Here is a 57671-nt window from a genome sequence, read left to right as displayed (position 1 = left end):
TTCACCTACATCGTGGCCGATAGTGGTTATCCGGACATCGTCTCGAATCCGGCGACGGTCACGCTCACCATCGTCGACTCGCTGCCGGTCCGGGCCCGCGATGACCGCATCACGGTCTTCACCAACGAACCGATCGCGCTCACCGAGGAGATGGTCTCGAACGACCGAACCGAAGCGGACGGACCGGTGGGGGCAATCACCGTTCTCACCCAACCGGCCCATGGCACTCTCACCGAGATCAACGGCATCCTGACCTACACGCCCGACGCGGAGTTTCGCGGCGAGGACAGCTTCCTCTACACCGCGGCCGACAGTGTCGATCCCACCGTCGTATCCCTTCCCGCCCGTGTCACCCTGATCGTCACCGATCCGATCAGGTCTCAGAACGACTTCTACTGGGTACCTGCGGGCGTCTCCACCGAGCTTGATCCACCGCTCACCGCCAACGACGTGACCTATACCGGCAACCCGCTTGGCGCGCCGGTGATCTTCGGCCAACCGCTCGGAGGCGCCGTCACGGTTGTCGGCAACCGATGGACCTTCACCCCCAAGGCCGGCTTCACCGGGCTCACCACCTTCGGGTACCGGGTCACCGACAGCGTGAACCCTGCGTGGAGCGACACCGCAACAGTTTTCATCACCGTGACCGCCGATTAGACCCGAGTGTTGCCGGTCGGATCAGGGTTCCGACGCTGTCACCTTGCTCGCACGACAGCAGGTTCAGCAGCAGCCGGCTGCACAGCCGACGAAAAAACCGGCACCCGTCGTCGCGCTAATCGCACACCTCCGTCGCAGGGCGGACGGCGAGTATCGTCTCTACGAGTCAGCTCCGCTAGCGCTTCGTGAAGATGGTCCGGTGCCACTCCTTGTCGGCCACCCCGGTGATATCGCTCATGACGTGCTTGATCGTGAGGTACTCCTCGAGCGAGTAGTCGCTCATGTCCTTGCCGAATCCTGACGCGCCGACGCCGCCGTGCGGCATCTCGCTGATGATCGGAATGTGGTCGTTGATCCAGACACAGCCCGCGTTGATCTCACGTGATGCCCGCTGCGCGCGGTACACATCGCGTGTCCACGCCGAAGCCGCCAAACCGAACGCGGTGTCATTGGCCTGCCGCAACGCGTCGTCGTCGTCCGTGAACGACCGCACCGTCAGCACCGGTCCGAAGATCTCGTCGCGGTAGATCTCGGAGGCCTCGTCGACATCCGCGATCAGCGTCGGACGGTAGAACGACCCCGGCAGATCGGGCGCCACGCCGCCGGTGACCACGCGTCCCCCCTGACCGGGTGCCCGCTCGACCATGCCCGCGACCTTGTCGCGGTGCGCCATCGAGATCAACGGACCCAGGTCGGTGTCGGGGTCCTGCGGATCGCCGACCACCACCTTGCCCATCACCTCGGCGACACCGGCGACGAAGTCGTCGTAGAGATCTCGCGCCACGATCGCGCGCGTCGCTGCCGTGCAGTCCTGTCCGGTGTTGATGAGCGCACCGGCGACGGCACCCTGGATGGCGGCGTCCAGGTCGGCGTCGTCGAACACCACGAAAGGCGCCTTGCCGCCCAATTCCAACTGCGTGCGGTGGCCGTGCACCGCGGCCGCCGCCATGACTTTGCGCCCCACCGGGGTCGAGCCCGTGAACGTGACGACGTCGACGTCAGGGTGTCCGGCCAGGGCGGTGCCGACATCGCCGCCTGCGCCGGTCACGACATTGAAAGCTCCGTCGGGCAGACCTGCCTCGGTCGCCAGCCGGGCCAGGGTCAGCGTCGTCAGCGGTGTGAGCTCCGCGGGTTTGATGACCACGCTGCATCCGGCGGCCAACGCCGGCAACACCTTCCACACCGCCATCTGCAGCGGATAGTTCCACGGCGTGATCGTCGCAACCACGCCCACCGCCTCGCGCCGGATGCTCGACGTGTGATCACCGGAGTACTCGGCGGTGGCCTTGCCCTCGAGATGGCGTGCCGCACCGGAGAAGAACGAGATGTTGTCGATGCTGCCCGGCACGTCGAACTCCGTGGCCAACCGCACCGGCTTTCCGGTCTGGCTCACTTCCTCGGCGATGATCGCCTCCGCGTTGGTGTCGACGAGTTCGGCGAGTTTGGCGAGCACGCCGGCGCGGTCGACAGGGGTAGCCGTCGCCCAACCGCGCAACGCGGCACGGGCTGAAGCCACAGCGCGGTCGACGTCGGCCGGAGTCGCCAGCGCCATCTCGGCCACCGTCGATCCGTTGGCGGGGTTGACCACCTGATGTACGCCGCCGGCGGTGACCACCGGCGCCCCGTCGATCCAGCTGCCTGCCACGTGTGTCGATACGGTCTCGGGGGAAGACACAGTCATCGTTCAACGCTAACCGACTCCGACCGGCCAAGCTACGCATTCCTGCAGCGCGAAGCCGTCAAAACGCGTGATTTCATGGTCATAGTTGCTTGCTACGACGGATTCCGTGCACAATCTCATGCATGGCTAACCCGGGCGTTGGACCCGTGTCGTTCCGCGTCAACCAGTCAAGACCTGGCGCGGCGTTCCAACTCGACGACTTGTCGAAACAGATCATCGAGAAGCTGCAGCAGGACGGCCGACGTTCCTATGCCGGCATCGGCAAGGCAGTCGGCCTCTCCGAGGCCGCGGTCCGGCAGCGGGTGCAGCGCATGGTCGACGCGGGTGTCATGCAGATCGTCGCGGTGACCGATCCGATGCAACTGGGCTTCGCGCGTCAGGCCATGATCGGCATCAAGTGCACCGGGGACACCACCAAAGTGGCCGAGAAGCTGGCCACCATCGAATCCGTCGACTACGTGGTCCTGACGGCGGGTTCGTTCGACGCCATCGTCGAAGTCGTCTGTACCGACGACGACGACCTTCTCGACCTCCTCAACACCCAGATCCGCGCACTGCCGGGAGTGATATCAACCGAGACACTTGTTTACCTGAAACTCGTTAAACAGCAATATAATTGGGGTACAAGATGACTGCTACCGATATCGATCTCTCCGCCGAGCTGGGCGCCACCGCCGATCGTCACCTCTGGGGCCACTTCGCTCGCCACGGCGCCGGCATCACGCCGCCGATCATCACTCGCGGCGAAGGCGTCACCATCTGGGACAGCAAGGGCAAGAGCTACATCGACGGCCTGTCAGGGCTTTTCGTGGTCCAGGTCGGCCACGGCCGCAAGGAGCTCGCCGAGGCGGCGGCCAAGCAGGCCGAGACGCTGGCGTTCTTCCCGCTGTGGTCCTACGCCACGCCGTCGGCCATCGAGCTATCCGAGCGCCTCGCAGGGTACGCACCGGGCGATCTCAACCGCGTGTTCTTCACCACCGGCGGTGGTGAAGCCGTGGAGTCGGCGTGGAAGCTGGCCAAGAACTACTTCAAGCTGACCGGCAAACCCGGTAAGCACAAGGTGATTTCGCGTGCGATCGCCTACCACGGCACCCCGCAGGGCGCCCTGGCGATCACCGGCCTGCCGGCGTTCAAGGAGCAGTTCGAACCGCTGACACCGGGCGGTTTCCGCGCGCCCAACACCAACTTCTACCGGGCACCCGCGCTCTTCGAGCATGACGCGAAGGCGTTCGGTCGGTACTGCGCGGACCGCATCGCCGAGGCGATCGAGTTCGAGGGCCCCGACACCGTCTGCGCGGTGTTCCTGGAACCCGTGCAGAACGCCGGCGGCTGCTTCCCGCCGCCGCCAGGGTATTTCGAGCGCGTTCGCGAGATCTGCGACGAGTACGACGTGCTGTTGGTGTCCGACGAGGTAATCTGCGCCTACGGCCGGATCGGCTCGATGTTCGCCTGCGACGACTTCGGCTACGTGCCCGACATCATCACCTGCGCAAAGGGTTTGACGTCGGGTTACTCGCCGATCGGCGCGATGATCGCCTCCGACCGGCTGTTCGAACCGTTCAATGACGGCAAGACGACGTTCGCGCACGGTTACACCTTCGGCGGGCATCCGGTGTCGTCGGCGGTGGCGCTGGCCAACCTCGACATCTTCGAGCGCGAGGGTCTCAACGATCACGTCAAGGAGATGGCACCGGCATTCCGCGCGACGCTCGAGCAGCTCTATGACCTCCCGATCGTCGGCGACGTCCGGGGCGAGGGCTTCTTCTACGGCATCGAGTTGGTGAAGGACAAGGCCACCAAGGAGACCTTCAACGACGAGGAATCTGAGCGGTTACTCCGTGGTTTTCTCACCCCCGCGATCTTCGAGGCGGGCCTGTACTGCCGTGCCGATGACCGCGGCGACCCAGTCGTGCAGTTGGCGCCGCCGCTGATCAGCGGCCAGAAGGAGTTCGACGCGATCTACCAGATCCTTCGCGGCGTCCTTGACGAAGCGGGTCGGCTTCTCTGAGGGAGCTGTCAGCTGCGATAGAACAGGGTGGGCGGTAGTGGGCGCAGGCCTCCTCCGCTGTTGCGGGCCGCGAACTGCACTTTCGCGTCAGACATTTCGTCGCCGATCTCCAACGTGCCTGCGTCGGCGAACCTACTGAGCATCCCGGCGGTCAGGAACGTGAACCGGTCACCGGGGCCGACCGCGTCGTCGTCGGACAACGTGTCCGATCGAAGGCCGAAGACCACCGGCTCCACGCCCGACAGGTACAGCCACAGCGACGAATAGATCCGATCGCCCGGGCCTTCCGCGGGCAACACCGCGTGGTGAAACGGTATGCCGTCGGCCGACGACGCCAGGAGGAAGTCCTGATCGCGTTGTGGCCCGTGGTAGCTGGGCAGCTTGATGCAGGCCGTCCGCACCAGTGATCGACGATCGTTCGCCTGATCTCGCTCCGTGGCGAATCTGATCACCGCGTCAGTCGGACTGTCCGCGCGAAATATCCGCAAGGCGGCTGGACTCGGTGATCGCGCAGCTATCGTCAACGTTGCGCGAAACGTCCGGCCTGGTTGGGCGAACAATCCGGCGCCGAGGGGCCTGATGCCGCCTGCCAGCCCAGATAACGTCGCTCCCACCGCCGCACTGACGTCAGACATATCGACCTTTCGACTGGATAACTGGTCGGGGTTTCCCGGCGCATCCGGAGAACAAACCCAAACCCGCACGACTTTCGGAGGTCTGCGCAGCGAAAGCTCGCCATAACGGGCTCCTGGAAATCGGCATCGGGCGAAACTTGCATGGTGCCTGCCAAACAGCCCAAGCCGCCGATCGACCCCGTCCGCTGGAATCCGCCACCGGTCGATCCGTTGCCGGAGTTTTCCTCCGCGGAACTGACGGTTGTGCCCGTACCGGGCGATGCGCCCGAGGATGTCGTCGTCGACGGCAACGGCCAGATCTGGGCCGGTCTGATCGATGGCAGGATCGTGCGCATCGACCCGAATGGCGGCGCATCCGTGGTCGTCGCCCAGATCGACAACCGGCCACTGGGGTTGCACGTCGCGCGGGACGGCCGGTTGTTGGTCTGCAGCAGCCCCGGCGGCCTGCTGGTGCTCGACCCGGCCACCGGCGCCGTCGAGCCGCTGGTACCGGAGGTTGACGGGCCGGCTTTGCAGTTCTGCTCGAATGTCACCGAATTGGCCGACGGCACAATCTATTTCACCGAGTCGACCAGCGCGTTCACTTACGAGCACTTCCTCGGACCGATCTTCGAGGCCCGCAACCGCGGCAGCGTGTTCCGTCGCGATCCCGATGGAACAGTGCTCACCGTCGTCGCGGGGCTGTACTTCGCCAATGGCATCACGCCGACGGCCGACGGGTCGGCTCTGGTGTTCGCCGAGACGCAGGCGCGGCGGCTGTCGAAGTACTGGCTCACCGGCGATGAGGCAGGCATGGTGACACCGCTTGCGGTGAATCTGCCGGGCAGCCCGGACAACTTGTCGACGGGGGCCGACGGCCGGATCTGGTGCGCGATGGTCTCGCCCACGAACGCCGCCGCGGAGTGGCTGCCGAAAAGTCCGCCGGCTTTGCGCAAGCTGCTGTGGCGACTGCCCGACGGGCTGCAGCCCAAGATCAAACCGATCGTGTGGGCGGTGGCATTCGACCCCGACAGCGGCGAGGCCGTCGCCGGTGTGCGCACTGACCATCCGGCGTTCGGCATGGTGACGGGCCTGGTCGAAAACGGCGACAAGCTGTGGATGGGCAGCATCGGCTTCCCCGCCGTCGCGCACGTCGACCTGGCGGACACCGCCTTGCGCTGAGGGGCCCGCCCGCCCGCGCTACCCCGCCGAGTCACATTTGAAACTCCAATCACACCAGTCACAGCGCGCCTCCCGGCAAACCCGCCTGCAACGTCCTAATCTGCGCTCACCATGGCGAACGTACGAACCTCGTCCAAACGCGCTGCTGCCCTGGTGGCGGCCTTGTTTCTGCTGACCTCGCCCGCGGTGGCCGCCGCTCAGCCGGATGCCGCGCCGGACACGAACGCTTGTCCGTACAAGCAATCGACGCCACCGGCCGTCGACGCGTCCGAGGTGCCCAAACCCGGCCAAGCCGCACCCGGTCCGCTGCCTGTCCCGGCCAAGCCGATGGGCGGCGATGCGCTCTCGGGTTGCGGCGTCATCACCGCGCCCGGCACCCCACCGCTGCCCAACGACATCTCGGCCGAAGCATGGCTGGTCGCCGACCTCGACACCGGCGACGTCATCGCCGCCAAGGATCCGCACGGCAGGCACCGGCCCGCCAGCATCATCAAGGTCCTCGTCGCAATGCAGGCCATCAGGGAACTGCCGATCCACAAGGTCGTGCCGGGCACCGCTGAAGATTCGGCGCAGGAAGGCACCAAGGTCGGCGTCGGCGAAAACGGGCACTACTCCATCAACGACCTGCTGCACGGTCTGCTGATGTATTCGGGCAATGACGCCGCACACGCGCTGGCGGCCCAGATGGGCGGAATGGAAACCACGATCGGCAAGCTCAACGTCCTTGCCGACAAGCTCGGCGGGCATGACACGCGAGTCGCGACGCCGTCGGGTCTCGACGGTCCCGGCATGAGCACGTCTGCCTACGACATCGGCCTGTTTTACCGATATGCCTGGCAGAACCCGATTTTCAGCGACATCGTCAGCACGCGCACCTTCGACTTCCCGGGTCGTGGTGATGCCGGCTATCCGATCGAGAACGACAACAAGCTGCTCGCCAACTATCCCGGCGCTCTCGGCGGCAAGACCGGCTTCACCGACGACGCGGGCCAGACGTTCGTGGGTGCGGCCAACCGTGACGGACGCCGACTGGTCGCGGTGCTGCTGCGCGGAACCCGCCAGCCGATCGCACCCTGGGAGCAGGCGGCGCATCTGCTTGACTACGGCTTCGCGACGGCGCCGGGCACCAAGGTCGGCACTCTGATCGAACCGGACCCTTCGCTGCTCGCGCCGAAGCCGGAAGCGGCCGCAGGAGCCGAGGCGCTCAACGCCGCACCGGTACTGCCCGACATCGACGCCACGCCCGTGCGCGTGGGTGTCGGCATCGCCGGCTCGATCATCGTGTTCGGGCTCATCATGGGCGCCCGGTCACTCAATCGCCGCCCCCAGCACTGATTTCAGGCCCCGCGGCGACATCGAGTCACGGAGCCGCCCGGCGGCGACATCAGGTCACGGCCCCCACGCCGGTCGGGGCAGCGCCGCGGACTTCTTGCCAAGCTTTCCCGATCGGACCTGCGCGGCGAGGCTGTCGAGTATCACCCGTGAGCTCATCAGCGCGGTCTGCTCCGCCCAGTCATAGGGCGGCGAGCACTCCACGACTTCGATACCGGCCAACCCGGGCTCGGACACCATCTTGACCAGGTTCAGCGCTTCGCGCGGCAGCAGCCCACCCGGCTCGGGCCAGCCGGTGCCCGGCACGAAACCGGCGTCGATCACATCGATGTCGAACGACAGATAGACCGCTTTGGCGCCCTTCCATGCGATTTCGAGGGCCATCTCAGCGATTTTCTCGACGCCGACACGTTCCACGTCGCCAACGGTGATGACCGTCGACTGGCGTTCGCGGCCGACCTTCACGCCCTCGCGTGGGCTCTGCCAGCCGCCGATGCCGATCTGGACGAGGTTGGTCGCGGGCGCGTTCTTGATGTTGGTCGCGTGGAACCAGGGGGTGGTGTGCATCCGCTCGTCGAGGTCCGTCTCCTGGGTGTCGACATGGCGGTCGAAGTGGATGATGCCGATGTTGCCGTCCATGTAGGGCGCCAGCCCGCGAACTGTCGGAAAGCCGATCGAGTGGTCGCCACCCAGCACGATCGGCATGACGCCCTTCTGCGCCACATGTGCCATCGCCTGACTGATCTGGTCGAAAGACTTCTCCAGATTGCCCGGGATCGTGAACACGTCGCCGATGTCGACCATGTTCAGCTGCTCGCGCAGGTCGACCCCGGACTCGTAGTTGTACGTGCCGAACAGGTTCGTGGAACGACGAATTCCCTGCGGACCGAACCGGGTGCCAGGCCGATAGGTCGCACCGGCATCGAGTGGCACACCGAAGATCGCCACCTCGGCGTCGTCGACCTCGTTGACATCCTCGATGAACGGGCACTTCAGGAATGTGCCGCGCTCACCCGCGAAGTGCGGTTTCTCACCGCGGACGAACGTCGAGATGGTTCGGTCGTTGATGGTCGGGGCGGCCTCCAGGCCGTAGCTCAGACCGCGATCGATCTCCTCGCGAAGCCGGCGATCGCCGAGATTTGCCTCGACTTGCTGCGCCCACGCACCTTCGGCGTTGGGCAGCGACGGATCCGGACGGTCGGGGTAGCCAGACGAATCGGACACGAGATTCTCCTCACGCGCCGTCTTGTCGCTGACCGGGTACGACGCACCTCGTCCGGGGCGCCGGATCTCGCAGCGCCTGACGCCATTGTTGGCACGTCTGTGAATCCGTGTCCAGCGCTGAATGAAACGCATCGTTAACACCGGACGCGACGACACGTAATCAACCGGGCTTTTCCTGACGTGGACTCACAGAAAGTTGTGGGGCGCGTCTAGGGTTCCGCCGGCACGCCGGGCCTGGTCCGAGAGACGCAGGCGGCCAGCACCGACGCATGACCGTTCCACGGCGGGACAAAAGCCCGGGAGACTCCAGCTTCATACAGGAGACTCCAGATGATTCTTCTCGGCGTGGCGATCAGCATCGCCGTTGTCGTGGCCGTCGGCTTCTACGTGTCCAAGCGTATCGAGGGCGACAGCTCCAATTTCCTTGTCGGCGGCCGGATGTTGCCCTTCTGGCTCGTCGGCGGCGCACTCATGGGCGCGGCCGTCGACACCAACGCGACCCTCGGCAACACCGACCTCGCCTTCGAATTCGGCTTCTGGGCCGGCGCGGCGCTGCCCCTGGGTCTGGCGCTGTGTCTGACGATCACCGGCATCTTCTTCGCCAAACCGATGAACCGGATGGGGCTGACGTCGTTTCCCGACTACTACCGGCTGCGGTTCGGGCGTTCGGTCGAGGTGGGCGCCTCGGTTCTCCTGGCCGTCGCGTTCTGCATGCTGGTGGCCGGCAACCTCGTCGCGGGCGGGTTCTTGTTCAACTACTTCCTCGGCATGCCCTACTGGCTGGGTGTGGTCCTGATCGCGGCAATCGCGGTGGCCTACACCGGAACTGGCGGCCTGATCGCCGACGCCTACACGGCGATCATCCAGATGTCGCTGATCCTGATCGGCGCGATCGGGCTGCTCGTGTGGATGACCACGACGCACGGTCTCGATATCGCCGAGGGCACGGGACCTTTGGCGCTCGGCCAATTGTCCGACCCCGCGCAGGGCGCGGTCATCAACTGGGCGACGCTGATCGCACTGGGCATCGGTGACATCGTCGCGATCGACTTCATGGCCCGCGTGTTCTCCGCGAAGTCGCCCGAGGCCGCGCGCAAGGCCTGTTTCACCGCGGCGGCAGGCACCGTCGCAATCTGCGTTCCGTTCGGATTGGTTGTGCTAGCGGCACATTCGTTCATGCCCGCGGAGCTCGACGGCCCGGTGCTCTTCGTCCTGCTGGACCAGTACGCGCCAATCGGACTGACGGTCCTCGTGCTGTGCGGGCTGGTCGGTGCGTCGATGTCCACTGCGAACGGCGCAATCCTGGCCATCTCGAATGTCTGCGTGCGCAATCTGGGCGGTGTCCGCCGCGTGCACGAGCCCGGCAAGAAGGATCCGCTACTGAAGGCAACGCGGATCGCAATGGTGCCGATGACGCTGTTCTCGATCCTGTTCGCGGTCTACGTGCAGCAGACGGGAATCTTGCTGACGCTCGCCTTCGACCTGATGCTCGCGTGCCTGGCCGTGCCGTTCATCCTCGGGTTGGTGTGGCGCCGAGGGACCACCACGGCCGCGGTCGCCGCGATCGGCGTCGGGTTCGTTGTCCGGATCGTGCTGTTCGTCATGACGCCGACGATGTTCGGGGTCGAGAACACGATCCTCTACATCCCGAACAGCCTCATCACCGCATCGTTCGACGGGTGGCCCACCTTCATCGCATTCGGGGCCGGCTTGCTGACCTATGTCGTGGTGTCGCTGATGACACCGCCGGCACCGTTGCGCGGCCTGGACATTCAGGTCGCGCAGGATGTCGACGATGCCCTGGATTCCACGACAGTGGAGACCGAGACGGAGCCTGTGCTCGCGGGGTGAGGCTGCGCGCGTATAGCGCAGCCGGGGCTTACGGGCGGCGGCTCCACCGCGAAATCCCCAACGCACCAACGGCTCCCAGGGCGGCCGCGGCCAGCGCACCGCGAATCCCCAGGCCCTCTCGGAACTCGACGCGCGGGGTGATCTGTGCCGGGTTGGGCGGATCGACCGGAGCCGTCGCCAGGTTGTCGGATGACGTCGCGGCCCACGCCGTGGCGAACAGAATGAGCCGAGAGGTGATGTAGGCGAACACCATCAGGCCCAGCACCGGACCGAACGTCGCGCCGGCCGGGCCGGTCACCACTGAACGCAGGTAGATCGACGCCAACTGCTTGAAGACTTCGAATGCCACCGCGGCCATCAGCCCGGCCCTCAGCGCGCTGCGGAAGCTGACCGACTCCCGGGGCAGACGCGCGATGACCCAGGTGAACAACCACCAGGTGATCAGCACCGATACCGCAAGCGAGGCCACCCGCAGCGCTATGCTGACGCCCGGAACATCCTGCAGTCCAACCCATTCCAGCACCTGCTTCATCGCGCCCGAACTACCCAGCACGGTGAGCCCGATCGTCAGCACCAGCGCGAGGAACAAGCCCACCATGGCCGTCAGATCTGACAACTTGGTGCGGACGAACCCCTTCGCCTCGTTCCGCGCCCCTCCCCACATCTGACTCAACGCTTCACGAAGGTTCGCCATCCAGCCCAGGCCGGCCCATGCGGCGGTCGCGAGGCCGATGATGCCGACGGAGGTGCGCGATTCGATCGCCGAGTCCATCAGATCGACCAGTTGCTGGCCGACGTCGCCGGAGATCGTCGACTTGATCCGCTCCTGGATCTCGGCGAGCAGCTCGGGCTGGCTCGCCAGAATGAACCCGCCAATCGCGAACCCCACCATCAACATCGGAAAGAGCGCGAAGATCGTGAAGTACGTGATGCCCGCGGCGTAGAAGTCGCCCTTGCTCTCCTGGTACCGCTCTTGGGCGCGCATCACATGGTCGAACCAGTGGTATCGCGCGCGAAAGCGGTCGAGAATTCCGGGTTTGGACTCGTCCGGATTGCCCGGCTCGACCGGAGGTGTCATTCAAGCCTCCAAGCGAGTTGCGGGCGTTGGCTAGGTCCCCCGGGGCAACCCTAAACGGTCATATACCCGCTGCAGAGTGTTTGAAGACACCTCTCTGGCGCGCTCGGCGCCGGCGGCCAGCACCGACTCGAGCTCGGCCGGATCGGCCATCAGTTCATCGACACGCGCCTGGATCGGCGTGACGAACTCGACTACCGCTTCGGCGGTGTCGGCCTTCAGATCGCCGTAGCCGCGGCCCGCGTACCCTTCGACGAGCTTGTCGACGTCGGTGCCGGTGATCGCGGACTGGATGCTCAGCAGGTTCGACACGCCGGCTTTCGCGGCCGGGTCGTAGCGGATCTCGCGCTCACTGTCGGTCACCGCCGACCGGATCTTCTTCGCGGTCTTCTTCGGATCGTCGAGCAGACTGATCAGCCCGGCGTCGGTGGCCGCAGACTTACTCATCTTCGACGTGGGGTCCTGCAGGTCGTAAATCTTGGCGGTGGCCTTCTGGATCAGTACGTCGGGCACCACGAAGGTGTCCGGAAAACGGGCGTTGAAACGTTGGGCGACGTCGCGGGCCAACTCCAGATGCTGGCGCTGGTCCTCCCCGACCGGAACCAGTTCGGTGTCGTAGAGCAGCACGTCGGCGGCCATCAGCACGGGATACGTGAACAGCCCGACGGTCGTGGCCTCCGCACCTTCCTTCTGCGACTTGTCCTTGAACTGAGTCATCCGTGACGCCTGCCCGAATCCGGTGAAACAGCCCAGCACCCAAGCGAGTTCGGCGTGCTCGGGCACCTGGCTCTGGACGAAGACGGTGGACCGTGACGTGTCGATGCCGAGCGCGAGGTATTGCGCAGCGGTCACCATCGTGCGCCGACGCAACTCCTCGGGATCCTGCGGGATGGTGATCGCGTGCAGGTTGACCACGCAGAAGAAGGCGTCGTAGTCGTCCTGCATGCCCACCCACTGCTTGATGGCGCCCAGGGCGTTGCCCAGGTGCAGGGAGTCAGATGTGGGTTGGACACCGGAAAAGACGCGACGCGCAGTGCTCATGATGCGTCAATCTTGGCATGGTCAGCCAATGGCTTTTTGAGCGCTCTGTTCCCGGGACTCCTCGATGGCCCTGCGCGCGAAGACCCACCGTTCCGTGATCGCCAGCTGGCTGCGGCCGCGGCCCAGGAAGGTGATGAACCAGGAGTACACCGCGACAATGCGGTTTCGGCTGCCCACAAGGTAGTAGAGGTGCAGACCGAGCCACGCGAGCCAGGCCAGGAACCCGCCGAACTCGATCTTGCCGATCTGGCACACCGCGCTGAACCGCGAGACGGTGGCCATGCTGCCTTTGTTCAAGTACTTGAACGGCTTTCGTTCGCCTGCCGAACCCTTGAGTTCGCTCTTGATCTGCTTGGTGGCGTAAACCGCGCCCTGAATCGCGCCCTGCGCCATCCCCGGGACGCCGGGAACGCTCATCAGGTCACCGATGACGAAAACGTTCGGATGCCCCTTGACCGTGAGGTCAGGCTCGACGATGACGCGTCCGGCCCTGTCGACCTCGGTGCCGTCGGACTGCTCGGCGATCAACTTGCCCAGCGGGCTGGCCTGCACGCCGGCCGACCACACCTTCACCGCGCATTCAATCCGCTTTTCTTCACCGTCTTCCTTGACGGTCAGGCCCATGTAGTCGACATCGGTGACCATCGTGTTGAGCTTGACCTCGACGCCAATCCTCTCCAGCCGGCGCTGCGCCTTGAGCCCGAGCTTGGGCCCCATCGGGGGCAGGACTGCAGGGGCGGCCTCGACCAGGATCACCCGGGCCTCGGTGGGGTCGATGGTGCGGAACGCACCGGCCAGGGTCCGATCGGCGAGCTCGGCGATCTGTCCGACGACCTCGACACCGGTCGGTCCGGCGCCGACGACGACGAATGTCAGCCGGCGCTTGCGTTCGGCCTCCGATGTCGTCACCTCGGCCGCCTCGAAGGCGCCGAGGATCCGGCCGCGCAGCTCCAGCGCGTCGTCGACTGTTTTCATGCCCGGAGCGAAGGCCTCGAAGTGGTCGTTGCCGAAATAGGACTGCTGTGCGCCTGCGGCCACGATCAGACTGTCGAACGGCGTGACCCGCTCCCAATCGAGCAGCTTGGAGGTGACCGTCTTGTTCTCGAGATCGATCCCGGCCACATCACCGAGCAATACTTCGGCGTTCTTGTTCTTACGCAAGATGATTCGCGTCGCCGGCGCTATTTCACCGACCGACAGGATGCCGGTGGCGACTTGATAGAGCAGCGGCTGGAACAGGTGGTGGGTCGTCTTCGCGATGAGGGTGACGTCAACGTCCGCGCGCTTGAGGTGTTTGGCCGCGAACAGCCCACCGAAGCCGGACCCGATGATGACGACGCGATGACGCCGGGGAGCGATGGGTTCGTCGGTCATTGGCCGACCCTAACGGTCATGCGCGCCGCTTACAGTCCACAGCAGGTGAATATTCGACGGTGACCGGGGCATGGTCGGACCAGCGCAGCGCATAGGCCTCGGCCCGCTCGACCCTGGCGGATACGGCTCGCGCCGCGAGCGGTTGGGTGGCGAGCTGGTAGTCGATCCGCCAGCCTGCGTCGTTGTCGAATGCGCGGCCCCGCCAGGACCACCAGGCATACGGGCCTGCGACGTCAGGATGCAGCACCCGCACCACGTCGACCCAGCCGGACGCAAGTAGATCCGTCAGCCAGGCCCGCTCACTGGGCAGAAAGCCGGACTTCTTGACGTTGCCCTTCCAGTTCTTGATGTCGCTCTCGGTGTGCGCGATATTCCAGTCGCCACACATGACGGCGTCGCGACCCGCCGCGGCCAGGACGGCCATCCGGGCCGCCAGCGTCTCCATGAACCGCTCTTTCTCCGACTGGCGCGGCGTATCCGCTTCGCCGGTCTGGATGTACAGGCTGGCGACCGTCGTGCCCGCGGTGTCCACCTCCAAATAGCGGCCGTGCGTACCGAATTCGTCCGAATCCATCAGCCGCGCGTCGTCGATCGGATGCCGCGAAAGGATCGCAACGCCGCTACGCCCTTTGACATGCGGCTCCGCCGACGCCAGTTGCCACCCGTCGGCCAGCACCGGCGCCAGCGCAGTCGAGACTTGATCGTCGTCCGCGCGGGTCTCCTGCAGGCACACGACGTCGGCGGTGGTGGCGGCGAGCCACGGCAGCAGCCCGAGGTTCTCCGCTGACCGCTCCTTGATCGCCGCGCGGATGCCGTTGACGTTGATGGTGCTGACAATCACGTGCCAGACCCTAACCATCGGCCGGGCTGCGGGCTTGCGGTACCGGCGGTACCACCTTTAGTGTCGGGCAGATGATCGAGCGCGCACCCATCCACCTGGGCTCCGGCGAACCACTGCTTTTGCTACACCCGTTCATGATGTCGCAGAACGTGTGGAAAGGCGTCGCACCTCTGATTGCTGACACCGGTCGGTACGAAGTGCTGGCACCCACCATGCCCGGCCACAACGGCGGTATCAAGGGCAGGTTCTTCCTGGACACCGTCGAGCTGGCCGACGATATGGAACGCCGGATGGACGCGCTGGGCTGGGACACCGCGCACATCGTCGGTAACTCGCTCGGCGGTTGGGTGGCCTTCGAACTGTCGCGCCGCGGCCGCGCCCGCTCGCTGACCGGCATCGCGCCCGCCGGCGGCTGGCATCGTTACACCCCCGCCAAGTTCGAGATCGTGTTCAAGTTCGTGGCCGGCCTGCCCGTTTACCTAGGCGCCAAGCTGCTCGGCCAGCGTGCGCTGAAGCTGCCGGGCGTGCGTCATCTCGGTTATGTGCCGATCAGCGCTAAAGCAGACCGCCTCAACGACGAGCAGTGGCTCGACATCATCGACGACGTCACCCACTGCCCGGCCTACTACCAGCTGCTGATCAAGTCGCTACTGATGCCCGGCCTGATGGAATTGGCCGAGGCCAAGACGCCGACGCATCTTGTCATCTGCGAGAAAGACCGGGTGCTACCGCATCCGAGGTTCACCCGGCACTTCACCACTCACCTGCCGGAGTCCACGCAGATCACGCATCTCGACGACGTCGGGCACATCCCGATGTTCGAGGCGCCGCGCCGGGTCGCCGACCTGATCGTCGAGTTCACCGACCGCCACGCGACGCCTCCGCCCCACCAGGCGATCGGCTAGCCGCTGCGCCCCTCGGCCCTGACCACTTCGGCGAGTGACCGCGGCCGACGGCCGGTGATGCGCTGCACCGACTCGGTGACCCGGTTCTCTGCGCCCGCTGCAATGACCGCGTCAAGGCTCGCCAGCAAGGTGGCATAGTCCGCGGACAACCCGGCGCTGGTGAACAGCGCAACGAGAGTGTCGGGGTCGACCGATCGGTGGCGCACCATGTGGCCGACGGCACGCGAGATGATGTCGGCCGCTTGGGCGTAGCTAAGCGCTTCGGGACCGGTGAGGACATAGTCGGTGTTGTGCGGGGCGTGGTCAGTGAGCACCGTGGCCGCGACTGCAGCGATGTCGCCGGCATCGATGAAGGCCACCTTGGCGTCGCCGGTGGCGGTGACGATCTCGCCGTGGCGGACGGCGTGCGCGAGGGGATGGTCACCGAAAAAGTTCTGCATGAACCACGACGGTCGCAACACCGTCCACTCCGGCATCGCCGACGCGATCATGCGGTGTACGACGCCGGGTCCCGGGGCGCCCGCCTCGACGGCCGACGAGCTCAGCGTGACGACACGTTGCACTTTCGCGGCAGTTGCTTCGTCGAGAAAAGCTTCGACCTGATGACTGGGGTCGACCACCTCGATCGGACCGACCAGGTAGACCGCGTGCACGCCGCGCAGCGCGTCGGCGAATGTCGAGGAATCGTCCCAATCGAACCGGACCTGATCTGACGAACGCGGCCGACGCGTCGCGGAGCGATACGCCACCCCACGACATCGCAGTTCAGCGACCACGCGCGAGCCGGTCGTTCCCGCCGCTCCCGTGACGAGGACCGTCACCGCGCATCCGTCCCGCCGAACGCGGCCACGAACTCCGGCAGGCCACCAATGATGTCGGCCGCGGCCGCGGGGCTCCAATAGTCGCGGTAGCGGGTGATGCTCCCGTCGCGGACGGTGACCACACTGATGTAACGCATTTCGTAGGGCTTCCCGCTCGCGACCACGGTCCCGGCGGCGGCGAACTCGACCACTGCGACGTCGGGCGCGTCGGTGGCATGGATGTGCGGGTCAACGATGCGGTCGATGTGCAGCGTGTTCGGGTAGTCCTTCAGATATTCGTGGATCGCGGCGCGTCCACGGACCTGCTGCGGATACCCGGGCGGCGCGAAGGGGAACTCAATGACCCCGTCGTCCGCCCACAGGTCGGCGAACCCCACAAAGTCGTTGGCGGACAGCAGGCTCAGCGCTCGTCTGGTGACAGCGATGACATTCATGAATGTGCTCCTAATAGGACGATACGGTGTCGTCCTATCCAACTTAGCACGCGCCGGGTCGGTACCGTCCTGGCCCTATGCTCATGGGCATGTCACCACGGGCACCGACCGGCGCTGCGCTGCTGCAGCCGCACATCACTCGGGCCATCACCGACGCCGTGCTCGACGAATGGGCCGAACGCGGTTACGGACGGCTCGCGATGGAAGGAGTCGCCAAACGCGCCGGCGTCGGCAAGAGCGCCCTGTATCGCCGCTGGCCGTCAAAGCAGGCAATGGCGATCGCCGTCCTCGGGGAGCTGGGCGTCAGCCTGGCCGCGGCGCCCGATACCGGAAGTCTGCGCTCCGATCTGACCGAGATGATCGCCTCGCTGCTGGCCTGGCTCAATCACCCGCAAGCCTCGCGGATCCTGCCCGACTTGATCGCCGAGACAACACGAGACCCGGCCCTGGGACGGGCGGTCAAGGCGATGCTGGGTGACCCGCGGCGCGAGCGGAGCCGCGTCGTCTTCGAGCGCGCGATCGTTCGGGGGGAACTGCCCGCCGCCACCAACATCGACCTGGTGCTCGACTTGGTTCCCTCGGCGATCTACTGGCGCCAGACCATCCGCGGCGTGCCGGTCACCGAGGACTATGTCGAGCAGCTGACCGAGATGATCTTGCGGGCGATTGCACCGTCCTGACCATGCACCGGCCGGTTCACGGCCGAGGCCTCAGCCGCGCGCGGACTCCAGGGTCGAGTTCAGCGTCTTGCTCGGCCGCATGATCGCGGTGGTCTTCTCCGGGTCGGGCCAGTAGTAACCACCGATGTCCACCGAATCCCCTTGCACCTCTGCAAGTTCAGACACGATGGTCTCCTCGTTCTCGGCAAGCGATTTCGCGAGCGCGGCGAAGTGGTCGGCGAGCTCCTTGTCCTCGCTCTGTTCGGCGAGTTCCTGCGCCCAATACATGGCGAGGTAGAACTGGCTGCCGCGGTTGTCGAGCTCACCGGTTTTGCGCGACGGGCCCTTGTCGTTCTCCAGCAGCTTGCCGATCGCGCCGTCGAGCGTCTTGCCGAGCAGGGTGGCGCGCTTGTTGTCCGTCTTGGTGCCCAGATCCTCGAAGCAGGCGCCCAGCGCGAGGAACTCGCCGAGCGAATCCCACCGCAGGTGGTTCTCTTCGACCAGCTGATGCACGTGCTTTGGCGCCGATCCACCCGCGCCCGTCTCGTACATTCCGCCGCCCGCCATCAGCGGCACGATCGACAGCATCTTGGCGCTCGTGCCGAGCTCCAGAATCGGGAACAGGTCGGTGAGGTAGTCACGCAGGATGTTTCCGGTGACGGCGATGGTGTCCTGTCCGCGGGTGACCCGCTCCAGCGTGTATCGCATGGCCCAGACCTGCGGCATGATCTGGATGTGCAGGCCCTCGGTGTCGTGGTCCTGCAGGTACGCCTTGACCTTCTTGCGCAGTTCGGCCTCGTGCGGACGCTCGGTGTCCAGCCAGAACACCGCCGTCATCCCTGACGCGCGGGCGCGGGTGACGGCGAGTTTGACCCAGTCCCGAATCGCCGCGTCCTTGGTGACGGGCATGCGCCAGATGTCGCCTTCCTCGACGTTCTGCGACATCAGCACCTCGCCGGTGTCGATGTCGACGATGTCGGCGACGCCGTCCTCGGGGATCTCGAAGGTCTTGTCGTGTGAGCCGTACTCCTCGGCCTTCTGCGCCATCAGGCCGACGTTCGGCACGGTGCCCATCGTCGTGGGATCGAACTGGCCGTTGGTCTTACACCAGTTGATCATCTCCTGGTAGATGCGGGAGAACGTCGACTCGGGGTTGACCGCCTTGGTGTCCTTGGTGCGACCGTCGGCGCCGTACATCTTGCCGCCGAGTCGGATCATGGCGGGCATCGATGCGTCGACGATCACATCGCTGGGCGAGTGAAAGTTGGTGATTCCCTTGGCTGAATCCACCATCGCCAGCTCGGGACGGTGCTCGTGGACGTCGTGGATGTCCTGGATGATCTGCTCGCGCTGGAACGACGGCAGCGCCTCGATCTTGTTGTAGAGATCGACCATCCCGTTGTTGACATTGACTCCGAGTTCGTCGAGCACGTCCTGATGCTTGGCGAAGGCGTCCTTGTAGAAGACCTTCACGCAGTGACCGAACACGATGGGATGGCTGACCTTCATCATCGTCGCCTTGACGTGCAGTGAGAACATCACCCCGGTCTTGTAGGCATCCTCGATCTGCTGTTCGTAGAACTCGACGAGCGCCTTCTTGCTCATGAACATGGATTCGATGACGTCGCCGTCCTCCAGCACCGTCTCGGGCTTGAGCACAATCGTCTGCCCGCCCTTGGTTTTCAGCTCCATGCGTACCTTGCGGTCGCGATCCAGCGTCATCGACTTCTCGCCGTGGTAGAAGTCGCCACCCTTCATGGTCGCCACGTGGGTGCGCGACGCCTGGGAGAACTCACCCATGCTGTGCGGATGCTTGCGGGCGTACTCCTTGACGGCGTTGGGAGCGCGACGGTCTGAATTTCCTTCGCGCAGAACGGGGTTCACCGCGCTGCCGAGAATCTTGCCGTAGCGCTCCTTGAGCGCCTTCTCCTCGTCGTTCTTCGGCTGCGCCGGATAGTCGGGAACCGCGTAACCCTTCTCCTGCAGCTCCTTGATCGCCGCGTAGAGCTGCGGCACGGACGCGCTGATGTTGGGCAGTTTGATGATGTTGGTGTCCGGGGACTGCGTCAGCTTGCCCAGCTCGCCGAGGTTGTCCGGGACGCGCTGCTCTTCGGTCAGGTGGTCGCCGAACTCGGCCAGGATGCGGGCCGCCACCGAGATGTCGCTGGTTTCGATGTTGATCCCGGCCGGATCGGCGAAGGTCCGAATGATCGGCAGGAAGCCATAGGTCGCAAGCAGCGGCGCCTCGTCGGTCAGGGTGTAGATGATGGTCGGCTGCTCTTCGCTCATGTGATGCACTCCCGGGGGTCTTCTCGGCCAGTTCGACAAAGCTCCGCGTTGTGCGCGGCGGCTATAAGTATTGCGTCGAACATGACGCTACGCGTGGGCCACGTTGTACTCCCGGGCGGACTTCAGCTACCGGCGGGTAGCTTTCGGCGCATGAAAACAGGCTGCTGGCCCGCAGTCAGCCCCATGCGATAGTCTGTGCTCGGTCATGAGCGCCAGCGTCAAGCCCCGGCTTGCTGGCCGGCAACCCTCCAACCGCGGTGGGGTGCTCCGGGTGAAGACCAGGTTGAGTAGCCGCTAGCGAGCGGTTGCCGGCAAGCGCGGGTCCGTTTGACGGGCCCCCTGACACAAATGGAGGGCCGTCTCATGAGCGCGCCAGAAGACCCGAGCCAGAATTGGGCGTTCGAAACGAAGCAGGTCCACGCGGGCCAAACCCCCGATATCGCGACCAACGCACGTGCCCTGCCGATCTACCAGACCACGTCGTACACGTTCAACAGCACCGATCACGCCGCCGCGCTGTTCGGCCTCGCCGAGCCGGGCAACATCTACACCCGGATCATGAACCCGACGCAGGACGTCGTCGAGCAGCGCATCGCGGCGCTGGAGGGCGGCGTCGCCGCGCTGTTCCTGGCATCCGGCCAGGCCGCCGAGCACTTCGCGATCCTGAACCTCGCCAACGCGGGTGACCACATCGTCTCCAGCCCACGGCTCTACGGCGGCACCTACAACCTCTTCCACTACACCCTGCCCAAGATCGGGATCGAGGTCAGCTTCGTCGACGACGCCGACGACCTGGACTCCTGGCGAGCCGCGGTCCGCCCCAATACCAAGGCATTCTTCGGCGAAACGATCTCCAACCCTCAAATCGATGTGCTCGACATTCCATCGGTAGCCGCCGTAGCACACGACAACGGCGTGCCATTGATCGTCGACAACACGATCGCGACGCCGTACCTGATTCAACCGCTCGCCCACGGCGCCGACATCGTCGTGCACTCGGCCACCAAGTACCTCGGCGGGCACGGCGCGGCGATCGCCGGCGTGATCGTCGACGGCGGCACTTTCGACTGGACCAACGGCAAGTTCCCCGGATTCACCACACCCGACCCGAGCTATCACGGTGTGGTGTTCGCCGAACTCGGCCCTCCCGCATACGGATTGAAGGCGCGCGTGCAGCTGCTCCGCGACCTCGGCTCGGCGGCGTCGCCGTTCAACGCGTTCCTGGTCGCCCAGGGGCTGGAGACGTTGAGCCTCCGGGTCGAACGGCACGTGCAGAACGCGCAGCGCGTCGCGGAGTACCTCGCCGGGCACGGGGACGTCATCTCGGTGAACTACGCCGGGCTGCCCAGCTCACCGTGGTATGAGCTCGGAAAGAAGCTGGCTCCCAAGGGAACCGGTGCGGTGCTGGCGTTCGAGCTGGCTGGCGGCATCGACGCGGGCAAGGCGTTCGTCAACGCGCTCACATTGCACAGCCATGTCGCCAACATCGGCGACGTGCGGTCGCTGGTCATCCATCCGGCGTCGACGACGCACGCACAGTTGTCGCCCGAGGAGCAGCTGGCCACCGGAGTCACTCCGGGGCTCGTACGCCTCGCGGTCGGCATCGAAGGTATCGATGACATCCTTGCCGACCTCGAACAGGGCTTCGCCGCCGCCAAACAGGTCAGGGGCTCGGCCGATCCGAAATCCGCGGCGGCATTCTGATGACGTTGCTCGATAAGGAACTCGACGTGAACATCGATGAGCGCGAAGAGCGTGATTCCGCAACGCTGCCCGCCGAAGGAGAAGTCGGCTACGTCGACATCGGCCCGCTGACGCTGGAGAACGGCGCCGTCATCGACGACGTCACGATCGCCGTGCAGCGCTGGGGTGAGCTTTCGCCCAACCGCGACAACGTGGTGGTCGTCCTGCACGCGCTCACGGGCGATTCCCACGTCACGGGGCCCACCGGTCCAGGCGACGAGACTGAGGGCTGGTGGGAAGGCGTGGCCGGACCCGGCGCGCCCATCGACACCAACCGTTGGTGCGCCATCGCCACCAACGTGCTCGGTGGCTTCCGCGGATCGACCGGTCCGAGCTCGCCGCATCCCGACGGTAAGGCGTGGGGTTCCCGGTTTCCGCCGGTCTCGGTGCGCGACCAGGTCGAAGCGGATATCGCCGCCTTGAGCGCGCTGGGCATCACCGAGGTCGCCGCCGTGGTCGGCGGCTCGATGGGTGGCGCCAGAGCGCTGGAGTGGATCGTCGGCCATCCCGACAAGGTGCGCGCCGCGCTGGTGCTGGCCGTCGGGGCCCGCGCGACCGCCGACCAGATCGGCACCCAGAGCACCCAGGTGGCGGCAATCAAGTCCGATCCGAACTGGTGCGACGGCGACTACTACGACACCGGCCTCGCACCGAGAACCGGTATGGAGATCGCACGCCGGTTCGCGCACCTCACTTATCGCGGCGAGACCGAACTGGACGACCGTTTCGCCAACGACCCACAGGGCGACGAGGATCCCGCGGCCGGCGGCCGCTACTCCGTGCAGAGCTATCTCGAGTACCAGGGGCGCAAACTGTCGGCCCGGTTCGACGCCGGCACCTATGTGGTGCTTACGGATTCCCTGTCCAGCCACGACGTCGGACGCGGCCGCGGAGGCGTGGAGGCGGCGTTGCGCAGCTGCCCGGTGCCGGTGGTGGTCGGCGGTATCACCTCGGACCGGCTGTACCCCCTGCGACTGCAGGAGGAATTGGCCGAGCTGCTTCCGGGTTGCACCGAACTGAACGTGGTCGACTCGATCTATGGCCACGACGGGTTCCTGGTCGAGACGGAGGCGGTGGGCGAGTTGATTCGCAAGACGCTGGAGTTGGCCGCGCGGTGACGAGCAGCCAGCAGCGCTCGCTGTCGTTTGGTGCGGAAGCCGCGGCATATGAGCGCGGCAGGCCGTCCTATCCCCCGGAGGCGATCGACTGGCTGTTGCCAGAACGGGCGCGCGATGTCCTCGATCTCGGCGCCGGGACGGGAAAGCTGACCACGCGGCTGGCCGAACGCGGACTGAATGTCATCGCAGTTGACCCGATCCCGGAAATGCTGGAGCTACTGAGCAATTCGCTTCCCGATACCCCCGCACTGCTGGGCACGGCCGAGGAGATCCCGCTGCCCGACGACAGCGTCGACGCGGTGCTGGTGGCCCAAGCCTGGCACTGGTTCGACACCGAGCGTGCCGTCAAGGAGGTGGCGCGTGTCCTGCGGCCGGGTGGTCGGCTGGGCCTGGTGTGGAATGCGCGCGACGAGCGGCTTGGCTGGGTGAAGGATCTGGGCGCCATCATCGGCCACGAAGATGCCCACTTCAACGAAAAAACGACGCTGCCGGAGGTGTTCACGGATGTCGAACATCACCGCGTCGACTGGACGAATTACGTGACACCGCAAGCCGTCATCGATTTGGTCGCCTCACGCAGCTACTGCATCACGTCGCCGGAGAAGGTGCGCACCACGACGCTGGACCGGGTGCGAGAACTGCTGACCACCCATCCCGCACTGGCCAACTCGAACGGTCTTTCGCTGCCGTACGTCACAGTGTGCACCCGCGCCACGGTGTGCTAGACGTGCCGGATCAGACGCTTTCGACCTTCACGGCCATTGCACCCCCATCGCAAGCAAAACCGCAGCCGTCGGCGGCGTGACGCTAGCTGGTGCCCAGCGGATCGATAGTCCATGCGATGTAGAGAATCGCCGCGCTGACGCTGGCGGTCGTGGCGACGTCGATGCCGCGGCTGCGTACTGCGAGTAGGCCCGCCCGGTCTTCGGGCAGGGTGAGCCTCAGCACCGCGGCGACGGCCACTCCGATCGCGAGGACCAGTGCCCCGCGGCGCCAGTAGCCGGCGACCACGAGCCCGAAGGCCGCCACCACGATGACGCCGGGCAGCAGAATTGGCCACTGCCGGCCGAACACCTTGTGCGCGAACTCCCGCAATGTCACTGATCTGCCAGGACCTCGGCTCGCTCCACCACGTTGGTGAGCAGGAACGCGCGCGTGAGCGGACCGACTCCGCCGGGGTTCGGTGACACGTGACCGGCCACGTCCCAGACGTCTGGGTGCACGTCGCCCACCAGCTTGCCCGCGTCGTCGCGGCTCACTCCGACGTCGATCACCGCGGCGCCGGGACGGACCATCTCGGCGGTCACCATGTGCGGCACCCCTGCCGCGGCGACGATGATGTCGGCCTCGAGGGTGTGCTGGGGCAGATGCCGAGTCGCGGTGTGGCACAACGTGACCGTCGCATTCTCGGAGCGTCGGGTCAGCAGCAGGCCCAGCGGCCTGCCGACTGTCACGCCGCGACCGATCACCACGACCTCGGCGCCGGCGATCTCGACCTCGTAGCGGCGCAGCAGATGCACTATGCCGCGCGGTGTACAGGGCAGCGGCGCCGGCTCGTTGAGAACCAGCCGGCCCAGATTCGTCGGGTGCAATCCGTCAGCGTCCTTGCCGGGGTCGACCCGCTCCAGGGCGGCGTTCTCGTTGAGGTGTTTGGGCAGCGGCAACTGCACGATGTAGCCGGTGCACTCGGGGTTGGCGTTCAACTCGTCGATGGTCTTGTCGAGCGTGGCCTGACTGATGTCGGCGGGCAGATCGCGGCGGATCGAGTTGATGCCCACCTTGGCGCAGTCCGCGTGCTTGCCCCGGACATAGGCATGTGAGCCCGGGTCGTCCCCGACCAGCACCGTGCCCAGTCCAGGCGTGTGACCTGCGGCGGTCAGCGCCGCCACCCGCTCCTTGAGGTCGACGAAGATCTCGTCTCGTGTGGCCTTACCGTCCAATGTGATCGCACCCACGCAAGATTCTCCCGTCGCTTCGCTCGGCCGCGAAGCCAGTCTGGCATGCTCACTGCCTATGAACACACAGCCCAATGTGTTCACCCCGGCCAAACTCGGCCCGGTGACGCTGCGCAACCGAATCATCAAGGCGGCCACGTTCGAGGCTTCTTCGCCGGACGCCCTCGTCACGGACGACCTGATCACTTACCACCGGCTGCCCGCCGCGGGCGGAGTCGGAATGACGACCGTCGCGTATCTGGCGGTGACGAAGGGCGGACGCACCGAAGGCAACGTCATCTGGTGGCGCCCCGAGGCCATGCCCGGACTGAAGAAGCTCACGGACTCGATCCACGCCGAGGGGGCGGCGATCAGCGCGCAGATCGGCCATGCCGGGCCGGTGGCCAATGCCCGCGCGACGAAGGCGACGGCGTACGCGCCGGTGCGGTTCTTCAATCCACTCTCGATGCGGTTCGCCAAGAAGGCGACACGCGACGACATCAACGACATCATCGCCGCGCACGCCAACGCGGCCAGGATGGCGATCGAAGCCGGGTTCGACGCCGTCGAAATCCACTTGGGGCACAACTATTTCGCGAGTTCGTTCCTCAGCCCGCTGATCAATCGCCGAGCCGATGAATTCGGTGGCTCGCTGGAGAACCGGGCCAAGGTGGCGCGCGGCATGGTGATGGCGGTGCGACGCGCGGTGGAGGCCGAAGGCACTCCGATCGCGGTCACCGCCAAGTTGACCATGGCCGACGGCGTGCGCGGGGGCATCTCACTCGAGGAATCACTGCAGACCGCGAAGTGGCTCGAGGAGGACGGCGGTCTGGACGCCATCGAGCTCACCGCGGGCAGCTCACTGGTCAATCCGATGTATCTGTTCCGCGGCGACGCACCCGTCAAGGAGTTCGCGGCGGCGTTCAAGCCACCGTTGCGCTGGGGCATCCGGATGACGGGCAAGAAGTTCCTTCGCGCGTACCCCTACCGCGAAGCGTTCCTGCTGCGCGACGCCAAGCAGTTCCGCGCCGAGCTCAAGATGCCCCTGATCCTGTTGGGCGGCATCACAAATCGCGAAACGATGGATCTGGCGATGGCCGAGGGTTTCGACTTCGTTGCGATGGGACGAGCGCTACTCGCCGAGCCCGATCTGATCAACCGTATCCAGGACGACGGGGACGCCCACTCGATCCGGTCGCTGTGCACGCACTGCAACAAGTGCATGGCGACGATCTACAGCCACACGCACTGCGTGGTGACCGGTTCACCCGGTTAACGAGGCGGTGTCGGCATCTCCACCGCGAGCATCGGCTGCGTACCGAATTGCAGCACCGGTTCGGTGCGCACCCACTCGTCGGTCTTGATGATCAGGTTCTGCGCGGTCACGGTGTAGGTGACGCCGTCCTTTTGGGCGAAGAATTCGCCGGGCACGGTTGGTTCGGCCACCACGGTGAGCACCGCATCCTTGTTGGCCACCTGCGCTCCCCGGTATTGGTAGCGCCCGGCCTGGTCCACGCAGATCGCCACGATGGACTGTTCGGTGCGGCTGAATGCGACCGCCGACTGCGGCGCATCGCAACGAATCTGCGAATCGACGAAACCTCGATCGTCAGTGGGATACGCCGGGTCCGCGGCCGCCATCGGCGACGTGATCGCCGCGGCCGCAGCCAACACCGCCGCCATGCCCGTGAGCAGGGCTGCAGGCGGTTTGGACACCATGATCAACGACACCACGAACACAGCGTCGACGCCGAACGACTCGCCGTACGAACCAACACTTATTTGCGTTTTTCAGCCGGCAGATATGAGTGCCCTGGCGCAGTCGGCAACGATGCTGTCCACGCTGCCGGGAATGGCTTGCTTGGCCAGCAGATGCCGCCGGACGACGGCATAGGGGATGTCGACGATGGCCGCGTTGACTCGATCCGGCTCGGCCCGCACTTCTTTCATGAGGTGCCGCAGTTTGCGGTGCAGGCGCTGCCTGGCCGCGGTCAGGTGTTCGGGCCAGTCCGCGGCGGCCAGCGCGTCGGCTCCGGCCAGCAGCACCTGCGCTTCGTTCGGGTGCTCGCGGCACCACCGCACCGTGAACTGGGCCGCGGCGACACACCGCGTCTGCGGGTCTGCCGGTTCGGATAGCGCCGCGGTGACACCGGAGTGGAAGCGCGTCTCGGTACGAATCCACAATTCGCCGCACAGGGCGGCCCTGGTCGGAAAGCGGTGATACATCGATCCGCTGGGCGCACCCACCGCGCGCGCGACGGCCGACATGGTGACGGCGGCCGGGCCCTCGTCAGCCAGCAGGGTCGCGGCGGCGTCGAGCAGTTGGTCGACGGTGTATCGCGCGGGCCGCGGCATCGTCCTATCATAATAGAGGTCACTCTCTATTATGAGTTTGGAGGCAGCCGTGTCCCTTTCCGAATCCAGTCCCGTCACCGTCGCCCAGCGCTTCTATGACGCCATCGCCCGGTCCGCCGCCGACGAGCTGTTCGCGCTGCTCACCGATGACTTCGTCGGAACGGTCAGCGCGGGTATGCCCCACGATGTCGGCGGTCAGCACAAAGGCCCGGACGACATGATCGCCGGGGTCTGGGGCCGCATCGACGCGCTCTACGACGTGACGGTCAACCCCGTCGAATTCCTCTCGGTCGACGACGACCGGGTCGTCGTGATCGGCCAATACCGGGGTCCCTCGCGCGACGGTGCGACTGCCGTCGATGCCGCTTTCGCTCACGTCATCACCACACGAGGCGAGCGGATAACCGCACTGCACCAGATCACCGACACTGCCCAATGGCGCATTCCGTGTCGATGACTGCGGATTGACGACCCCCAGACCTGCGCCGAGATCGGTGTCATACCGATAGAGTTGGTCGCGATGAGCCGACCAGCCCCACCCGCGCTGACCGTTCGATACGACGGGTCGACCCGAACCTTCGCGCCGGGCAACGACGTAGTCGTCGGCCGCGATCTTCGCGCCGACATCCGAATCGCACATCCGTTGATCTCGCGCGCGCACCTTGTGCTGCGGTTCGACCAGGGTCGGTGGGTCGCCATCGACAACGGCAGCCTCAACGGGATGTACGTCAACAACCGTCGGGTGCCCACTGTCGACCTGCAGGACGGTCAGCACCTCAACATCGGCAATCCCGATGGGCCGCAATTGAGTTTCGAGATCGGGCGGCATCAGGGCGCCGCCGGCCGGACACCGACCCAATCGGTTCCCATCGGCGCGGCGCGCCCGGCTGACACGTCGTGGCCCACGCAGGCACCGGCACATCCGCCGGCCTCCTCGCCGCAGGTTTCGCGGCCGCAGCCGCCGAGCACGCAGCGGCCGGCGTACCCGTCCGCGCCGCAACCGCGATACCCGTCGTCGCCACAACAACCGGCCGCCCGCGGCGGGCCGGGATATCCGTCCAGCCCGTCGAGCCCCGTGCCGCCGCTGCGGCCACCGCCGATTTCGCAGCCCATGTCGCAGCCGGCGCTCGAGTCGGTCACCGCGATGGGTCCGACGGCCGCCCCACGTGCGGGCGAGGGCAATCTCGCGACGAGCATGCTGAAGATCCTGCGGCCGGGCAAGCCCGCCGCAGCGGCCGGCCCGGGCGCTGTCAAGATCGGCCGCGCCACCGACAACGACATCGTCGTTCCCGATGTGCTCGCGTCGCGTCATCACGCGACGCTGTTGCCCACACCAAACGGAACCGAGATCCGGGACAACCGCAGCATCAACGGCACGTTCGTCAACGGTGCCCGAGTCGACTCAGCGCTACTGCGTGAGGGCGATACCGTCACGATCGGCAACATCGACCTCGTGTTCACGGGCGGCACGCTGGCCCGGCGCACCGAGACCGCCGCCGCCACCCAAACCGGTGGCCTCGAGGTGCACTCGGTCACCTGGACGATCGAGGGCAACAAGACTCTGCTGGACAGCATCTCGATCGCGGCGCGCCCCGGCACGTTGACCGCCGTCATCGGACCGTCGGGGGCGGGCAAGTCGACCTTCGCGAAGTTGGTGGCCGGCTATACCCAACCGACGACGGGCACCGTGTCCTTCGAGGGGCACAACATCCACGCCGAGTACGCCTCGCTGCGCTCCCGGATCGGCATGGTGCCGCAGGACGACGTGGTGCACGGTCAGTTGACCGTCCGGCAGGCGCTAATGTACGCCGCCGAGCTCCGGCTGCCACCGGACACGACGAAGGCCGACCGCGAGCAGGTCGTCATGCAGGTCCTCGAAGAACTCGAGATGACCAAGCACCTGGAAACCCGTGTCGACAAGCTCTCCGGCGGTCAGCGCAAACGCGCCTCGGTCGCTCTCGAGCTGCTGACCGGGCCGTCACTGCTGATCCTGGACGAGCCCACGTCCGGTCTGGACCCGGCGCTGGACCGCCAGGTCATGACGATGCTGCGTCAGCTGGCCGATGCGGGCCGCGTGGTGCTCGTGGTCACGCACTCGCTGACCTACCTCGATGTCTGCGATCAGGTGCTGCTGCTGGCACCCGGCGGAAAGACCGCGTTCTGCGGCCCGCCCAGTGAGATCGGCCCGTCGATGGGCACCACCAACTGGGCCGACATCTTCAGCTCGGTCGCCGGAGACCCGGACGCGGCCAAAGCGCGATACCTCGCCCAGCACGGGCCGCCGCCACCACCGCCGGCGGTAGAGAAACCTTCCGACCTCGGCGAGCCGACGAAGACGAGCCTGCGCAAGCAGTTCTCCACGATCAGCCGCCGCCAGATGCGACTGATCATCTCGGATCGCGGTTACTTCATCTTCCTGGCGTTCCTGCCGTTCATCATGGGCGCATTGTCGCTGTCGGTGCCCGGAGATGTCGGCTTCGGTGTTCCCAAGACCGCGTTGGAAGGCGGCGAAGCCCCGAACGAACCGGGACAGATTCTGGTGCTGCTCAATGTGGGCGCCATCTTCATGGGCACCGCACTGACGATCCGGGCGCTGATCAGCGAGCGGGCGATCTTCCTGCGCGAACAGGCGGTCGGATTGTCCACGACCGCATACATGCTCGCGAAGGTCTTCGTCTTCTCCGGCTTTGCGCTGATGCAGTCGGGCATCGTCGTCGCCATCAACATATGGGGCAAGGGTTGGGGCCCCGGAGCCGTCGAGAGCGGCGCGGTGATACCCAACCGGTCCCTGGAGTTGTACGTCGACGTGGCGGCGTGCTGTATCGGGGCAGCGATGGTCGGCTTGGCCCTCTCGGCGATTGCCAAGTCGAACGAGCAGATCATGCCGCTGCTGGTGATTGCGATCATGTCGCAGCTGGTGTTCCAGGGCGGCATGATCCCGGTAACCGGTCGCATCGTGCTCGACCAGATGGCATGGGTGACTCCAGCCCGCTGGGGATTCGCCTCGACGGCGTCGACGATCGATTTGCTCAGGCTCGTACCGGGCCCGTTGACACCGCAGGACTCGCATTGGAAGCACACCGCGGGTGCCTGGTGGTTCAACATGACCATGCAAGCGCTGATCTGCGTCGGTTACCTGGGCCTGGTGCGGTGGAAGATCCGGCTCGCCGCTGCCGGCTGACCCAATGTTCTGCAGCACTGCGCTGGCCGAGCGCATCGAGCGCGCGGAGGCAGGTCTCATTGCCGCGGGTGCTGTTGCGGCACGGCGCCGTGGCGGTGAGGGCTTCGAGATTGCGATGGCGGGCGGCGCGGCGTGCTTCGCCGGCGAGAACTCGCCGTTCAACAAGGTCGTCGGGCTCGGCTTCGGCGGCATGCCGGCCGACGCCGAATTGGACGAGATCGAAACGGCTTTCGCCGCGCACGGTTGCCCGACCCAGGTCGAGCTGGCGCACCTGGCCGACCCCGAGATCGCCGCGGCGCTGACAGCTCGCGGCTATCAGCTGGTTTCCTTCGAGAACGTGCTGGGCCGCCCGCTGGCCGATGCGTTGGAGCGGGTCACACCGCCCGGTGTCGACGTTCGGCCCAGTGCTGACGACGACTTCGAGACCTGGCTCGACACGCTGGTCGAAGGCTTCGCCAACCCGGACACCCAAGGCGTCGCGTCGTACGAGGAATTCCCGCGCGACGTCCTTGCCGACGCGACCCGCGACATGGCGGCGGCCGGCGCCACTCGCTATGTCGCGATGGCCGACGGAGTCCTCGCAGGTGCGGCGAGCGTTCGCTTCGCCGACCGCATCGCGCAACTCACCGGTGCCGCGACTGCTCCCGCACACCGCAGACGCGGCGTCCAGACGGCGCTGCTGGCGGCCCGGCTCGTCGACGCGGCCGCGGCGGGATGCGACATCGCGGTCGTCACGACGGCGCCCGGTTCGAAGTCCCAGGAAAACGTGCAGCGACGCGGTTTCGACCTGCTCTACACCCGCGCGATCCTGGTCAAACCCGTGCCGGAGCCAACCGCTTGAGCGCCAGCCCGCCTTCGAACGGCCGGTAACCGAACGCGGGCGGAGCGACGTAACCGGTGTCCCCCAACGGCGTTGCGACCTCAGCGACCGTCGGCCCGATCTTGGCGGCAATCGGTGCGAGCTTGTCGAGATCAAAGCGGTAGAGGCGACCGGCGTTGCCGCCCAGTATCTTTCGACAGTTGTCCTCGGGCTGGTCGTGTAGCGCCCACCGGATCGCCAGCTTGGAGTGCGGCGCGAAGCCCTCCTCGTGCGGATAGTCGCTGCCCCACATGATGTGATCGGCGCCCATGTAGTCGACCATCGACTTCTCGAACGGCGTGAGTTCGGACGCCAGGTAGCAGTTGCGCTTGGCATATTCGCTCGGTGCCATGGTGAGCTCGTCGATCGACGAACCGCCGAACATTCCGTACGTACGGTTGCCCGCTTCGGTTTTCATGCTCGGCACCATGACGTCGAGCAGCATCATCTGGTTTTGCAGCCACATGGTGCCCTGCTCGGTCGGCACGAAGCGCAGCGTCGGGTGACGCTCGAACACCCCGGCGAGAACGAGATGGCTGACCGTGCGTTGCGCCCACAGCGCCATCTCGGTCACCAGCACTGCGTTCGACGCCGGCTGATCCATCGGCATCACGGGGCTGCCCGCACCCGCGTGCTGAACCAGCGTCAGGTCGAGCTCGGTACACAGCGCCCAGATCGGTTCGTAACGCGTGTGAAAGAGCGGGGCGACGTTCGGATCCCCGGGCGAGACCGCCGGCAGTAGTACGCCGCCGAAGCACTGCTGCTGCGCACCCCAGCGGATCTCCTCGAGAGCGAGCTCGATGTCGTTGGGAAATATCTGGATCAGCCCGCGACGCCGATCCGGTGCCAGCGAGCAGAAGTCGACCTGCCACCGGTTGTGGGCCTGCACGCCTGCCCATCGGTGTTCGAACTCTTCTCGGGTGCGCGGCAGGCTGATCGTGATGTTCGGGGACGTCGGGAAGAACGGCGGCACGGTATTGGGCAGCAGCACTTCGGCGGCCACCCCGTCGGCGTCCATCTCCGACATCCGCAGCTCGTGGTCCCAGTTGCGTTTGGCGGTCGCGATGATCAGGTCGTCGAAGGGACTGATGTAGGTCTTCGCCCATGCGTCGAAATCGTCATGAAGTCGCGTGGGCAGATACTCCTTGTAGTCGTAGAGATCCGCGCCTGCGTGTGTGTCAGTCGAGATGACGACATAGCGATCGATCATGTCCCAGGTGGCTGCCATCTCCCGATCATGCTCTCCGCCGGGGCGAGCGCAGGTGAGATTCAGCGATCGCGTGGCGGGTGCTCACCAGCGGGCTCCCCACACCACCGACTCGACCGTCAGGCTGACACGGCGTCCCGTACCACCGTCGATGTCGCTCGGCGTCACCCATTCGACGGTGGCGGTGCCTGAGATGTGCAGCGTCGTGCCCGTGTCGAAGTCGATGAACAGCAGCGCTGCACTGGGATCCACCGCGAGATTGCCGAAGCTGTTGAACATGTTGTTGCCCGGGTAGTCCGGCCACCACAGGCGGTTGCCCTCGACACGGACGAATCCGGGTGGGCCGCCCCGATGCGAGGCGTCCGCTCCGCGAGACGGGTGGACCGTGCCGAGGAAGAAGGTGTCGGCGTTGGTGACGAGCTGTACGTGCTCGGGGCTGAGCGCCGGCGAACGTTCGATAGCCGGCGCGGGAGTGTCGGAATGTTCGAGATGGCGTGGGTGAATGTACTTGGGGCAGTTGCCGTATGCCTGTTCCACCGAAAGCAGCAGACCGGCCTCGCCGACATGGACGAGGGTGCCGTTGACCCGGACCCTGCGACGGGTGGCGAACTCGATGGCGAGCAAGCCGACCGGCTGCTGCGCGGCAAGGTCGTGCAACGGGTCACCGGGCGACGGCAGGGCGTGGACCTTCAGCTCGCGGTCGTGCGCTTGCAGAAATCCGGGCGAGGAGAACAGCGGTGACGTCCACAGCCGGCCGTCGGCGTCACGGGCCGTCAGCACGGCGAAGTCGCGGGCTGCCAGGAAGGCACCCATGCCGCCATTCAGATCGGGAGTGGCGAGCATCGCCTCCCCGAGGCGAGCCGCCTGCGCGCGGACGCCTGCGCGCTCCTGAACCGCGAGTTCTCCGTCGTGAAACCCCGTCTGTGCCGTCATTTCACATCCAGTACGGCCTTACCTGCGACTCGACGGTCGAGCAGCGCCTCTGCCGCCTTCGACACATCCTCCCACGAGGTCCGCAGACCGATCTGCGGATCGATCTCTGCAACGGCGAGCAGGTCGACGAGGTAGCTCAAGTCCGGCCCCAGCGGAGTGCGAACGGTGAACGGTTCGAGCCGCTTTCGCACGCCCAACCGTCGCTCAGCTTCGAAGTCGATGGTCGTCGGCTGGCCCGATGCCATCCCGATCGACTGCGCCGAACCACCGTCGCCGACGAGGCTGAACGCCTCCGCGAGGAGTTGCCCGCCGACGTTGTCGAGCACGCCGAACACCGGCTCGGTCACATCGGCAAGCCCAACGACCACCTCGGCAGCCCCCAATTCCACCAGACCCTCACCACGGGCGGTTGCGCCGACCGCGGCAATCACGTGGGCACCGGCTCTGGCGGCCAACTGCACCGCGAAGCGCCCCACCCCGCCCGACGCGCCGGTGATGAGCACCCGTCGCCCCACGACTGGGCCGAGTGCACGCAATGCCTGCAGGGCCGTCACACCGGCAACCGGCAGTGCAGCCGCAGAACCGAGGTCGACCGAATCAGGCAAGACAGCAAGGTTTTCCGTCGGCACCGCGCGCAGTTGCGCCCAGCCGCCGGATCCGTCGAACCCCACAACGCGGGTACCCGCGGGTGGACCCGAGCCATCGGCAGCCGCCGTCACGACGACTCCGGCGGCGTCCCAACCAGGCACCTCACCGGGTCGACGCGCTTGGTCGATCCAGTGCACCTCACCGAAATTGAGGGCGATGGCATGTACCTCGATCAGGGCGTGGGATTCGGCCGGTACGGGTTCGTCGACTTCGGAGAGACGGAGTTTCGCGGGTGCATCGGGGTCATAGATGACAGCACGCATGCAACGTCTAACCGCCCGCGCGACGGGTTATTCCCCATGGATGTTCAGACCGTGAGCCGCGGCGTAGGCCAGTGCCTGCTCGATGTCGACCTTCGCGCCGCGCAGGGCCGCAGTGGTCCAGAACGTCGCGTCGGTGCGCGCCCCCCGAAGATCGGATTCTTCGAGGCGGGTCTTCTGCAGGCGGGCGCCGCGAAGGTCGGCGCCGCGCAACACCGCTTTGCGCAGGTCGGTTTCGACAAGGCTGGCCTCCCGCAGCCGACATCCGGACAGGTCGACGTTCTTCAGATCGCAACCGCCGAGGACCGCGAGCGTGAGGTCGACCTCGACCAGCTTCAGCGGGCGCATCTGACATTCGGTGAACACCGATCCCAACATGCTGCAGTGCTGAAATATGCTGTGGTGCAGTCTGGCCCGTTCGAAACGGCAGTTACGGAATGCCGAGCCGACGTGCTCGGATTCGGCTAGATCGACACCGCGGAAGTCGCATTCGTCGAAGACCGCACGTTCGGTGCGCAGCCGGCCGAGATCCTCGTCGCGAAAGTCGTACGCGACGAACTCCCTTTCGACCCACGCCTCTTCGTTGTCACCCACCGGTTCAGCCGGGCAGCGAGGATAGCGTGTCGAGCGCGTACTCGGTGACCGCGATCAGCGCCTCGCGGCACGAGTTGCGGTCTCTGGCGTCGACCGCGACCACCGGGATGTGATCAGCGAGTGCCAGCGCTTTGCGCAGCGCCTGAGTGGAATATCTTGGTGCACCGTCGAATTCGTTGATCGCGATCAGGAATGGCAGGCGGCGGGCTTCGAAGAAGTCGACCGCGGCGAAGCTGTCCTGCAGTCGGCGGACATCGACCAGGATGACCGCGCCGATGGCGCCGCGGATGAGGTCGTCCCACATGAACCAGAACCGGCGCTGACCGGGTGTGCCGAACAGGTACAGCACGAGGTCTTCGCCGAGGGTGATCCGGCCGAAGTCCATTGCCACTGTCGTGGTGGTCTTCGACGGGGTCGCATCCAGGCCGTCGACGCCTTCGGACGCGTTGGTCACCAACGCCTCGGTCCGCAGCGGCATGATCTCGGAGACTGCGCCGACGAACGTCGTCTTGCCGGCGCCGAAGCCGCCGGAGATGACGATCTTCGTCGAAGCGGCGGCCCGCTTCGCCGCCAGGTCCGTCGAGACATGCCGCCTCTCAGAGTGCCCTGAGGCCACGCAGCGTCCTTCCTATGAGATCTCGTCGTTCGTCATCGGTCTCCGAATCGCCGAGTGTGGTGTGTACCTGTAGATATCCCTGTGTCACGAGGTCACCGATCAGCACCCGTGCGACCCCGAGCGGTAGGGCCAGGCCCGCGGCGATCTCGGCGACCGAGGGGACCTCGACGCTCATCGTGAGGATTTGGCCCCGCACATCGTTTCCCGGCCAGCGCGGCGGCTTGGTCGTCGTGAGCTTCCCGATCGGTGCTTCCAACGGCAGATTCAACCGGGCCTCGGTGCGTCCGGACGTCAGCGTGTACGGCCGGACCAGACTCGGCTCGTCGTCGACCTCCCGCTCCCAGTTGTCCATCGGCCACTCACATGTGCTGGGGTGCGCGTCGCCGCGATGATTGCACCACGGCGCCCACCCGTTCCACCAGAATCGCCATCTCGTAACCGATTTGGCCGATATCGCAGTTGCGCGATGCGAGCGTCGCCAGGTTCGAGCCGTCGCCCACGCGCATCAACAGCAGATAACCGTTCTCCATCTCGACGATCGACTGCATGACGTAACCGCCGTCGAACAGTTGCGCGGCGCCCGTCGACAGACTGGCCAACCCGGAGGCGACCGCGGCCAACTGGTCGGCACGTTCGACCGGGATGTGCTCACTGGAGGCCATCAACAGTCCGTCCGCGGACACCAGGACCGCATGGGTGACCCCGGAGACTTCGTGCGCGAACTTTGAGACCAGCCAGTCGAGCGAATCGCGCTGCGTCGATCGTGGCGGGTAGGACGGGGAGGTCACTGGCTATCTGTTCCTCTGGTCTCTCGCGCGTGCGAGCGGCCCGCGTGCACACCGCCGAAATGGCTGCTGAGACTCGCACGGACCGCATCGGGATCGCGCTGCGGTAAATCACCGACTGCGGATGATGCGTCCGGCCCCGGGGAGCCGAACTCAGCCGCCGATGCTACCTCGTCGTCGACCTCGGTGTTCCTGTGAGCGCCCTCGTCTTGGTGGTGTCCGACCTCACTACCTGCGGATTCAGCCGCGCCGGGCACCAGCCGGGCACCGGGCTCACGCACCGGCAACCCCTCCTCGGTGTGCTGCTCGACCGGAGCCTCGTCGGCGGCTTCGGCGGCGGACCAGCCGCTGTCCCACACCGATTCCCAATTCAGATCGGCGCTGTTGGCCAGCTCCGTCGGATCGACCAGCCACTCGGAGAGCATCCGCTGGTAGATCGCATCATCGGAGCCCGAGGTGGCTGACGGTTCCGCGGGCGGGACGGGTTCGGGCTGCGGTGCCGGGCTAGCCGGTGTCGCCGCAGCGGCGGCCACACTGTTGCTCGCGGCCTGCTGCCTTGCGGCGAAGAAGCCCGACGTGTCCGTCGGGCGCTCGGCGGGCGCAGAGGGTTGGCCCCATTCGCCCGTCTGGGCCGGCATGGAGTCCTCGGGCCACTCGTCTTCTGGCCACTCGTCCTGCGCCCATTCGGCCTGATGCGCCGACGGCGCGAGCGACGCCGGGACGTCGGAGATCCCACTGGCGCCGGGATCGCGTTGCGGCAACAACGCGATCGGTACCTCGGAACGGCCGTTGCGGTACTGCGGCTCGTCTTCGTAGTCGCCCCAGCCGTCTGAATGGTCGTCGTCCAGTGCCAACGCGGTCGCGATGCCCGCGTGCGCATCGGCCGCGTACTCCGGTTCGCCGTATTGATGCGGGGCATCCGCGCCGCCGAGCAGCTCGGGAGGGACGTAGACCCCTGCGGTCGTGCCCGAATTCGGCTCGCCCGCAATGGTGCTGCGCAACCTGACCACCAGACCGTGCTGCGCCGCCAGCCGGCCGACCACGAACAGGCCCATGTGCCGCGCGGTGTACGGGGTGACCTCACCCCCGGACTGCAGACGCGTATTGGCCACCCGCAGGTCCGAATCGGTCATGCCGAGGCCGATGTCGCTGATCTCGATGACGAGGCCACCCTGACCGGTGTGCACGGCGGACACCCGCACCTGCGAAATCGGCGGCGAGTAGCGAAGTGCGTTGTCGAGCAGCTCGGCCACGAGGTGAACGAGGTCGCCCGCCACCGAGCCGGCGACCTCGCTGTCGGGCACCGTCGCGGTCACCACGCGGGTGTAGTCCTCGACCTCGGAGGCCGCGGCGTTGATGACGGCCGAGACCGGCACCGGCTCCGCCTGCTCACGCTGGACCTTCGCACCGGCGAGCACCAGCAGGTTGGCGCCGTTGCGGCGCATCCGGGCCGCGAGGTGATCGAGACGGAACAGGCTTTCCAACCGCTCGGGATCCTCTTCGTTGCGCTCGAGCCGGTCGATGAGCGACAGCTGCTGATCGACCAATGAGCGACTGCGCCGCGACAGGGTCTCGAACATGTCGCCGACCTGCAGCTGCAGCCGCGACTGCTCGCCGGCCAACAGCACCGCCTGCTCGTGCAGTTCGTCGACGGCGTGCGCGACCTGGCCCACCTCCTCGGAGGTGTACACCGGTATCGGATCGATCGGTCCCGGGTCGCCTCCGGCACGCACGTGCTCGATTTCGCGGGCCAGGTCGTCATGGGCCACCCGCAGCGCGCTGTCGCGCAGTCGACGCAGAGGTCGCACCAGCGACCGCGCCACCACGATGACCACGATCAGGGCGAGCAGCATCGCTCCCCCGATGATCGCCGCATCCCGGATGGCCGCCGTGCGCTGCGCGGCCGCGCGCTCATCCACCGTCGACGTCACCGAAGCGGTGGCGTCGGTGATGATCTGACTCGCGATCTGATCGGTGACCGCTTCGGAGGCACGCAGATCCGGGTTGTTGACCAGAACCGCAGCCGGATCCGACATGATCGCCAACCGCTTGACCATCTCGCCCTGCAACTGCTGGGCCTCCGCCGAACCGACGCCGAGCACTTGGCTCATCCCGAACAGCGTCGACGGCTCCGTGCCGGCCAACGCGATCATCCTGGTGCGCAGCTCGGGTTCCGGCAGTTCGCCGCCGAGGTTCACCAGCAGCTGCTGCATCATCATCTGTCCGCGCGCACCGACCGCGCGGGACAACCCGAGTGTCTCGGCCGTGATGCGCTCGTCGTCGACGCGTACGGATCCGTTGATGGCGTCCTCCGCGGTGAGCAGGATCGGCGCGTAGGTGGTGACGCGCTCGAACAGGTTGATGTTGTTGGCCGTGACCCTGTCCATCAGCGCCTGGCCGCCGTCGATCATGCTCGTGACGCCCTTGCTGACGTCGTCGGCGATGTCGGTGTCGGACAGCCGGCGCTGCAATTCCTGCCTGCTCGAATCGAACTCGGTGAGGGCGGACTGCGGATCACCGCCGGTGGAACTCGCCAACATTGCGCGGTCGAGCGCCGCCATGTAGTTCACGATCGCGGGCACCATTTCGGTGCGGTCCGCGGCACGACGCAAATCCGTTGCTTCGGTGACGCTGCTGTAGATGCGCAACCCGCCAAACACACCTGCGAGAACCAGTGGCACCAATACGATCGCAAATACTTTCCAGCGGACCGGCCAATTGGAAACCGACCAACGGCTCGGCCTCTTGGGCGGCGGCGCGGCTTTGGCTTCGAAATTTGCAGGCGCGTCGTCAGACGGTTCCACCTGCGAGAAGGCGGTCATCGACGCTCTCCCGCGATTTCGCCCGCGAGTCGGCATTTCGGTTTTGGAGCGTGGTTCATATGCTTCCTGATAATTCGCCCGCGTCCACGGGCTGGCGGTGTGCGCCTGGCAATTGGTCGAGTATGCCAGCCGTGTCGTGCTGATTCCACAATTCTTACTGAACAGACAGAGTTCATAACTGCACGTCTAAGTCGCTTTGTGATAACAGAGCAAACACGTTTTGGACTGTCAGCCCGCCCGGCGCAATGATCTATGAATGTTCCGCGTGCTGTTCTTCTCGCCGCGCATCGCACCCAACACCGGTAACGCGATCCGAATGGTCGCCGCAACGGGCTGCGAATTGCATCTCGTCGAGCCGCTCGGATTCGATTTGTCCGAACCCAAACTGCGGCGGGCCGGCTTGGACTACCACGACCTCGCGTCGGTGACCGTGCACCGCGACTTGCCCGCCGCATGGCAAGCCATCGCACCGAAGCGCGTGTACGCGTTCACCGCACATGCCAAGGCACGGTTCGACACCGTCAGTTATGAGCCGGCAGACGTGATGATGTTCGGTCCCGAACCCACCGGCCTGGACGCGGCGACGCTGGCCGACCCGCACATCACCGCGCAGTTGCGCATTCCGATGCTCGCGGGTCGACGGTCACTGAACCTTTCCAACGCCGCAGCGGTCGTCGTCTACGAAGCGTGGCGGCAGCAGGGATTCAGCGGCGCAGTCTGAGCTTCACCACGAATCCCAGTGGGTCAGCTGCTCAGCGGGCAGCCGCTTGGCCGGACGGAAATCGGTGCCCTTGGTATAGGCGATGGGGAACAGGCCACCCTGGCGATACTCGTCGAACGGAATGCCGAGGACCTCGGCAGCCAGCTTCTCCCCCTTGCCGACCAGATGCAGCGTCGTCCACGCCGAACCGAGCCCTCGCGAGCGCAGGGCCAACATGTAACTCCAGACCGCGGGTAGCAGCGAGCCCCAGAACCCGGCGCTGCCCGCGACCGCGTCGTCCGGGCTGCCCGCAAGGCAGGGAATCAGCATCACCGGTACCTCGTGGAAATGCTCGGCGAGGTACTTCGCGGAATCCGTGACGCGCGGGCGCTGCTCGTCACGCTCGTCGCCGTAGGTGGGCTTGGGCATCTCGAGGTACCGCTCGGCGTTGTACCGGTAGATGTCGGCGAGCGCCTTCTTCTTCTCGGGATCCTCGACGAAGACCCACTGCCAACCCTGCGCGTTGGATCCGGTCGGTGCCTGAAGCGATAGCTCCAGACACTCCATCAACACCTCGCGCGACACCGGCTTCTCGAGGTCCAGCCGCTTGCGCACTGAACGTGTGGTGGTCAGGACTTCATCGACAGACAAGTTCAGGGTCACATTTGGAGACTACATTCGGCGGTATGGCAGTCGAATTCACGCAAGAAGTCACCGACCGGCTTTCAACCGATCACTCGGGATGGTTGACCACGGTGGCCAAATCCGGCCAGCCCGTGCCGCGGTTGGTCTGGTTTTACTTCGACGGCAAGGACGTCTTCGTCTATTCGGAACCCGACGCCGCGAAGGTCCGACACATCAGGAACCACCCTCGGGTCAGCCTGAATCTGGATTCCGATGGCGCCGGTTCCGGCGTCATCGTGGTGGGCGGTGCGGCCACCGTCGACGCCGAGAACGCAGATCCGTTGCAGGACACGCGATATCGCGCGAAGTACGCCGAGCTGGCGACCAGCCTTGGGTTCACCGAGGAATTCCTGTCGGCCTACAACCTGCGATTGAAGATCGACGTCGACAAGGTGTGGACCACCCCGACCGAGGGCTAGGCGGTTCGAGGCTGAGCCGACCCCGGCGGCCGCAGGGCAACGACGCTCAAGCCCACCAGTGCGATCGTCACGAACGCCGCTGCGGTCCCGACAGCATCGATCAGCAGACCGGCCGCAGGTGCGCCCAACGCCTGCCCCGCCGCGATGGTGAAGAACGACAGACCGACCCCGAACGAAGTCCGGTCGGGGTACAGCCGCACGCTCCACAACAGGAGCAGTCCCGTCAGACTGATATAGGCAGCACCGAACAGCGCGGCCGCGACCATGACCGCGACGAGGCTGGACGGCACCAGCGCCAACAGCACCGAAGCCGCGGCCATCGTCACCGTCGCCGCGATCCACGCCCGCCGCAGTCCGATGCGGCCGACGGCGTCGCCTGCCAACGCTCCGACGATGCCGGCCGCACCGAGCACGATCCACATGAGCGACGAGCGCGTCGTGTCGGCTCCACCGACCGTCGTGATCAGATCGCGACCGAAGGTCCAGACCGCAATGCTGCCGATTCCCATCATCAAGGATGCGGCGATGAGACCGAAGGAACCTGGGCGCCAGGATCGTTCGGCCGCAGCCTTGGCAGGCAGGCCCGAAGTGGACGGTACCGCCAGGATCACCGCGATGGTCACGAGGACGGCCAGGATCGCGTATACGGCCCACGCCAGACGCCACTGGGTGAAGAGCGCAAGCGCGATCGGCGCGGACAACACCACTCCGACCCCGGTACCACCATTGACGACCGTCTGGGCTCGATCCGCGGCTTCGCTGGGCACGAACTGTGCGACGGCCGCCGCCAGTGGCGGCGAGGCGATCCCGGTGCTGCACCCGGCGACCAGCACTCCCGCAGCCAGAACCCAGGCTGACGTCGCGACGGCGACTATCGAGATACCCACTGTCGCAACGACTCCGGCTGCGGCGGCGACCCATCGCGCACCGAGTCGTTCGGTCAGCACCAGGCTGACGATGATCGCGGCGCAGTACCCGACGTAGCTTCCCGCACCTATCACCCCGGTGAGCGTGGGCGTGAGCTGGAAAGCGTCGGTGAACACGGGTGCGAACAATCCGTAGGTAAACCGCGCGAAGCCATAACAGCATGCGATGAGCGCGGTTCCCGCGGCGACGAGGAAGTACACGCGACGCGTCACTTCCTCACGGTAGCGGTCAGCGTTTCACCTGCTGGGTCCGACGTTCCGCTTCGCTACGCTCAGCGAAAATCGCGGGACTTAGAACCCACCCGCATGTCGAGCTTGCCCATGCGGTCGGCGACGACGGTGACCGCGCCGGTGGCGTTCTGCACCTGTCCGCGGATCAGCAGCGCCGACGCCGTCTGCGCCAGCTTGCGATGCCGCGCCCAAACCCCGCGCGAACACAGGACGTTTACCATCCCGGTCTCGTCCTCGAGGTTGATGAACGTGACCCCCTGCGCCGTCGCAGGCCGCTGGCGGTGAGTCACCGCCCCGGCCACCAGCACCCGGGTCCCATCGGGGATTCCCAGCAGTTTGTCGGCCGGAACGACGCCGAGTGCGTCGAGGTTTTCGCGCAGGAACTGGGTGGGATAGCTGTCTGACGAGACGCCCGTCGCCCACACGTCGGCGGCGGCCAGTTCCAGTTCGGTCATGCCGGGCAGCGAGGGGATCTGCGATGACGCTCCCACTCCGGGAAGCCGGTCGGCACGCTGGGTGGCGGCCGCGCCCGCGGCCCACAGCCCTTCTCGGCGGGTGATTCCGAAGCAGCCCAGCGCACCCGCGGTGGCCAGCGCCTCGGTCTGCGGAACGCTGAGTTGAATCCGCTGGGTGAGATCGAGCAGAGAAGTAAACGGCCCGTTGGTATTTCGCTCAACGACTATGCGTTCGGCCAGCTCGTCACCGATGTGTCGGACGCTGCCGAGCCCCAATCTGACGACGTTCCCTGCGTCTTCCAAGGTGGCATGCGCGAGGCTGGCGTTGGCGTCCGGTCCGTGGACGGTGACCCCGTGCCTGCGGGCGTCAGCCACCAGCGACTGCGGTGAGTAGAAGCCCATCGGTTGTGCCCGCAGCAGCGCAGCACAGAACGCCGCAGGGTGGTGCAGCTTGAACCACGACGAGTAGAACACCAGCGAGGCGAAGCTCAGCGAATGGCTTTCCGGGAAACCGAAGTTGGCGAATGCTTCCAGCTTCTCGTAAATCCGGTCGGCCACCTCTCCCGTGATGCCGTGCCGGGCGCGCATGCCGTCGTAGAACCTGCCCCGCAGCCGACGCATGCGTTCGGTGGAGCGTTTGGAGCCCATCGCGCGGCGCAACTGGTCGGCCTCGGCGGCGGAGAAGCCCGCGCAGTCCACCGCGAGCTGCATGAGCTGTTCCTGAAACAGCGGAACACCCAATGTCTTTCGCAGAGCGGCTTCCATCGACGGGTGGTCGTAGGTGACGCGTTCGTCCCCGTTGCGCCGCTTGATGTATGGATGCACCGACCCGCCCTGGATGGGGCCCGGACGGATCAGCGCGACCTCGACCACCAGGTCGTAGAACACCCTTGGCTTCAGCCGGGGCAGCGTGGCCATCTGCGCGCGGGACTCCACCTGGAACACCCCGACGGAGTCGGCGCGCTGCAGCATCTCGTACACCGCGGGCTCGGACAGGTCCAGCTTGGCCAGGTCGACGTCGAGGTCTTTGTGCTCGCGCACCAGGTCGATGCAGTAGTGCAACGCTGAGAGCATACCGAGGCCGAGCAGGTCGAACTTCACTAAACCGATTGCTGCGCAGTCGTCTTTGTCCCACTGCAGCACGCTGCGGTTCTCCATGCGTGCCCATTCCACCGGGCAGACGTCGGCGATGGGGCGGTCGCAGATCACCATGCCGCCGGAATGGATGCCCATGTGCCTTGGCAGGTTGGAGATCTGCACGGCCAGGTCGATCACCGGTTCGGGGACATCATCGACATGAGTCGCTTCGGTCAGGTTGCCCCACTGGCCGATCTGCTTACTCCACGCATCCTGTTGCCCCTGGGAGAAGCCCAGCGCGCGGGCCATGTCGCGCACGGCGCTGCGGCCCCGGTAGGTGATGACGTTGGCCACCTGGGCGGCGTAGTCGCGGCCGTAGCGGTTGTAGACGTACTGTATTGCGTTCTCGCGCAGGTCCGATTCGATGTCGATGTCGATGTCCGGAGGTCCGTCGCGCGCCGGAGACAGGAACCGCTCGAACAGCAGCTCGTTGGCGATCGGATCGACGTTGGTGACGCCGAGTGCATAACAGACGGCCGAGTTGGCCGCCGATCCCCTGCCCTGGGCCAGGATGTTGTTCTCTTTGCAGAATCGAGTGATGTCGTGAACCACCAGGAAGTAGCCCGGAAATGTCAGCTGTTCAATGATTTTCAGCTCGTGCTCGATCTGGGCGTATGCCCGCTGGGCACGCTCGGGCGGGCCGTACCGGTTCCGGGCCCCCGTCATGACGAGATGTCTCAGCCAGCTGTCTTCGGTGTGCCCCTTCGGGACATCGAAGGGCGGCAACTGCGGGGCGATCAGCGCGAGCCCGAACGCACACTGCTCGCCCAGCTCGGCCGCCGCCGTCACCACCTCGGGACGGTGTGCGAAGAGTTGCGCCATCTCCATTCCCGACCGCAGATGCGAACCGCCCAGCGGGGCAAGATAACCGGCCGCCTCATCCATGGAATGCCGAGCGCGGATCGCACCCATGGCCATGGCCAGCCTGCCGCGTGACGGTTCGGCGAAGTGAGCGCCGGTGGTGGCGACGACGCCGAGGCCGAACCTGGGCGCCAGTTCGGCGAGTGCGCCGTTGCGTTCGTCGTCGCAGGGATGTCCGTGGTGAGTGAGCTCGATGCTGACTCGGTCACGGCCGAACCGGTCGACCAGATCGGCGATTGCGGTGGCCGCCGCCTCCGGTCCGCCTTGGGAGAATGCCTGGCGGACATGCCCTTTACGGCATCCGGTGAGGATGTGCCAGTGTCCGCCCGCCGCCTCGGTCAACGCGTCGTAGTCGTAGCGCAGCTTGCCCTTCTCGCCGCCCGCCAGATGTGCCTTTGCGAGCTCGCGCGACAGTCGCCGGTATCCCTCCGGACCGCGAGCCAGCACCAGCAGATGCGGACCCGGCGGGTCCGGGTCCTCGGTGCGGTCGCCACCGCCGAGTGACAGTTCCGCGCCGAACACCGTCTGCATGTCGAGTTCCTTGGCGGCCTCGGCGAAGCGCACCACCCCGTAGAGCCCGTCGTGATCGGTCAGCGCGATGGCACGCAGATCGAGCCTGGCGGCCTCCTCGACGAGTTCCTCCGGCGTGCTGGCGCCGTCGAGGAAGCTGTACGCCGAATGCGCATGCAACTCCGCATACGGCACCGACGATCCGGAGCGGTCGATGTCCAGCGGCTCGTAGGACCCGCGCTTGCGCGACCAGGCCGGACTGTCTCCGCCGTCGCCGACCTGCTGGTCGATGGGCCAGCCGGCACGGCGCGGTTTTGCCCCTCCGGCGGACCGGAGCGACCGGCCTGAGAGCACCCGCTCCATTTCCGTCCAGCTCGGCGGTCCGGTATGCCAGCCCATCCACGCAGTGTATCGAACACATGTTCTAATCGCAGCCGGGGACCGCACCGCTACTCGGAGTCGGGCGGGTCTGGGTCGCTGCGCAGGAGTTCTTCGGGGTGGTGGGCGTGGTTGATGTCGGGGGGTCGGGTTCCGTTGGTCCATGCCAGTCGTCCGGTGTCGGTGATCGTGGTGTGCCATCGCCCCTTGCTGACTGCTGTGTGGTCGGGCCCGCAGGCGAAGAACAGCATGTCGGCGTCGGTGGCACCGCCTGCGGCCCAGTCGACGCTGTGGTGGACCTCGCTGTGATATCCGGGCGCGAGGCAATTCGGGCGGGTGCAGCCGCCGTCGCGTGCGTAACAGATGATGCGTTGGTCAGCGGTGGCCACCCGCTTCTGGCGGCCCAGGTAGATGGGGCGCTCGCTGTGGTCCTCGAACACCGCCAGGTAGTGGATCCCGTCAGCGGCCATCCGGATCAGGTCCCGCATCGGCAGTGCGGTGTCCCCGCCGGTGCGCGCCGGCGACGGCATCGGCACATCGGGATCGTGCACGGCGTGGGCGGCCTGGTTGAGCTCGGCCAGCGTGGTGCGCGCGATCACCGTGACCGCATGCCCGCGATGGGAACCCATCTCCCCGGAGGCGATGCCCAACTTCAGGCCGAGTTTGATGCCGTCGTGACACCGCTGGGACGCGCTGCGGTCATCACGATCCTCGGCCGGGGTGCCGTCGGGCAGATGTCGGCCCGGGCGCACCGCGGCCGTCGCTGTCTCGACATAGCAGCGGGTTTCGGGGTCGATCCACCCCGACAACCGCGACATCCCATCAGGGCCCTGCGGACCCAGCACCATGGAGCGCCGACGCTGCCGGTCGGCCTCATCGAAGTCGCCATCAGGGTTGAAGATCTCATCGATGCGGCGGCCGGCGGCCTTGACGATCTCGGCGTCGTTCTTGACCGCCTCGCGGACCAGGCTGCGTTCAACCTCCACCCGGTCAGCGGCCGACACACACGACGGCAACCTTTCGATGGCGTTCCTGATCACCCGCAGGTGGTCCTCGCCGATATCGCCGGACTCGACTGCGGCAGCCACCAGCGGCAGTTGCGGTGGCAGCGCGGGTCCGGCGAGTTGGCGGCGCGGGGAAATCCGCGCGGCCACCTTCATGCGCCGCTTGATCTCATCGACCGGGATCCGCAACCGCGCCCACAAGCTGTCGACCACACCGCCCACCAGACCCGTCTCATCGGGCGGGTCGGCGAGTTGACCGAACACCCGATACATCAACCCCCGATTGGTGCGCTCCTGGGTCTCGAGGCGTTCGGCCATCTCCACCCGAAACGCATTGCCCACCTCGTCAGAGGACAACAACCGTATCTGGGCATAGGCGGCATCTACCTCATCGAACAGCACGCGAAACCGCTCACGTGCTGCTGCTCCGGTGACGAATTCGCCCATACCACAACGCTAACGACACCCACCTCCCCAAACAGCCGCCCCGAACCCCAGAACCCCCAGCCTGTGGATCAACCCGTGATTGGGGATAACTCAGTCGAAGGTCACCACGAGGCGACCGACCACATCGCCGCGTGCCAACGCCTCGAGTTTCTCGTTGACGTCATCAAGACGCAGAGTGGTGACGGTGTGCTTGATCAGGCCCTGGCTGGCGAGCGACAGCACTTCGGCGAGATCGTCGTAGTTCCCCCAGAACGAGCCGAAGTACGACCTCTCCCCGTTCGTGAACGGCAGCAGCGGCAACACCACCTTCTGCCCCATCAGGCCCACGCAGGTTATCGCGCCCTCGCGGGCCAAAACCGCCGCCCCCAACTGCAAGCCGTCTTCGGCTCCAGCGCAATCGAGGATCGCGTCTGCCTCCCGCCGACCCGTCATGTCCTCGAGGACATCGGCCACCTCGTCCGCCGTCTTCCCGCGGGTGTTGATGGTGTGATGCGCACCGTTTTCCATTGCCAGGGCTAGCTTTTCGTCGCTACGCGCGAAGGCCACCACCGTCGCACCGCCACCGAGCAGGCGCGCGTACTGAACCCCGTAACTGCCCAGACCGCCGATGCCGTTCACAACGACCGTGCGACCCGCACCGACCTTCCCCGCCTGCCGCAGCTTCTTCATCCCGCGATACGGCGTGAGCCCGGCGTCGGTCAGCGGCGCCAGCGTTTCGGGCCGGGAGTCGAGTCCGTCCCGAACAGCGATGACGTGGCGATAAGGCACGGGCATGTACTCCGCGAAACCGCCCGGCGGACCGAAGCCCGCCATCTGTCCGTTTGCGCAGATCTGTTCGTTGCCTTCGCGGCACTGTCGGCACGTTCCGTCCCCCCAATTCGGGTTCACCACAACCAGATCGCCCTCGGATAGACCCGCGACGCGGGGCGCGTCGGCACCCACCGCGGCGATGCGCCCCGCCACCTCATGCCCGGGGATGATTGGTGCCTTCAATGGCGCACCCTGGGTGAAGTAACCCTCCATGAGCTGACAGTCGCTGCGGCACATGCCTGTCGCGGCCACCTTGACGAGCACATCGGCCGGCCCGACGTCGGGAACCGGAACTTCCTCGATGCGCAGGGGCTCGTTGTAGTCGTGCATTATGGCCGCGCGCATCTGCATGAGACCAATACAACCGCAGCGCGACCCGCGCGAGTGGCGCATTCGTGCTCAGATTGTGCCCGTTCTAACTCATGCTGTCGGACAGCGTGCGCCGCTCGAAGAACTCCGGGCTGCTGAACCGTCGGATCACCATCAACACCGCACCGAGCAGCAGGATCCCGAAGCCCATGAAGAACACCAGGCCGATGCCGCCGATCGCGGCGCCGCTACCGTTCTCCGGATTCATGCTCTCCTGCACCGAGATCACGAAGACCGCGGCGAGCATGATGCCGCCGAGCAACGGGAAAAGGAACTTGAACACGATGTTGTGGACGTTGCTGAACAGCTCTTTGCGGAAGTACCACACGCACGCGAACGCGGTGATGCCGTAGTACCAGCAGATCATGATGCCAAGCGCGGCAATGGTATCCAGCAGCACCCGCTCGGACAGCAGGCTCACGAGCGTGTAGAACGCACCCGTCACCACTCCGGCGACCACGGTGGCATACGACGGCACCAGAAATCGCGGGCTGACACTGGCGAAGCGCTTCGGAAACGCGCCGTAAGCACCCATTGCGAGCATGGCCCGCGCAGCGGGCAGGAAGGTCGTCTGCAGGCTGGCCACCGAGGACGCGAGCACCGCCAGGAAGAGCAGCGGTCCGGCCCAGCCCAGCACCGGATCGGCCAACGCGCCGAATACGTTGTCCGCGTTCTCCTCGTTGCCCAGGCCCAGGCCCTCGACGCCAACGCCGGCGTACATCATCACCGCGACGGCGATCAGCAGATAGGTCACCAGGATCGATAGCACGCACAGCAGTCCGGCGCGGCCGGGAACCCTCGTGGGGTCTTTGGACTCCTCGCCCAGCGTCAGGCAGGTGTCCCAACCCCAGAAGGCGAAGATCGATCCCGTCACACCGATCACGAAGGCGCTCAGCACAAGCCCGGTGAACGGGTTGAACCAGTCCAGGTCGAACGAGAGACCGGCAGGCGCGTCGCCCCGTCCGACGAGGATGAACGCCGCGACCGCGAAAGCGATCAGCACCGTCATCTGAAAACCGACCAGGACGTACTGCACACGCTCGCTGGTGGTGATGCCACGGCTCGCGATCAACGTGGCGATCGCGATCAACACGAGCGTCGTCACGATGTTGATCACCTTATTGTCCGCGAGGTCGGCGATCGACGGGTTGTCGAGCACCCGCGCGATGAACAGATAGAGGAACTCGACGGCGATGGCGGCCAGATTGGACAGCACGATGATGGTCGCGATCACCATCCCCCACCCGCACATCCAGCCGACGTACGGTCCAAAAGCCTTGGTGGACCAGGTGAACGACGCTCCGCAGTCGGGGGCGCGTGAGTTCAGCTCGCGATAGGCGTAAGCGGTCAGGAACATCGGGATGAACCCGGCGATCAGGATCGCGGGCATCTTCAGTCCGACCGCCGCCACGATCAGACCGATGCTCGCCGTCAGCGTGTACCCGGGCGCGACCGACGAGATACCCAGTACCGCACCGGAGAAGGTGCCCACCTTGCCTGCGGCAAGCCCCTTCGAGACGAGACCTGCCGACTCTTCGGCGATCTGCAGTTGCTTGTCCGCGGCGTCGCTCACGGCAGGTCCGCGGCGTCGAACTGATCCCTCGGAACGACCACCATCGGAACTTCCAGTACCCGCAACATCTTCGCCGCCGTCGACCCCAGGAACAGGCGCTTGGGTGCGCTGAGCCGACTCGATCCGACCATGATCACGTCGCCGTCCCGCCATTGGAGCTTGCTGACCGCCTCCTCGACCGTGCGACCGTCGACAATCGTCGACGTCACGGGAAAGTCTTCGGGTAGTTGGCTTTTGGCCGCCTCGAGCGTGTGCTCGGCGTGAGCGAGCGCACGCCCACGCACCGCGTCGTCGTCGCCGCGAAGCGTCCCGAACATCGGGTCCAGCGAAACCAACGACACCAGCCGCAACGGAGTCCCCGCCGCTCGGCTGAAGCTAACGGCGGTTTCGAGCAGCAGATCCGCGCCCGCACGCTCGCCGATCGCGCACGTCACCTCCCGCACCCGATTCTCTGACCAATGGCGGCTGCCCCGCGGCGCCACCGCGACAGGCACCGGCGCCGAATGCAGAAGCTCGTTGACGACCGATCCCAACGAGTAGGGGCCCGCCAGCCCGCCACCAGAGCCGCCGACGACGATGAGGTCGGCCTGCACCCGTGCCGCTTCCTTGATCAGACCGTCGGCGTAGGAGTCGTCGAAACTGACGTGGGTCCCCGCGACGACGTCGGCGGGAATCATCGCGCGGGCTTCGGCAAGCCAGTGCTCGGCCTGCTCGGCGAGATGCTCGTCGTAGCCACCGACCGGAACCAGCGAGGGCACCATCCGATCCGGCGGCAAGATGATGCTCACCCCGAGTTCGGCGCCGAGCGTGCGGGCGAGCCGCACCCCGAGTGCCAGCGCGTCGGCGCCTCCCGGCGTTGCCAGGTAACCAACGATCAGTTTCATAGCCGTACCACCCTCCATCTCGCACACCGATGTCCGGACGTCGTGGGGTGAATCCTGTCAACGCGGAACCCTGGTTACCGCCGTTTGAGGGAAATTGGCCGCCGGCGCAGCGTCAGGAGCTGTATTCGGCGGTGCCGTCCTCGAGTACCAGCCGCGTGTTCGAGCCGTCGGGATTGGCGGCCTCGGTGCGGAACACCGCATGCCCCGGCTCGGTCCGCCAGATCGACGTCGTGAGAGTTTCGCCGGGAAACACCGGCGACGTGAACCGGGCTGCGACGGCACTGACTTTCGTCGCGTCACCGCCACCGAGGTCGGCGACGAGCGCTCGTCCTGCGACACCGTAGCTGCACAGACCGTGCAGGATCGGCTTGGGGAAGCCGGCCAGCTCGCGGGCAAACCACGGATCGCTGTGCAGCGGGTTGCGGTCCCCGGACAGCCGATAGATCAGCGCCTGGTCCTCGCGGGTGGGCAGCGCGATCGTCGAATCCGGTTCGCGGTCAGGGATTTCCGGCGCCGCGGGACGCTGGCCAGGCTGGCCGCCGAATCCACCCTCACCGCGGATGACCGCCGTGGTGTGCGTCTCGGCGATCACCTCACCGGAGTCGGGATCGGTGCCCGTTGCCTTGAGCATGACAACCGCATTCTTGCCCTCACCTTTGTCCTGAATGTCGGCGACTTCCGCTACGACGCTGAGCTTGCCCGCCGGCGGCAGGGGTTTGAACAACCGGATCCCCTGGGATCCGTGCAGCAGCATGGCGAAGTTGAAGCTGCCGATCATGGCGGCGGCTGCGAACGGCAAACAAGCGATGACGGCATAGGTCGGCAGCACCTGTTGTGGAGTGTCGTGGGTGTTCTCTGTGGTGAACGCCAGATCGTCGAGTCCGGCGCCGACGCCGAGTGCATAGAGCATCGTGTCGCGGTCGGTCCATTTGAAAATCTGCGGTTCCGTCTTTGCGCCTATGGCATTCGGATCGAGCGGCATCGAGGCTCCCTTCGCTGGTGTGTCGGACGATACACAGCACTGTCGGCCGAGCCGACAATCCGGCCACGTCGGCCGAGCCGGCGATCCAGCCACGTCGGCCGAGCCGACAATCCAGCCACGTCGGCCGAGCCGACAATCCAGCCATTGACGTATCCCTCGTCAGGGGTGACCATGGCTCGCATGCGTTATGTCGTTACCGGCGGTACTGGGTTTATTGGCAGACGCGTGGTGTCGCAGATTCTGGCGAGCCGCGATGACGCCGAGGTGTGGGTGCTGGTGCGGCGCGAGTCGCTCGAGCGGTTCGAGCGGTTGGCTGCCGAGGGTGAGCATCCATGGGGCGAAAGAGCGAAACCGCTGGTCGGCGACCTCGTCTCGGCGAATCTCGGGCTGACCGGCGAGACCGTCGCCGAGCTGGGCACCGTGGACCACGTCGTGCACTGTGCGGCGATCTACGACATCACCGCCACCGAGGCCGACCAGCGTGCGGCCAATGTCGACGGCACTCGCGCCGTCATCGACCTCGCCCTGCGCCTCGGCGCGACCCTGCACCACGTGTCGTCGATCGCGGTGGCCGGCACCTATCGAGGTGAATTCACCGAGGACGATTTCGACGTTGCGCAGGAGCTACCGACGCCCTATCACCAGACGAAGTTCGAAGCCGAGCTGCTGGTCCGATCGGCGCACGGGCTCCGGTACCGGATCTACCGGCCCGCCGTCGTCGTCGGCGATTCGCGCACCGGTGAGATGGACAAGGTCGACGGGCCCTATTACTTCTTCGGCGTACTGGCCAAGTTGGCCCGATTGCCCGGCATCACGCCGATGGTGCTGCCCGACACCGGCCGCACCAACATCGTCCCGGTGGACTATGTAGTTGAAGCGGCTGTCCATCTCATGCACAAGCCCGACCGCGACGGGCAGACGTTTCATCTCACCGCTCCGAAAACCATTGGGCTGCGAGTGATCTACCGCGGGGTGGCCAAGGCCGCGGGTCTGCCACCGCTGGTGGGTTCGCTGCCGCGCAGCGCAGCCACACCGATTGTGCGGGCCACCGGGCGCGCCAAGATCCTGCGCAATATGGCGGCCACCCAGCTGGGCGTTCCCGCCGCGGTGCTCGATGTCGTCGACCTGATGCCGACGTTCACCTCCGACAATGCCGATGAGGCGTTGCGCGGCACCGGCATCACCGTGCCCGAATTCGCCACGTACGCATCGAAGTTGTGGCAGTACTGGGCCGAGCACCTGGACCCCGACCGTGCACGCCGCGACGATCCCGCCGGCCCGTTGGTGGGCAAGCACGTCATCATCACAGGCGCGTCCAGTGGGATCGGGCGTGCGTCCGCCGTGGCCGTCGCCGAACGTGGGGGATGCGTATTCGCGTTGGCGCGCAACGCCGAAGCGCTCGACGAGCTCATCGCCGAGATCCGCGAGGCCGGTGGGCAGGCGTACGCCTTCACCTGCGACGTCACCGACTCGACATCCGTCGAGGCCACGGTCAAGGACATCCTCGGGCGATTCGGGCACGTCGATTATCTGGTGAACAACGCGGGCCGGTCGATCCGTCGCTCGGTGGCGGCGTCCACCGACCGCCTGCACGATTACGAACGCGTGATGGCGGTCAACTACTTCGGGTCGGTGCGGATGGTGCTCGCCCTCCTACCGCACTGGCGCGAAAGGAAGTTCGGGCACGTGGTCAACGTGTCCAGCGCCGGCGTGCAAGCCAGCAGCCCGAAGTACAGCGCGTACATCCCCAGCAAGGCCGCGTTGGATGCGTTCGCCGAAGTCGTTGGCAGCGAGACCCTTTCCGACCACATCACCTTCACCAGCATCCACATGCCGTTGGTGAAGACGCCGATGATCGCGCCGTCGCGGCGACTCAACCCGTTACCGCCGATCACCGCCGAGCATGCTGCGGCGATGGTGGTGCGCGGGCTCATCGAGAAGCCCGCAAGGATCGACACCCCGGTCGGGACACTGGCCGACGTCGGCATGTACTTCACCCCGAAGCTGTCGCGGCGGGTACTGCATCAGATCTACCTGGGCTATCCGGATTCGGCGGCCGCCCGAGGCGAGGTATCCGAATCCACGCCGGAACGTCGCCCGAAACGACCGGCACGCGCCGCGGTGCCCAAGGTCCGCGTCCCGCGGGCGATGGCACGCCCCGCCAAGCGCGCCCTGCGCCTGGTGCCCGGCGTGCACTGGTGAGCGGGCTGGTCCTATCGTTGGCAGCGTGACGCTGCCTGTCTTCGTCGATGTCGACACGGGGGTCGACGACGCGATGGCGTTGGTGTATCTGTTCGCCAGCGACGACGCCGAAGTCGTTGGAATCGCCTCGACCGCCGGAAACGTTCCCGTACAACGGGTCTGCGAGAACAACCTGGGTCTGCTCGAGCTGTGCCGGATGAACGTTCCGGTGTCCAAGGGTTCCGAACGACCCCTGGTGGTGCCGTTACGCACCGCTGAAGACACCCACGGACCCAAGGGGATGGGTTACGCGCAACTGCCGTCGACCGATCGTGAACTCACCACGCACGACGCCGCCGACGCGTGGATTCGTGCGGCGCGCGCGTATCCCGGCGAGTTGGTCGCGATCGCCGTCGGCCCGTTGACCAATCTGGCACTGGCCATGCGCAGGGAACCGGCGCTGCCGAGACTGCTACGCCGGCTGGTCATCATGGGCGGCGCATTCGACTACCGCGGCAACACCACACCGGTGGCGGAGTGGAACATCAGCGTGGATCCGGAGGCCGCCGGAGAGGTCTTCGCCGTGTGGGGTGCAGCGTGGGGGCTGAAGCCACCCGAACATCTCCCAATTGTGCTCGGCCTGAACCTGACCGAGCACATCGCGATGACGCCGATGCTGCTGAGCCGACTCGCCGCGGCCGCGGAGTCGTCGTCGATCCCGATGAGCGTGCTGGACAACCGCGGCACGAAATCGGTCGCGTCCAATCCGTTGATCGCGGTGCTCGAGGACGCGATGCGGTTCTACTTCGAGTTCCACTTCGACCAGAACGAGGGCTATATCGCGCACCTGCACGACCCGCTGGCAGCGGCGGTTGTGCTGGATCCCGACCTTGTCCGCTGTCGGCGCGTCACCGTCGACGTCGAGCTGACCGGCACCCTCACCAAGGGTATGACGATCGCGGACTGGAGCAACAGGTGGGGCCGGGAGCCCAATGCGCTCGTCGGCGTCGGCGTTGAGCCCGAGGCGTTCTTCGAACGTTTCATCGCCCGAGTGGGTGCGTTCGCGAAGAAACTCGACTATTCGTAGATGCCTTCGACGTACCACCTCCTCTGCCGGTAGCAGAGCAGCAGCGCCCGCCCCGGCTTGCCATCGACCAGCACTTGCGCCCTGGCGGTGCGACCCGATTTGGTGAACTCAGGGTCCCACCACCGCTCGTCGACCGGCCAGGGCCCGGCCCACCAAGCCAGCCGGGAATCGTTCGAACCCGGTGAAACCAGACGCGACGGGTCCGCGGAGAACAGTCCCCGGCCGGTCACCCGCACCGGATTCCCGCTGGCGTCGAACAGTTCGACCGGATCGTCGAGTAGCACCGTCGGTGACGGTTCGGGCAGTTGGCCCGGCCAGGGCTGAGCGGGATCGGCGCGCGGCACCTGCTCATCACCCAGGGGCGTGAAGGTGATGCGTTCAGCCGGCCCACGACCACCACTGAGCATCGGCACCTGCACCGCCTCGGGTCCGAGCAGACCTTGTACGCGTACCAGCGCACGCCGCGCCCGCAGCCTGTCCTCTTCCCCAATGCCGCCCCACAGCGGCAACTGCAGCGCCTCGGCCGAAACCAGCTCCACCGGACGCAGCCGGATGACGGTGACCGGGGCGGTGGGCCGATCACCCGGATTGCGTCTGTTCAACCAGCCGTCCAGTTGCCAGCGCACCCGGTCGGCGGTGGCGTCCTCGGTCAGCGGTTCGGCGCAGCGCCAAACCCGTTCCAACTCTTCGCCGTTGGCGGTGATCGCGTGGATGGCCAGGCGGGTGCATCCCACCCCGGACGCCTCCAGGCTGCGGTGCAGGGCCCCCGCCAGTGAGCGGCCCGCGAACGCTGCGGCATCCACCCGATCGATAGGCGGGTCGCAGTCCATGACGGCGTCGAGCTCCTGCTCGGGTTCACGACCCGACGGTCCCCTGGCCGGCTCGCCACGGGCGAACCGGTGCGCGACCACCGCGTCGGCGCCGAAGCGCGAGGCCACGTCGCTGCGAGCCAATGCCGCGAACTGTCCGATCGTCCGGATTCCCATGCGCCACAGCAGGTCTGCCAAGTCATCACGGCCGGGCGCAGCCAGGCTCGGCTCGGTGGCCAGCTGCCGGATGGACAGCGCCGACAGGAACAGTGCGTCCTTGCCGGACTCGACGATCCGTCCCGCTCGCGCGGCGAAGACCGCGGTGGGCAGTTGATCGGCGACACCGACCTGACATTCGGCTCCGGCCGCGGCCACCGCGTCTACCAGTCGCTCGGAGGCCGCCTGTTCGGACCCGAAGTAGCGGGCCGCCCCGCGCACCGGCAGGACCAACAGGCCGGGCCGCAGCACTTCGGCCCGTGGCACCAGGTCGTCCACCGCGGCCGTCACGTCCTCGAAATGGCGGGCATCACGCGCCGGATCGGCGGTGACGACATGTAGATCCGGACACCTGGCCTGCGACTCCCGGCGGCGCAGTCCCCGCCGCACGCCCACCGAACGCGCCGACGCCGAACACGCGATGACCCGGTTGGCCAACGTCACCGCGACCGGCGCCGTGGGTGTCAAACCAGCCGCCGCCGCGGCGGCGACCGCGGGCCAGTCCATGCACCAGATGGCCAATACGCGCGACGACACAGCCCGCTCACTGCGCAACCGGGGTCAGCCCGGCCCGGCCGCTCACGACCCGGCCACTGACCGAATAGGCCAGTTGCACCTTGGCGATTCGGCCGAATCCGGGGCGGGCACGGCCGGTGATCTCATAGCCGCAGACCCTGGCATCCAGACGGGCGGACGCACCCTGCCAGTCACCGTCGGTGACCAGCAGGGTGCAGCCCTTCTGCCGCGCCCGGGCAACGACCGCCCGCGCACGGGTGGCAGGCACCGAACGCCCACCCAGTCCGAGCACCACCATGTCCATGCCGTCCATCAGCACGGCGGCCACCTCGACCGGATCGCTTCCGGGATCGGGGACGACCGCGATCCTGCTCAGATCCGCGCCCATCTCCACGGCGGCCAGCAGACCGGCCTCAGGGTGACCGACGATCGCGGCATGTCCGCCCTCCGCCGTCACCGCCGCCACCATGCTCAACGCCAGCGATCGAGCACCCGACAACACCGCCACGGTCCCGCGCGGCAACGGTGCAGCTAGGACATTGCTAAGAGTTTCGGGTATCGGCAGCAAACTTTCCGACGCCGGAAGCGGATCGCTGGCCGGTGCCGCTCCACGACGCCCGCCACCCACCTTTCCGGATACTGCCGCTATCCTGCGACGCAGGTGTTCTAGCTGTTCAGCGCGGTCAGGACGGCCCTGATCCAGGGGCAAGGCAGCTGTCACAGCAGCACCTCCTGCATCACCAGTTTCACTCTGTTTTCGAATGTATGTTCGATACCCCGAGTAAACACCTGCCCACCGACACCGTCAAGCGGATCGAACTCGGGCCAGCCTTGCCATTGCACGATGGTGACATTGACAAATGTCATCATTTGGTGTTGTACTCCGAGAGTGCTCAACGGAGAGCCCGCAATGCCCGAGCGCGGTTCGCTGCGCTCGCGCAGCGCGGCATCGATCAGCGCCATGACCCTGCGACAGATCAGCGCCGTGCTCCCGCCGGATCAGGCGTGGGGAGTATGGCTTTCGCGTCAGATCGTGGCCCGCATCATGGATACGTTCGGCCCATCGATGATCGGCACACACGTGCGACGCGTCGACACAAGGATGTCCGACGGCCGTCGCGTCATCGGTGAATGGGTTCACGGCCCAGGCGTGCAGCGCAACCGCGCCGAAGCGGTCTACTTCGTCCATGGCAGCGGATTCGTCCTCTGCTCGCCGCGCACGCACCGCCGACTCACGTCCTGGCTTTCCCAGCTGACCGGGTTACCGGTCTTCTCCATCGACTACCGCCTCGCGCCCAAGCACCGATTCCCCACCGCGGCAGACGATGTCCGCACCGGATGGGAATGGCTGATACACGACCAGGGCATGGCGCCGCAGCGCACCGTCATCGCGGGGGATTCCGCGGGCGGCCATTTGGCCGTCGACCTGTTGCTGCAGCCCGATGTCAC

53 protein-coding genes and 3 riboswitches (2 of these 56 cut by a window edge) are annotated in these 57671 nt (G+C 66.2%); of the genes, 20 read left to right on the top strand and 33 right to left on the bottom strand.

Annotated features, from left to right (window positions below; genetic code table 11):
* A protein-coding gene (locus G6N42_RS28385; protein ID WP_232076400.1) for an Ig-like domain-containing protein crosses the window boundary here: on the top strand, positions 1-657 show its final stretch. The gene continues 3693 nt to the left of window position 1, outside the view; only the last 657 of its 4350 coding nucleotides appear in the window; its start codon lies beyond the left edge, outside the window; its stop codon occupies positions 655-657.
* 175 nt (positions 658-832) lie between these two features.
* Here G6N42_RS28385 and G6N42_RS28380 read toward each other — a convergent pair whose 3' ends face one another.
* The gene (locus G6N42_RS28380) at positions 833-2338 is read right to left on the bottom strand and encodes a gamma-aminobutyraldehyde dehydrogenase (protein WP_163735926.1); all 1506 of its coding nucleotides are present in this window, start codon (positions 2336-2338) and stop codon (positions 833-835) included.
* Positions 2339-2460: 122 nt separating this feature from the next.
* Between G6N42_RS28380 and G6N42_RS28375 the strand changes: the two genes are divergently transcribed.
* Together G6N42_RS28375 and G6N42_RS28370 are read left to right on the top strand one after the other, a co-directional pair.
* Positions 2461-2970, top strand: coding sequence for an Lrp/AsnC family transcriptional regulator (locus G6N42_RS28375; RefSeq protein WP_083124924.1), 510 nt, complete (start codon positions 2461-2463; stop codon positions 2968-2970).
* Positions 2967-4346, top strand: a complete 1380-nt coding sequence (locus G6N42_RS28370) for an aspartate aminotransferase family protein (protein ID WP_163735923.1) — start codon at positions 2967-2969, stop codon at positions 4344-4346. The genes G6N42_RS28375 and G6N42_RS28370 overlap by 4 nt, the downstream gene beginning before the upstream one ends.
* Before the next feature lie 8 nt (positions 4347-4354).
* Here the strand turns inward: G6N42_RS28370 and G6N42_RS28365 are convergent, their stop codons facing one another.
* On the bottom strand, positions 4355-4798 hold the full coding sequence (locus tag G6N42_RS28365) for a hypothetical protein (protein WP_163735920.1): 444 nt from the start codon (positions 4796-4798) through the stop codon (positions 4355-4357).
* A 327-nt stretch (positions 4799-5125) separates the two neighbouring features.
* Here G6N42_RS28365 and G6N42_RS28360 point away from each other — a divergent pair, with 327 nt between their 5' ends.
* Together G6N42_RS28360 and G6N42_RS28355 are read left to right on the top strand one after the other, a co-directional pair.
* The gene (locus tag G6N42_RS28360) at positions 5126-6142 is read left to right on the top strand and encodes an SMP-30/gluconolactonase/LRE family protein (protein ID WP_232076399.1); all 1017 of its coding nucleotides are present in this window, start codon (positions 5126-5128) and stop codon (positions 6140-6142) included.
* A gap of 111 nt (positions 6143-6253) precedes the next feature.
* Positions 6254-7477 (top strand): D-alanyl-D-alanine carboxypeptidase family protein, encoded by a 1224-nt coding sequence (locus G6N42_RS28355; RefSeq protein ID WP_163735912.1) that lies wholly within the window; start codon positions 6254-6256, stop codon positions 7475-7477.
* 54 nt (positions 7478-7531) lie between these two features.
* Here G6N42_RS28355 and G6N42_RS28350 read toward each other — a convergent pair whose 3' ends face one another.
* Complete coding sequence (locus G6N42_RS28350) at positions 7532-8698, bottom strand: agmatinase family protein (RefSeq protein WP_163735909.1); 1167 nt, start codon at positions 8696-8698, stop codon at positions 7532-7534.
* Positions 8699-8709: 11 nt separating this feature from the next.
* Positions 8710-8778, bottom strand: a riboswitch (guanidine-III (ykkC-III) riboswitch).
* Positions 8779-8896: 118 nt separating this feature from the next.
* Positions 8897-9003: riboswitch (guanidine-I (ykkC/yxkD leader) on the top strand.
* A 25-nt stretch (positions 9004-9028) separates the two neighbouring features.
* Between G6N42_RS28350 and G6N42_RS28345 the strand changes: the two genes are divergently transcribed.
* Positions 9029-10549 (top strand): high affinity choline transporter 1, encoded by a 1521-nt coding sequence (locus tag G6N42_RS28345; RefSeq protein ID WP_163735906.1) that lies wholly within the window; start codon positions 9029-9031, stop codon positions 10547-10549.
* 28 nt (positions 10550-10577) lie between these two features.
* Here the strand turns inward: G6N42_RS28345 and yhjD are convergent, their stop codons facing one another.
* Genes yhjD through G6N42_RS28325 form a run of 4 tightly spaced genes read right to left on the bottom strand, consistent with a single transcriptional unit; the run spans position 10578 to position 14880 of the window.
* Positions 10578-11627 (bottom strand): inner membrane protein YhjD, encoded by a 1050-nt coding sequence (gene yhjD, locus G6N42_RS28340; protein WP_163735902.1) that lies wholly within the window; start codon positions 11625-11627, stop codon positions 10578-10580.
* A gap of 30 nt (positions 11628-11657) precedes the next feature.
* Positions 11658-12665 carry a tryptophan--tRNA ligase gene (gene trpS, locus G6N42_RS28335; protein ID WP_163735899.1) on the bottom strand — a complete coding sequence of 336 codons (1008 nt, stop codon included), beginning with the start codon at positions 12663-12665 and terminating at the stop codon, positions 11658-11660.
* A gap of 21 nt (positions 12666-12686) precedes the next feature.
* Complete coding sequence (locus tag G6N42_RS28330) at positions 12687-14039, bottom strand: NAD(P)/FAD-dependent oxidoreductase (protein WP_163735896.1); 1353 nt, start codon at positions 14037-14039, stop codon at positions 12687-12689.
* Between the two features lie 16 nt (positions 14040-14055).
* Complete coding sequence (locus G6N42_RS28325; RefSeq protein WP_163735893.1) at positions 14056-14880, bottom strand: exodeoxyribonuclease III; 825 nt, start codon at positions 14878-14880, stop codon at positions 14056-14058.
* Positions 14881-14951: 71 nt separating this feature from the next.
* Here G6N42_RS28325 and G6N42_RS28320 point away from each other — a divergent pair, with 71 nt between their 5' ends.
* A complete protein-coding gene (locus G6N42_RS28320; protein ID WP_163735890.1) occupies positions 14952-15785 on the top strand; it encodes an alpha/beta fold hydrolase in 834 nt (277 codons plus the stop codon).
* Here G6N42_RS28320 and G6N42_RS28315 read toward each other — a convergent pair.
* Positions 15782-16606, bottom strand: a complete 825-nt coding sequence (locus G6N42_RS28315; protein ID WP_163735886.1) for an SDR family oxidoreductase — start codon at positions 16604-16606, stop codon at positions 15782-15784. The two genes, G6N42_RS28320 and G6N42_RS28315, sit on opposite strands and share 4 nt — an antisense overlap.
* Positions 16603-17040 carry a nuclear transport factor 2 family protein gene (locus G6N42_RS28310; protein ID WP_163735882.1) on the bottom strand — a complete coding sequence of 146 codons (438 nt, stop codon included), beginning with the start codon at positions 17038-17040 and terminating at the stop codon, positions 16603-16605. The genes G6N42_RS28315 and G6N42_RS28310 overlap by 4 nt, the downstream gene beginning before the upstream one ends.
* An 89-nt stretch (positions 17041-17129) precedes the next feature.
* On the opposite strand from G6N42_RS28310, the gene G6N42_RS28305 reads away from it, so the two are divergent.
* Positions 17130-17720, top strand: a complete 591-nt coding sequence (locus tag G6N42_RS28305; protein ID WP_197905563.1) for a TetR/AcrR family transcriptional regulator — start codon at positions 17130-17132, stop codon at positions 17718-17720.
* Between the two features lie 30 nt (positions 17721-17750).
* Here the strand turns inward: G6N42_RS28305 and G6N42_RS28300 are convergent, their stop codons facing one another.
* Positions 17751-19988 carry an NADP-dependent isocitrate dehydrogenase gene (locus G6N42_RS28300; protein WP_163735875.1) on the bottom strand — a complete coding sequence of 746 codons (2238 nt, stop codon included), beginning with the start codon at positions 19986-19988 and terminating at the stop codon, positions 17751-17753.
* Positions 19989-20189: 201 nt separating this feature from the next.
* A riboswitch (SAM riboswitch) is annotated at positions 20190-20312 on the top strand.
* Positions 20313-20351: 39 nt separating this feature from the next.
* Here G6N42_RS28300 and G6N42_RS28295 point away from each other — a divergent pair.
* Genes G6N42_RS28295 through G6N42_RS28285 form a run of 3 tightly spaced genes read left to right on the top strand, consistent with a single transcriptional unit; the run spans position 20352 to position 23574 of the window.
* Positions 20352-21692, top strand: coding sequence for a bifunctional o-acetylhomoserine/o-acetylserine sulfhydrylase (locus G6N42_RS28295; protein ID WP_232076398.1), 1341 nt, complete (start codon positions 20352-20354; stop codon positions 21690-21692).
* Entirely contained in the window at positions 21692-22849 is a 1158-nt protein-coding gene (gene metX / locus G6N42_RS28290; protein ID WP_232076397.1) for a homoserine O-acetyltransferase MetX, read from the top strand. The genes G6N42_RS28295 and metX overlap by 1 nt, the downstream gene beginning before the upstream one ends.
* Positions 22846-23574 (top strand): class I SAM-dependent methyltransferase, encoded by a 729-nt coding sequence (locus G6N42_RS28285; RefSeq protein ID WP_163735870.1) that lies wholly within the window; start codon positions 22846-22848, stop codon positions 23572-23574. Before metX ends, G6N42_RS28285 begins: the two co-directional genes overlap by 4 nt.
* Before the next feature lie 82 nt (positions 23575-23656).
* On the opposite strand, the gene G6N42_RS28280 is transcribed toward G6N42_RS28285, so the two are convergent.
* Positions 23657-23950: a DUF3017 domain-containing protein gene (locus tag G6N42_RS28280; RefSeq protein WP_163735864.1), complete on the bottom strand. Its 294-nt coding sequence runs from the start codon at positions 23948-23950 to the stop codon at positions 23657-23659.
* Positions 23947-24804 (bottom strand): bifunctional methylenetetrahydrofolate dehydrogenase/methenyltetrahydrofolate cyclohydrolase, encoded by an 858-nt coding sequence (locus tag G6N42_RS28275; protein WP_163735861.1) that lies wholly within the window; start codon positions 24802-24804, stop codon positions 23947-23949. The genes G6N42_RS28280 and G6N42_RS28275 overlap by 4 nt, the downstream gene beginning before the upstream one ends.
* A gap of 58 nt (positions 24805-24862) precedes the next feature.
* On the opposite strand from G6N42_RS28275, the gene G6N42_RS28270 reads away from it, so the two are divergent.
* On the top strand, positions 24863-26059 hold the full coding sequence (locus tag G6N42_RS28270) for an NADH:flavin oxidoreductase (RefSeq protein ID WP_163735857.1): 1197 nt from the start codon (positions 24863-24865) through the stop codon (positions 26057-26059).
* Here G6N42_RS28270 and G6N42_RS28265 read toward each other — a convergent pair.
* Both G6N42_RS28265 and G6N42_RS28260 read right to left on the bottom strand, forming a co-directional pair.
* A complete protein-coding gene (locus tag G6N42_RS28265) occupies positions 26056-26517 on the bottom strand; it encodes a hypothetical protein (RefSeq protein WP_163735855.1) in 462 nt (153 codons plus the stop codon). The genes G6N42_RS28270 and G6N42_RS28265 overlap by 4 nt on opposite strands.
* Positions 26518-26574: 57 nt before the next feature.
* Complete coding sequence (locus G6N42_RS28260; protein ID WP_163735852.1) at positions 26575-27138, bottom strand: TetR/AcrR family transcriptional regulator; 564 nt, start codon at positions 27136-27138, stop codon at positions 26575-26577.
* Between the two features lie 49 nt (positions 27139-27187).
* Here G6N42_RS28260 and G6N42_RS28255 point away from each other — a divergent pair, with 49 nt between their 5' ends.
* The 3 genes from G6N42_RS28255 to G6N42_RS28245 all read left to right on the top strand — a co-directional run bounded on the left by G6N42_RS28255 (position 27188) and on the right by G6N42_RS28245 (position 31160).
* Positions 27188-27595, top strand: a complete 408-nt coding sequence (locus G6N42_RS28255) for a nuclear transport factor 2 family protein (protein ID WP_232076396.1) — start codon at positions 27188-27190, stop codon at positions 27593-27595.
* A 63-nt stretch (positions 27596-27658) separates the two neighbouring features.
* Positions 27659-30319, top strand: a complete 2661-nt coding sequence (locus G6N42_RS28250; RefSeq protein ID WP_163735846.1) for an FHA domain-containing protein — start codon at positions 27659-27661, stop codon at positions 30317-30319.
* A 4-nt stretch (positions 30320-30323) separates the two neighbouring features.
* The gene (locus tag G6N42_RS28245) at positions 30324-31160 is read left to right on the top strand and encodes a GNAT family N-acetyltransferase (RefSeq protein ID WP_163735842.1); all 837 of its coding nucleotides are present in this window, start codon (positions 30324-30326) and stop codon (positions 31158-31160) included.
* Here the strand turns inward: G6N42_RS28245 and G6N42_RS28240 are convergent.
* From G6N42_RS28240 to G6N42_RS28205, 8 genes are all read right to left on the bottom strand, one after another.
* Positions 31132-32406: an amidohydrolase family protein gene (locus tag G6N42_RS28240; protein ID WP_163735839.1), complete on the bottom strand. Its 1275-nt coding sequence runs from the start codon at positions 32404-32406 to the stop codon at positions 31132-31134. The two genes, G6N42_RS28245 and G6N42_RS28240, sit on opposite strands and share 29 nt — an antisense overlap.
* A gap of 63 nt (positions 32407-32469) precedes the next feature.
* On the bottom strand, positions 32470-33318 hold the full coding sequence (locus G6N42_RS28235; protein WP_163735836.1) for a pyridoxamine 5'-phosphate oxidase family protein: 849 nt from the start codon (positions 33316-33318) through the stop codon (positions 32470-32472).
* The gene (locus tag G6N42_RS28230; protein WP_163735833.1) at positions 33315-34229 is read right to left on the bottom strand and encodes a zinc-binding dehydrogenase; all 915 of its coding nucleotides are present in this window, start codon (positions 34227-34229) and stop codon (positions 33315-33317) included. Before G6N42_RS28230 ends, G6N42_RS28235 begins: the two co-directional genes overlap by 4 nt.
* Positions 34230-34256: 27 nt before the next feature.
* Entirely contained in the window at positions 34257-34820 is a 564-nt protein-coding gene (locus G6N42_RS28225) for a pentapeptide repeat-containing protein (RefSeq protein ID WP_163735830.1), read from the bottom strand.
* Positions 34821-34824: 4 nt separating this feature from the next.
* Complete coding sequence (locus tag G6N42_RS28220) at positions 34825-35394, bottom strand: GTP-binding protein (protein ID WP_163738490.1); 570 nt, start codon at positions 35392-35394, stop codon at positions 34825-34827.
* Positions 35395-35416: 22 nt separating this feature from the next.
* Positions 35417-35788, bottom strand: coding sequence for a DUF742 domain-containing protein (locus G6N42_RS28215; RefSeq protein WP_163735827.1), 372 nt, complete (start codon positions 35786-35788; stop codon positions 35417-35419).
* Between the two features lie 7 nt (positions 35789-35795).
* Positions 35796-36224, bottom strand: a complete 429-nt coding sequence (locus G6N42_RS28210) for a roadblock/LC7 domain-containing protein (RefSeq protein ID WP_163735824.1) — start codon at positions 36222-36224, stop codon at positions 35796-35798.
* Positions 36221-39043: an ATP-binding protein gene (locus G6N42_RS28205; protein WP_163735820.1), complete on the bottom strand. Its 2823-nt coding sequence runs from the start codon at positions 39041-39043 to the stop codon at positions 36221-36223. Before G6N42_RS28205 ends, G6N42_RS28210 begins: the two co-directional genes overlap by 4 nt.
* 256 nt (positions 39044-39299) lie before the next feature.
* Between G6N42_RS28205 and G6N42_RS28200 the strand changes: the two genes are divergently transcribed.
* Complete coding sequence (locus tag G6N42_RS28200; protein WP_163735818.1) at positions 39300-39764, top strand: tRNA (cytidine(34)-2'-O)-methyltransferase; 465 nt, start codon at positions 39300-39302, stop codon at positions 39762-39764.
* Between the two features lie 3 nt (positions 39765-39767).
* Here G6N42_RS28200 and G6N42_RS28195 read toward each other — a convergent pair whose 3' ends face one another.
* The gene (locus tag G6N42_RS28195; RefSeq protein ID WP_163735815.1) at positions 39768-40406 is read right to left on the bottom strand and encodes a nitroreductase family protein; all 639 of its coding nucleotides are present in this window, start codon (positions 40404-40406) and stop codon (positions 39768-39770) included.
* 23 nt (positions 40407-40429) lie between these two features.
* Here G6N42_RS28195 and G6N42_RS28190 point away from each other — a divergent pair, with 23 nt between their 5' ends.
* Positions 40430-40846 carry a TIGR03667 family PPOX class F420-dependent oxidoreductase gene (locus tag G6N42_RS28190; protein ID WP_163735812.1) on the top strand — a complete coding sequence of 139 codons (417 nt, stop codon included), beginning with the start codon at positions 40430-40432 and terminating at the stop codon, positions 40844-40846.
* On the opposite strand, the gene G6N42_RS28185 is transcribed toward G6N42_RS28190, so the two are convergent.
* The 7 genes from G6N42_RS28185 to G6N42_RS28155 form a co-directional block, all read right to left on the bottom strand.
* Entirely contained in the window at positions 40843-41985 is a 1143-nt protein-coding gene (locus G6N42_RS28185; RefSeq protein WP_232076395.1) for an MFS transporter, read from the bottom strand. The genes G6N42_RS28190 and G6N42_RS28185 overlap by 4 nt on opposite strands.
* 59 nt (positions 41986-42044) lie before the next feature.
* Positions 42045-45365, bottom strand: a complete 3321-nt coding sequence (locus G6N42_RS28180; RefSeq protein WP_163735808.1) for an error-prone DNA polymerase — start codon at positions 45363-45365, stop codon at positions 42045-42047.
* 50 nt (positions 45366-45415) lie between these two features.
* Complete coding sequence (locus G6N42_RS28175) at positions 45416-46795, bottom strand: 13E12 repeat family protein (protein WP_163735805.1); 1380 nt, start codon at positions 46793-46795, stop codon at positions 45416-45418.
* A 90-nt stretch (positions 46796-46885) separates the two neighbouring features.
* Entirely contained in the window at positions 46886-47950 is a 1065-nt protein-coding gene (locus G6N42_RS28170; protein ID WP_174262186.1) for an NAD(P)-dependent alcohol dehydrogenase, read from the bottom strand.
* A gap of 70 nt (positions 47951-48020) precedes the next feature.
* Entirely contained in the window at positions 48021-49547 is a 1527-nt protein-coding gene (locus G6N42_RS28165) for an APC family permease (RefSeq protein WP_174262185.1), read from the bottom strand.
* Complete coding sequence (locus G6N42_RS28160) at positions 49544-50431, bottom strand: universal stress protein (protein WP_163735799.1); 888 nt, start codon at positions 50429-50431, stop codon at positions 49544-49546. The genes G6N42_RS28165 and G6N42_RS28160 overlap by 4 nt, the downstream gene beginning before the upstream one ends.
* 112 nt (positions 50432-50543) lie before the next feature.
* Positions 50544-51413: a MaoC/PaaZ C-terminal domain-containing protein gene (locus G6N42_RS28155; protein WP_163735795.1), complete on the bottom strand. Its 870-nt coding sequence runs from the start codon at positions 51411-51413 to the stop codon at positions 50544-50546.
* Between the two features lie 180 nt (positions 51414-51593).
* Here G6N42_RS28155 and G6N42_RS28150 point away from each other — a divergent pair, with 180 nt between their 5' ends.
* Positions 51594-53615, top strand: coding sequence for an SDR family oxidoreductase (locus G6N42_RS28150; RefSeq protein ID WP_197905562.1), 2022 nt, complete (start codon positions 51594-51596; stop codon positions 53613-53615).
* Positions 53616-53640: 25 nt separating this feature from the next.
* Complete coding sequence (locus G6N42_RS28145) at positions 53641-54681, top strand: nucleoside hydrolase (RefSeq protein ID WP_163735788.1); 1041 nt, start codon at positions 53641-53643, stop codon at positions 54679-54681.
* Here the strand turns inward: G6N42_RS28145 and G6N42_RS28140 are convergent.
* Genes G6N42_RS28140 through G6N42_RS28130 form a run of 3 tightly spaced genes read right to left on the bottom strand, consistent with a single transcriptional unit; the run spans position 54672 to position 57185 of the window.
* Positions 54672-56213, bottom strand: a complete 1542-nt coding sequence (locus tag G6N42_RS28140; protein WP_163738481.1) for a DNA polymerase Y family protein — start codon at positions 56211-56213, stop codon at positions 54672-54674. The two genes, G6N42_RS28145 and G6N42_RS28140, sit on opposite strands and share 10 nt — an antisense overlap.
* Before the next feature lie 37 nt (positions 56214-56250).
* Positions 56251-56943, bottom strand: coding sequence for a DnaE2-dependent mutagenesis accessory factor ImuA' (gene imuA', locus G6N42_RS28135; RefSeq protein ID WP_174262184.1), 693 nt, complete (start codon positions 56941-56943; stop codon positions 56251-56253).
* A complete protein-coding gene (locus G6N42_RS28130; RefSeq protein WP_163724434.1) occupies positions 56940-57185 on the bottom strand; it encodes a hypothetical protein in 246 nt (81 codons plus the stop codon). Before G6N42_RS28130 ends, imuA' begins: the two co-directional genes overlap by 4 nt.
* Between G6N42_RS28130 and G6N42_RS28125 the strand changes: the two genes are divergently transcribed.
* On the top strand, positions 57133-57671 hold the 5' portion of the coding sequence (locus G6N42_RS28125) for an alpha/beta hydrolase (protein WP_286201654.1). 430 nt of this gene lie beyond the right edge of the window; the window shows 539 of its 969 coding nt (coding positions 1-539); the start codon lies at positions 57133-57135; its stop codon lies beyond the right edge, outside the window. The genes G6N42_RS28130 and G6N42_RS28125 overlap by 53 nt on opposite strands.

Origin of the sequence: Mycobacterium gallinarum (assembly GCF_010726765.1) — a bacterium.
GTDB classification, from domain to species: domain Bacteria; phylum Actinomycetota; class Actinomycetes; order Mycobacteriales; family Mycobacteriaceae; genus Mycobacterium; species Mycobacterium gallinarum.
The sequence above is the reverse complement of the archived record's forward strand: the minus strand, read 5'-3'. Positions and strand labels throughout refer to the sequence as shown.

Excerpts from the sequence above, each read along its gene's own strand:
- G6N42_RS28180 (WP_163735808.1), bottom strand. The coding sequence starts at position 45,365 with ATGGGCTGGCATACCGGACCGCCGAGCTGGACGGAAATGGAGCGGGTG.
- G6N42_RS28175 (WP_163735805.1), bottom strand. The coding sequence starts at position 46,795 with ATGGGCGAATTCGTCACCGGAGCAGCAGCACGTGAGCGGTTTCGCGTG.
- metX (WP_232076397.1), top strand. The coding sequence starts at position 21,692 with ATGACGTTGCTCGATAAGGAACTCGACGTGAACATCGATGAGCGCGAA.
- yhjD (WP_163735902.1), bottom strand. The coding sequence starts at position 11,627 with ATGACACCTCCGGTCGAGCCGGGCAATCCGGACGAGTCCAAACCCGGA.
- G6N42_RS28170 (WP_174262186.1), bottom strand. The coding sequence starts at position 47,950 with ATGCGCGCGGCCATAATGCACGACTACAACGAGCCCCTGCGCATCGAG.
- G6N42_RS28370 (WP_163735923.1), top strand. The coding sequence starts at position 2,967 with ATGACTGCTACCGATATCGATCTCTCCGCCGAGCTGGGCGCCACCGCC.
- G6N42_RS28230 (WP_163735833.1), bottom strand. The coding sequence starts at position 34,229 with ATGCGTGCTGTCATCTATGACCCCGATGCACCCGCGAAACTCCGTCTC.
- G6N42_RS28130 (WP_163724434.1), bottom strand. The coding sequence starts at position 57,185 with ATGGCGCTGATCGATGCCGCGCTGCGCGAGCGCAGCGAACCGCGCTCG.
- G6N42_RS28330 (WP_163735896.1), bottom strand. The coding sequence starts at position 14,039 with ATGACCGACGAACCCATCGCTCCCCGGCGTCATCGCGTCGTCATCATC.
- G6N42_RS28155 (WP_163735795.1), bottom strand. The coding sequence starts at position 51,413 with ATGCCGCTCGATCCGAATGCCATAGGCGCAAAGACGGAACCGCAGATT.
- G6N42_RS28310 (WP_163735882.1), bottom strand. The coding sequence starts at position 17,040 with ATGAATGTCATCGCTGTCACCAGACGAGCGCTGAGCCTGCTGTCCGCC.
- G6N42_RS28160 (WP_163735799.1), bottom strand. The coding sequence starts at position 50,431 with ATGAAACTGATCGTTGGTTACCTGGCAACGCCGGGAGGCGCCGACGCG.
- G6N42_RS28380 (WP_163735926.1), bottom strand. The coding sequence starts at position 2,338 with ATGACTGTGTCTTCCCCCGAGACCGTATCGACACACGTGGCAGGCAGC.
- G6N42_RS28200 (WP_163735818.1), top strand. The coding sequence starts at position 39,300 with ATGTTCCGCGTGCTGTTCTTCTCGCCGCGCATCGCACCCAACACCGGT.
- G6N42_RS28215 (WP_163735827.1), bottom strand. The coding sequence starts at position 35,788 with ATGGACAACTGGGAGCGGGAGGTCGACGACGAGCCGAGTCTGGTCCGG.
- G6N42_RS28240 (WP_163735839.1), bottom strand. The coding sequence starts at position 32,406 with ATGGCAGCCACCTGGGACATGATCGATCGCTATGTCGTCATCTCGACT.
- G6N42_RS28300 (WP_163735875.1), bottom strand. The coding sequence starts at position 19,988 with ATGAGCGAAGAGCAGCCGACCATCATCTACACCCTGACCGACGAGGCG.
- G6N42_RS28270 (WP_163735857.1), top strand. The coding sequence starts at position 24,863 with ATGAACACACAGCCCAATGTGTTCACCCCGGCCAAACTCGGCCCGGTG.
- G6N42_RS28140 (WP_163738481.1), bottom strand. The coding sequence starts at position 56,213 with ATGGACTGGCCCGCGGTCGCCGCCGCGGCGGCGGCTGGTTTGACACCC.
- G6N42_RS28245 (WP_163735842.1), top strand. The coding sequence starts at position 30,324 with ATGTTCTGCAGCACTGCGCTGGCCGAGCGCATCGAGCGCGCGGAGGCA.
- G6N42_RS28345 (WP_163735906.1), top strand. The coding sequence starts at position 9,029 with ATGATTCTTCTCGGCGTGGCGATCAGCATCGCCGTTGTCGTGGCCGTC.
- G6N42_RS28190 (WP_163735812.1), top strand. The coding sequence starts at position 40,430 with ATGGCAGTCGAATTCACGCAAGAAGTCACCGACCGGCTTTCAACCGAT.
- G6N42_RS28320 (WP_163735890.1), top strand. The coding sequence starts at position 14,952 with ATGATCGAGCGCGCACCCATCCACCTGGGCTCCGGCGAACCACTGCTT.
- G6N42_RS28375 (WP_083124924.1), top strand. The coding sequence starts at position 2,461 with ATGGCTAACCCGGGCGTTGGACCCGTGTCGTTCCGCGTCAACCAGTCA.
- G6N42_RS28260 (WP_163735852.1), bottom strand. The coding sequence starts at position 27,138 with ATGCCGCGGCCCGCGCGATACACCGTCGACCAACTGCTCGACGCCGCC.
- G6N42_RS28235 (WP_163735836.1), bottom strand. The coding sequence starts at position 33,318 with ATGACGGCACAGACGGGGTTTCACGACGGAGAACTCGCGGTTCAGGAG.
- G6N42_RS28205 (WP_163735820.1), bottom strand. The coding sequence starts at position 39,043 with ATGACCGCCTTCTCGCAGGTGGAACCGTCTGACGACGCGCCTGCAAAT.
- G6N42_RS28250 (WP_163735846.1), top strand. The coding sequence starts at position 27,659 with ATGAGCCGACCAGCCCCACCCGCGCTGACCGTTCGATACGACGGGTCG.
- G6N42_RS28305 (WP_197905563.1), top strand. The coding sequence starts at position 17,130 with ATGTCACCACGGGCACCGACCGGCGCTGCGCTGCTGCAGCCGCACATC.
- G6N42_RS28295 (WP_232076398.1), top strand. The coding sequence starts at position 20,352 with ATGAGCGCGCCAGAAGACCCGAGCCAGAATTGGGCGTTCGAAACGAAG.
- trpS (WP_163735899.1), bottom strand. The coding sequence starts at position 12,665 with ATGAGCACTGCGCGTCGCGTCTTTTCCGGTGTCCAACCCACATCTGAC.
- G6N42_RS28150 (WP_197905562.1), top strand. The coding sequence starts at position 51,594 with ATGCGTTATGTCGTTACCGGCGGTACTGGGTTTATTGGCAGACGCGTG.
- G6N42_RS28355 (WP_163735912.1), top strand. The coding sequence starts at position 6,254 with ATGGCGAACGTACGAACCTCGTCCAAACGCGCTGCTGCCCTGGTGGCG.